The organism is Sulfolobus acidocaldarius DSM 639, from assembly GCF_000012285.1.
GTDB lineage: Archaea > Thermoproteota > Thermoprotei_A > Sulfolobales > Sulfolobaceae > Sulfolobus > Sulfolobus acidocaldarius.
In genome coordinates this window covers 852,581-910,251 of the sequence record NC_007181.1, presented here as the reverse complement: position 1 = coordinate 910,251, position 57,671 = coordinate 852,581, and the positions used below count along the sequence as shown (strand labels likewise).

Sequence of the window (57,671 nt, the reverse complement as noted above, 5' to 3'; positions counted from 1 at the left end):
TGCAGAAAAGTCGCCGTTATCATTATTAGCTGCCAAATTAGCTGTGGAGTTAGGTTATGAGGCTAATATATGGACTGGACAGGAATTAGAGTCTGCCTTATTCGGACTGTTATTCACAACAGAGGATGTAAAAGAAGGAGTAAGGGCTTTCCTAGAGAGGAGAAAGCCACAGTTCAAAGGAGAATAAATGAGATTATTTTTTATCTCTCTCCTTAAGTACAAAAGAAAGTGTAAGGAATAAAAAACATGTTTTTTGTTATCTAGTTCCTTGTGTACATCGTTATCCTTTAGGTAATCCTAGTACGACCTCTCCAAGCAGGTTTCTTAATATTTCCGACGTTCCTCCTGCAATAGTAATTGACCTTGAAGCTAATAGTCCATAAACTATTTCAGGTCTGAAACCAGGTTTACGTTCTACCACTAGAGCTTCCGGACCCATGGTATTGAATGCACTCTCATAGACTTTTTGCATTGACTCAGAAGCTACTAACTTGATCATGGCAGCCTCTGGACCAGCTATATATCCCTTTTTCATTCTCTCTAGTATTCTCTTGTAAAAGGCTTTCAGCGCAATTATATCTTCAGCTGTATTAATTAAGGATTCTCCCTTATAACCAGTGTTCACAAGATCTCTGATTATCCTCTCGACTCCAAATAGTATTGTACCTATGTTTAGTCTTTCGTAATTCAGTGTGGACATAGCCACTCTCCATCCTTCTCCTACCTTACCTACAACATTTTCCTTAGGCACCTTTACTTGATTGAAGTATACCGTGTTAAACTCTGATCTTCCAGTTATCTGCTTAATAGGGCTAACTTTTATCCCCTCGCTTCTCATATCTACTATGAGTATTGTCAGCCCTTTGTGCCTTTCAGAGGGGTCTCCTGTCCTCCCTAATAGGAGACAGTAATTAGCCAGATGGGCATAACTACTCCATATCTTCTGCCCATTTACTTCATAATGATCTCCCTTATCCTCTATCTTGGTTCTGATTGAAGCTAAATCTGATCCTGCGTGGGGTTCAGAAAACCCTTGACACCATATATCTTCCGCTGTAAGGATTCTCCTTATGTGTTTTTTCTTCTGCTCTTCATTTCCGTTGTTCAAAATTGCAGGACCTGTGACCGATACTCCTAAACCTATCGTAGCGTAAGGAACTCCTGCTTTAGCGAATTCCTCTCTAACAATAATCTCCTTTATGGGACTATCTCCCCAACCACCATATTCCTTAGGCCATGAGACACCAAGATAGCCTGCCTCATATATTTTCCTCTGCCAGCTCTTTAAGACCTCAACTGGTGCCATATCTCCCTTTTCCTTTATCTCTTCAGGTACGTTCTTGCGAATCCACTCTCTGACCTTATTCCTATACTCCTCTAACTCTTTATCTTCTTCGCCCATATACTGAATTACTTTAGATCTAATATATAATCTTTTTTGAAAACCAACATCACTAATTAATGAAAAATATAAAACCTAGAACTTTTGCGTTCCCTTCATGTAAAGTAGAAAGTAGCGAAAATGGGAATAGGAGGAAGACCTCAAAAAATAAGAAGTTATTATGTATATAGACAAAACAAATGGCAATTACCTTGGTGTTAACATATTTTCTATAATTAAGTCCAAGTCTCTCTGTTGTTTTAATGTAAGCCCAGAGTTACTCCACAAGACGTACCTTTTACCAAGCATATGGGCTATACCGATTAAAACGTAAGACAGTAACTCAGGGTCTACATTTATTATCTCACCCCTCCTCATTGCCTCAGAAAGACCCGTAGTATATCTCTCGGCTAGCTTCATGAAGTGCCACTTATATATATCAGGTCTATGGACTTGTGTTTCAATGAATATCTTATAATACTTCTTGTTCTCGTTCATCCACTCCAAGAATTTCTTCATTCCTACTTTTTCCACATCAATCCTACTGTCTAGGTTCTGTGTATATGTTTTCAAATAATATCTCATATTTCTGTTAAACTGCCTTATTATCTCATCTAAAATGTCATGCTTACTCTTAAAGTAAAAGTAGAAAAGACCATAAGCAACTCCAGCCTTACTTGTAATATCGTTTATACTAGTGCTTAGAAAACCCTTATCAGCAATTAGCTCAACAGAGGCATCAAGTATTTTATTTAGTGATTCCTTTCCCTTTTCTGTTTTAGGAGCCCTATACATCACACCACCTTTACTACTTGATTTTTGAGTCGACTATCATTGTAGTTAAAAGGTAAACTCGATAATAAACTTCTCCGATAATTTTATTGATTAGAATAAAGAAGATTATTTACACAAATACATTAAGATATAATGAATAAAACAAATAGTTTAATTTTGATGAAGAGATACAAAAAAGCTTAAACGAAGAGAACTGTGCCACTGACTTCTTCCACACTCTAAAGGGCGAGGCTCTCCACATTTTATAATTTAATGTCAAAAGGCTTATTTAGAGGCTCTACGTCGACTTCTCTTTAAAAGGAGAAGACCTGGAAGAAGCTAGCAACATCATTTGCCATTTAAAGTGAAAAGCTTACGTGTAATACAGCAAGCAAATCCGCGAGGAAATATGGCACGTTTGAACTTTATCAGATCAGAATAGACTCATTTATATTTCATGGTTTTATTCAAGAGGGCATATTTCGACTATATTATACTTGATTTTTGAGTCGACTATCATTGTAGTTAAAAGGTCGGTTCAGTGTCAGCTTTCCTAATAGGATTTGGAGTGAAGAAAAATTATTTACACAAATACATTTGATAAATCAAATAGTTTAATTTTAATCAAGAAATATAAACAAGCCGGAGCATAATTTAATTATGACATGGAATTTGAGACAAGAGTACAAATGTAAAGATTATCCTAGTTTAAAACACTATTATTGGACGAAGGAGTCTAAAACGCCACCCTCAGGGATTATTGGTGTTCATAGGCTAATCAAGGAGGAATGTAAACCCATAGCCTCTCTCCTAATACTCCCAGGAACATGGAGTAGTGGTGAACAGTTATCTGCTAATACGGTAGATGATGATTGGAAGAGAAATGAAGACATTGATGAGCCTTTCTTTTGGGCTAATAGATGCATTGATGTTTATTTAATGGATTATAGGACTCACTTCCTGTCTCCTGAGAAAGATCCGAGTGAATTCGGCTTTATGGTTGATTGGGGATGGGAGCAATGGATAAATGACATTAAGGAGGTTGTAGAGTTTATTAAAGAGATATCTTCCTTTAAAAGGGTCTTCTTAGCTGGTGAAAGTTTTGGAGGATTAGCTACAGTAAATTTTGCAACTCTATTCCCTGAGGACTTGGAGAGTCTAATTTTACTCGATGGAGGACCTATTCTAAGGCAACCTACTAATTCTCTTGATTTTGACGGTCTCTTAGAGAAAATCAAGAATACGAAGAGTTGGGCAATGGAAGTTGGAGGTACTAAGGGGGCTCTCTTCCTCTTTAAATATATCGATAAGAATCCTAATGCACCACCGACAAACCCTGTAACGGGAGAGCCTCTTGAACCTAGAATCAATCCAATTACAGGTGAAAAATGGAATAACATATTGGAATGGGCAACTTTTACTCTCTATAGCGGTTGGGGTCCGGGATTACTAACAAACGTATATGCAGGGTATAATGATCCGAGAGTGTTAGTACATACAATGTCCACCTTTGACAGATATTGGCCAATAAGGATATACCTTGAAACTCAGACAATGTTAGACTGGAAGGAATGCCCCTATCTAAAGTATGATTTTGACAACATGTACAGCAAAATATCCTTACCTATCCTAGATATAATAAGTGGCTTTGGATTATCAGCAGGTAGGCTGAGCAATAATCCCTTCCCTGGAAATCGTCCTTATAGTATGATACTTTTAGAGAAATATGGTCATCTGGACGTCTACAATGGTTCCCACTGTAAAGTTGATGTATCCATTCCTGTGGTATCAGCAATATACTCAAGGGTTTATAAGACACAAATTAGGTAGGTAAGTTAATTATTTAGATTAATTTTTTATGCTATCAACTAAAACTAAATGTTATGCCGTTGGATCCTGAAGTGAGGAATTTCCTTCAAGTTTATTATAAGGCTAACATAATAGATTTCACCAAATATCAGTTCCAGGAAATTAGACAAAAAGTAAATGAATTGTTGGCAAAGGCGGTGCCAAAGGATCCTGTGGGAGAAACTAGAGATATGAAAATAAAGTTAGAGGATTATGAGCTGCCCATCAGAATATATTCACCCATTAAAAGGACCAACAACGGACTGGTAATGCACTTTCATGGAGGAGCGTGGATATTAGGGAGTATAGAGACTGAAGATGCTATCTCAAGAATTCTCTCAAACTCCTGCGAGTGCACAGTCATATCGGTTGACTACAGACTTGCGCCTGAATATAAATTTCCAACCGCAGTCTATGATTGTTTCAATGCTATAGTGTGGGCAAGGGATAATGCGGGAGAACTTGGTATTGATAAGGATAAGATTGCCACATTTGGAATAAGTGCTGGAGGTAATTTGGTTGCTGCTACTTCACTGTTGGCTAGAGACAATAAATTGAAATTGACTGCACAAGTACCTGTAGTTCCTTTTGTATACCTCGATCTTGCGTCAAAATCAATGAACAGATACAGGAAAGGGTACTTTCTTGACATCAATTTGCCAGTAGATTACGGCGTTAAAATGTATATAAGAGATGAGAAAGATTTATACAATCCATTATTTTCACCCTTAATTGCAGAGGACTTATCTAACTTACCTCAGGCTATAGTCGTTACTGCAGAGTACGATCCTTTGAGGGATCAAGGAGAAGCTTATGCCTATAGGCTCATGGAATCTGGTGTCCCAACATTAAGTTTTAGAGTAAATGGCAATGTTCATGCATTTTTGGGTTCACCAAGGACTTCACGTCAAGTGACAGTGATGATTGGGGCACTACTTAAGGACATTTTTAAGTAAAAGAAACATTGTTGCTGGACATTTTTCAGTATCTTTTTGATTAATAAAATTTATTTATGAAGACTCATAATGTAATTTATGTACTCTCTTAAAGACAAAGTAGTCGTTGTGACTGGTTCTGGTAGAGGTATAGGTAGAGCTATAGCGTTAAGGTTAGCCCAAGAGGGTAGCAAAATAGTAGTAAATGCCAAGAAGAGGGCAGAAGAAGTTAATGAGACCGTGGAAATGGTTAAGAAAATCGGTGGAGATGCTGTAGGAGTTTTAGCTGATGTGGGAACCAAGGAAGGTTGCGAAACACTTCTAAAATCCACCCTTGACAAATTTGGAGTTGTGGACATATTAGTAAACAATGCTGGATTAGGACTTTTCTCGCTATTCATGAACGCAGATGATAAACTAATTGAAAAACACATTTCTGTAGACTTCAAGTCTGTAGTATATTGTTCTCAAGCATTTGCAAGGGAGATGAGAGAAGGAGGAGAAATAGTAAATATAGCCTCAATAGCAGGAGTTTTACCAGCTTATGGTCTCTCGATGTATGGTGCAATGAAAGGAGCAGTGATAAGTCTGACCAAATACATGGCACTTGAATTAGCTCCTAAAATAAGGGTCAATGCTATAGCTCCGGGATGGGTTAAGACAAAGTTGGGAGAGAGTATGTATAAATTACTGAACATGAGTGAGAAGGAATTCGTGGAGAAAACAACCTTAATGGGTAAAATGCTGGAACCAGAGGATATTGCGGAGTTTGTCACAGCTATACTTAAGATAGAAGGATTAACAGGTCAGGTATTTGTCGTAGATGCAGGGGAAAGTATAAAAAGAGGAATTGCTTAAATGTTTAATTCATGAAATTAACCAATAATTTTTTTGATTAAACTTTCTGCTTCCCTATAATCATAACTTCTGAACAACTCTATCTTACTAGCCTCTATTGATCCCTCCGCATGAACCATTGCAGTTAATAGATAACCCGCTACAGGACTGGCTGCAAGCTCTTTAACCAACTTCAATATCTTTACTCTCTCTTCTCCATCTACAGCTCCTCTCAAGTACTTGATAATCGTCTTACCCTCTTCACTATCGAAGTCTTCTTGTGATGGAAGTGTTGCAATAATACCTCCTGCAACGTCAACTAAATCCTTAATTACGTCATGGAAGTGCATATTAGAGTATAGTTTTCCTACATTGACATACAGTGGGTTTGGAACTGCTACACCCTCTAGCATTACAGGGCTTATGGCAGAAGTTATAGCAGTACTTCTAAGTATTTCCTTGTAGAGTATCAAATCCACTACATCATCTCTCACATGTTTTTCGTTCTCTATTCCATTAGCCTTAGCCATAACCCTAGCTGAGCCTAGGAATAAGTTAATTAGTGCTGACCTGTAGGATAATGCAGTAAATCTGTGATATGTTGCAAATAACATGGCGATATTTCCCGCGTAATCATATTCCTTAAAGAGGAAGACTCTATCCCACGGGACAAACACGTTATCGAAAACCGTTATGGTCTCAAGTTCATAGTCCTTCTTACTTAAGACTGCTGAAGTGTTTCCCTCAATTTCGTCAATTGGTCTCACATAAAGTTTCAACCCAGGTGCATTTGCAGGGACCGCAAAGGCTACGGCATAGTCCTTATCGCTATCCTTCATAGCCCTAGTTGGTATCACGATTATCTCGTCTGACACAGCAGATTGAGTTGTATGTGCCTTAGCTCCCCTTACCACAATACCATCACTCTTGACATCTACTATTCTCACGTACATATCTGGATCTGCTTGTTCTGAAGGTCTTTTGCTTCTGTCTCCCTTCACATCAGTCTGAGCTGTAGCTATTGTCAAATCATTCTTAGTAACATATTCGTGGTATTTCTGTATCCTTTTGGTGTAGTCTGTACCATATTTTCTGTCCAATTGTCTCGCGGTGATGGTAAGAGCGAAAATTGCGTCACTCCCTATTGCTTGCGATATGTTGAATATTCCGTTACAGTACATTGTCGTATCGTAAATTAATTTATGTCTCTCTAGTAAGTCCTGAGTTGATGTAGGTTTCTTGAAGAATTTACTTACCTTACCTAATGAGGGATCTTCATACATTCTATCGGAATATTCGAAAAGTTTTGAAGCATGAATTGCAGCTATGCTCAGTATAGGATGAGCGGTTATATCTTCTACAGGTTTTCCCCTATAGAAAACTTTCCTTCCATCTCGTAGAGATTTTAGAAAATCTCCTTTTGTTCTCATTAAGTATATTTAATAATTGACTTTATTTAATGTTTTGGTTTACATCTAATGTATGTGTTAATATAATTTTCTAACTTTCCTGAATAGTATTTTTTATTACACGTGATATTGCTAAATATAATTGGTTTAATATGACGGATTTTTTCACATCATTCATGAATGTATAAATAATATTTTTAGATGTTTCTGGAAGATTATCAAAAAACTATTTTATCTAACTTTAATATATAAACTCTTGTGATATATATTTTATGTGTATCTTAAAGGAAGAACTGCATTAATTACAGGTAGTGCAAAAAGAATAGGAAGAGGCATAGCCCTGGGTTTAGCTAAGGAAGGAGTCAACATTGTTTTACATTATAATACATCTGAAGAAAGCGCTTTGAGGTTAAAGGATGAGATCGAGGAGATTGGTGTAAAATGTTGGTTAGTAAAGGGAGAGTTGTCTAAGGATTACGCAAAAATTCTAGATAACGCATTTAAACTTACTGAGGGTAACTTAGATTTCCTCATAAATAATGCCTCAATATTTCCAGCCTCTAAGGTTACTATGGAAAACCTTAACAGTATTGTAACAGTAAACTCGTGGGTACCTCTACTATTATCTCTCGACTTCTCTAGGAAACTGAGTAAGGGCAAAATTGTCAACATATTAGACTCAATCATTTCAGGCTATAATTTCGAGAGATATCCTTACTTCCTGAGCAAGAAATTACTGGAGATCATAACAGTTTCTCTAGCTCTAAAATTGTCTCCTTCCTTTCAGGTTAATGGAGTTGCCCCTGGACTGATACTACCACCTGAAGGTAAGGATAACTCATATCTAGAGAATCTGAAGAGCTTTGTCCCCATGAAGAGGTATGGTAACGTGGAGGAAGTTGTAAATGCCGTAATCTTCCTTCTAAAGAGCGATTTCATTACAGGACAGATAATCTATGTTGATGGCGGAGAACACCTAACTCCAAGGGTGGTCTTATGACATACAAGGTTTCCATAGAGGACTTAAGATTGTACACAATTATTGGCGTGAACCCTCAGGAGAAAGAGACGAGACAGGAGGTGTCTATAGACGTATATTACTGGGCTGATCTAAGGAAAGGAGCTAAAAGTGATCAGCTACCAGAAACTGTTGACTATAAAGTCTTAAAGAAGGAGATCATCTCTTATGTGGAGAACTCTTCCTTTAACTTACTTGAGAGCCTTGCCTATAGGCTGAGTAAGGTTGTTCTCCAAGACAATAGAATAAAGAAAGTTGTGATAAAGGTCGGAAAACCGGGTGCGTTGAGCAGAGCGAAAAATGTTTCAGTCGAAGTAAGAGCAAAGAGAAGGGATAACTTAGCTAAAGTGTATATATCAATTGGGTCTAACATTAACCCTGAAGATAACGTTAGAAGAGCAATAGAGTTACTAGACAAAATGATTAAAATTAAGAAAATTTCCACAGTGTATCTTACTAAGCCTATCCCCCCAGATCAACCTGACTACTTTAACTGCGTCGTTGAGAGCAGAATTAACATATCGCCGAAAGATTTGAAATACAACATATTGAGGAGAATTGAGAGTGAACTAGGGAGAGAAAGGACAAAGAATAAATTCTTACCTAGGACTATTGATCTCGATTTAGTACTGTATGGAAACCAAGTGATAAACGAGGAAGGGGTAACTGTTCCAGACCCGGAGATAGAGAAGAGAGAGTTTTTAGCAATTCCGCTAATGGAGTTGAATGAGGACCTGGTGATCCCCGGCATAAACAAGTCAATAAAGGAGATAGTTAAGAAATTTGAGGGAGTGGACATGAAGCCATTAACTGATTTTACATCAGAGTTACGGAGCCTAATAAGTGGAAGCAGGAAAAAAGATCCTGAACAATAGGTTTAGACTAATGTAAATCACATACCTTGACGAGTGTAGTGTTAAGTGGGAAAAAAGAGAAGTTTTAGCTCTTCACTAACTGGAAAGGAGATACCTTGTCGCCATATCTATTTATGTAGTCTAATAGCCTGTCCTTTTGTGCTTTCAATTCATTAATAACCTCTATCGGCGTGTCTGCTATCTCTGAGTATATCTTCATTATCCTCTCGGTCTTTTCCAGATACTTACTTAATTTCAGGGTAAACTGAAGTTCGTATGCCTCTTTTGTGTACTGCTTGCCCAGAGTGGAGTTAAACAGTTTGCTTAGATCTTCATAATATGGAATAAACCCTACAGGTGTGTATATAGCGTCAGTCTCACTCTCTACTCTTTTAACAGCCCATTTAACCCATACACGTTTATCTTCCTTGGAATTGAGGAATTTGTTGTTTTCGTCCTTAAGAAAATAATTGAAGCTAAATATTTTGGGGACGTATTTGAGATTTCTGCCAAATGTCAGATAGTTATTTAAGTATTTTCCTAGGGACAGAGGCATGAAGTCAAGTATTGCCATAGGGTTGAATTCTAAGACATCAGCTTTGCCAATTACTGCTGAAGTTCTAGAGGACTCCATTGAAGCACCTATAGTTATAACTCCGTGTTCCCAGGAGAAAGCCTCTGTCACAGGGACTAAAGTGGAGTAGTCTCTGACTCCAAAAATTATTCCATCAATTACAACACCTTGTGGATTATCGTAGTCTTTGTCTAAATTACTGAAGGATGTCAAAGGAGATGTGAACCTGGCATTAGGATGGGAAGCTGGTTTTCCACTTTCCTTAGTCCAAGCTCCCTCATAGTTATATCCCTTTTCGGGTTTTTCTACTTCACTTCCTTCCCAATATACTCCTCCGTCATCTGTCATCAACACGTTGGAAAAAATGACTTCACCTGGCTTATGTAATACATCCCATATTACAGGGTCATCCCTCTCGTTTATTCCCTGAATAATTCCAAAAATACCGATCTCAGGATTTACTGCTCTACACACACCGTCGATCTCCTTTATAAATGCTAAATCATCACTGATCAGACTTCCTAACATTGAAGTTGATGTTTTACCAGATCCTGACGGAAAAGACGCTGTGAAGTAATGGGTGCCACGGTTTCCCTCAAATCCTACAATAGCCATATGTTCGGAAAGCCAACCCTCATTCACAGCTTTCGTAACTGTTAACCTCAAGGCTAGTTTTTTCAGACCTACGCTATTACCAGCATATGTGGTGTTAACGCTGTAAACGGTATTCTCCTTAACATCTATCATAATTCTCCTTTTCTTGATATCTAATTGTCCCTTTGAATGAATGAATTTCAAAAAGGGTTTGTCACCATAAAAGTCCTCAAATGCGTTTCTGTACAATATATTCTCACTGTGAATTACATACGGAGAATCTGTAATTTGCACTGCTAGTATTGAAAATTTTGAGTTCCTCGGACCCAATGAGTAAAAACCTACGTACATCTCTCTACCCTTCATAGAACCCTTCAACAGAGATAGCATCTCCCTTAAGCCCTCATCTCTGGGCTTTGTGTTCACAAACGGGATTTTTTCGTCCGTGAGAATGAAAGTGTCCTCTCTAGCCCTTGCTTGATCTAAAGGGTGATCAAAATGTATTGTATGCCCTTCCATTTTGAGTTTGATTTCTTCTTTAGTCTCCAAAGCCCTTTTTTTAACGTATTCTCTGTCCTTCTCTTCACCAAATGATACGTAAACTCTGTCTGGGGTGGTGAGCTCTATGGTCTTACTCAAGAAATGGACTAGGGAAGGGTTGTTTATACTTTTTAATTTTTGAAATGCTTTGTCAGAAATAATGCCGTTTAAAGGGCTTAAATCAACCTTCATGATATATATTTGGTTAAAGAAAGTAAAAACGTTTTAGTCAACTATTTAACTGATTTATGAGGTTATTAATAGATAATTGTAGTACGAAGATTAGGATTATTTTTCTATTTTGTGGAAAACCACTATAGACGTAAATTATACGAAACTAGTAAAGCCCATTTATAGCGACTTACGATATGTCTAAATTTAATCCTTCACCACTTGTTTAAAGTGAGGATAAGATCCACTTAAATTCGTGTACAACATTTTAGTTTCAAGAAAATCTTCAATACCTTGTATTCCCAATTCCCTGCCAATACCACTTTGCTTATATCCTCCCCATAAACCTTCTGAGGGCTGTGTGTACACGTCATTTATCCACACTGTACCTACCCTTAATTCCCTGGAAACCCTAATTGCCTTCTTGTAGTCATTGGTCCATACAGACGCTGTTAACCCGTATATAACGTCGTTAGCCAAGGATATTGCCTCCTCCTCGTCTTTGAAATAAATTATTACAAGGACAGGTCCAAATATTTCCTCCTGGGCTATCTTGGACTTATTATCCACATCTGAAAACACAGTTGGCTCAATAAAGTAACCCCTTTGAAATTCACCATCAGTAACTTTCCTTCCTCCAACAAGTAACTTATACCCTTCCTTTATCCCAGTTTCGATATAGTCAATTACCTTATCCTCTTGGGGTTTCGACACCACTGGACCAATATCTGTGTCCTCCTGAAGTGGATTACCTAACTTGAGTTTTTTAATTTCATTGCTCACTGCCATCTCAACCTTTTCTGCAATACTCTCCTCCACCAATAGTCTAGAGGTTGCACCGCATGCCTGACCTGCATTCCTTAGAGCCCCAAAGATTGCCCCTTTTATAGCGTTTTTCAAATCACTATCGCTAAATAGTATAATAGGGTCCTTGCCTCCTAGCTCTAATGAAACCCTCTTTAGGTCCTTAGAAGCCTCACTCATTATCCACTTACCGGTGTTTGTCTCACCGGTGAAAGATATTTTATCTATCTTTTTGCTCTTTACTATTTGTGCACCCACCTTTTCCCCTGGATCAAATATAACGTTTAGAGCACCTTTAGGGACTCCTGAAGACAATATAATTTTCGCCAACTGGTAAGATATACCTGCTGCGTAAGTTGCTGGTTTCCAGACTATTGTGCAACCTACTGTAATGGCTGGGGCTAGCTTTCTTGCACTCTGTGTTAATGGAAAGTTCCAAGGTGTTATTAACCCCACGACACCTACTGGTTCCTTTATGATTTGTACCATATCCTTGCTGGGAAGGAATTTTGAAGTATCGTATATCTTACTTCCAAAACCTGCATAGTACTCGAATACGTCAGCTGCAGCATTAACCTGTACTCTAGCTTGTCTTATAGGCATTCCTATCTCTTCTACAAGTAGTCTAGATAAGGTTTGAATTTCTCCCCTTATTTTTTCAGCTATTCTGAATAGTACTTTATCCCTTGCCTTGTAGTTTGAGACCCATCCGTTTTTATCCTTATCAAAGAATTCCCTTGCTACATCGATTGCCTCCTCGACATCAGACTCCTTAGCTACATTAATTTTTGTTACACTCGTGTCAATGTTGTAAGGGCATTCCCTGTAAATATATTCATCAGACCTTCTTTCTTCTCCATTAATTATTGACTTAACTTCTATCATTAATTGAATTACTTTAATGATATATTTAAACATTATTTTCAAATTGATTTAGTACATAAACTGAAAATTTTCAAATTTTGAAATATGTAAGTGTGCAGCTTAAAGAACTATTCTGGTTAAAACTGGCTTACATTTAAATATAAATTTAAATAATTATTTTTTATATATTTAAATAGCCATATATATATACACAACCATTAAATCCAACAGGGAATGTAGCTCTAACGGTTTTTGCGTCCTTAACACCAATAATAGTATTACTGGTTTTGCTAGCCGGCCTAAGGTTGACAGCATGGATTGCAACACTAATAGGCTCTATAGTGACCATTCTCGTTGGAGTCCTCGTCTGGGGTGCTCCTGCAGACCAAGTTGTTAAAGCTTGGCTAATTGGTGCCCTAGTTGGTTCATGGAACATATCGTGGATTGTGTTCTGGGGGTTAACAATATATAACACCCTTGTACTCACAGGCAAGTTTGATGTTTTTAAGGATTGGTTAGTGAGAAATGCTACGAGAGACGCGAGAATTGAGGCTGTTATATTGGCATGGTCATTTGGAGCATTACTGGAGGGTTTAGTGGGTTTCGGATACCCCTGAGCTTTCGTAGCTTCATTACTTATAGCATTGGGATTTGAAGATCTAAAAGCCTTACAAGTCTCTGCACTAGCCAATAATGCACCTGTATCTTACGGAGCCCTAGGTACTCCAATAATTATTTTGGCTTCCACTACAGGACTTCCATTATTATTTGTGTCTTCATCTGTTGCTAAAGTGGTAGCATTTTTAGCACTGTTACCTCCATGGATATTACTGTACTTAGTGGATAAATGGAGAGGGATTAGGGACGCATGGCCTCTGGCAATACTAGCTTCTTTATCTTATATACTAGGTCAATACCCAATAGCCAGTTTTATTGGACCTTATTTACCAGATATAACTGGCTCCTTAGTATCTTTCGCAGTGTTACTGTTGTTCGTAGGAGTGTGGAAACCAAAGAGGCTAGTTGTCCTATCACAGACCAATGGTGGAGAGTCAGATAAGGGTAAAAAGTATCAGATGAGGGATATTATTCTAGCTTGGTCAGCCTTCATACCGTTAATAATAGTAGTCACTCTCTGGACTGGACCCTGGTCTCCATTAACTAAAGTTTCCTCTTTCACTCTAGCCCAGCCTGCCTTCTCTTCGCTGTTACATAAGACTGTGAGCGTAAGTTTTGCATTTAATCCTTTCGTTGCAGGAACTTCAATTCTAGCGTCATGGCTTATAATATGTGGAATATTACGAACCCCAGGTAAAATAATGGCTCAAGCCCTCAAGAAATCATTGTTGGAGTATTGGGGTGGGATATTAACAGGAGTGTTTGTTGTAGGTTTAGCATATGTGTTCAACTTCAGCGGTATGGCATATTCCTTAGCCTGGAGGGCAGGAGACTTAGGCTTTCTGTTTGTAATAGTATCACCACTATTCGGTTGGATAGGCTGTGCACTATCAGGAAGCAATACTTCCTCAAATGCACTGTTTGGCGCCTTCCAAGCAGCTACAGCAAATATAGCAGGAGTACCTGTAGGAATCACAGTATCTTTAAACTCTGTTGGTGCCGAATTAGGTAAACCTGTTGCGCCACAGACAGCAAGTGCAGGCGTGTCTACAACAAAGTATGTGAGAAATGAGGGAACCGTAATAAGGGCTAACCTACCATGGGCGTTTGGTATACTGTTCTATCTGATATTGGTAGGAGTCTTGTTTGCTATCTTTGCGCCCGCCCTATTTAAGCCTTAGTTTCTGTCCTAAATTGAACCAACTCTTTTTTACCACATTATAAAAACCTCTATTTACACTTCGATACGATAGGAACCCAACATTATCATCATAGTTTAATTCATCCATCAGATCTGTGAAGAAAGTAGCAAACACGATAGAGAGACTATGGAGTGTATATCTCTTTTAATAAACTGATTCACCTTAATAAATCCTCTAATCCAGTTTGTTTAACTCCTTTAACACTTTCACAGCCTTTAGTGCACTTATCTCCTTATCCTTCACCTCAAGCATGATATCCACTTCGTCCACCTCGTTCACGAATCTTCTGAAATTCTCCTCATTGATTGTGGTGGCATGGACTCCAGGTTTTTCTCCTGGCTCCTGTTCACTGTAATCTATCATAGGTCTATCCTTCCAAGTCCTCCTCACTAGACTTAGTGCATCATTCAGACTTTCTCCATTATTAAGAATGGAGTGATGAAGATTGTCAAAAATTACAGGAATACCTGTCCTTTCGCTTATCCATAGACAGTCCTTTACGCTGAACACCTTGTCGTCATTTTCAATTACTAGTCTTTTACTTATGTTTGAAGGTAACTTACGAAAATTCTCTATGAATCTGTTAAGACTTTCCTCTTTACCATTCATAGAACTTCCTACATGAATTTGAATTTTGCCTTCAATACCCATGGAGTCCAACAGGTCAGCATGATACTTTAATTCCATAATACTTGACCTCACCACTTCTTCCCTGACAGAATTTAAAACCACATATTGACCCGGATGCATGGAGATTCTTATTGAGTTTTCCTTTATGAAGTCCCCTATATCTCCCAGGATGTGAGAAAGCTTATCCTTCCAATTCACATGGAATTTGGGGTGTGAAGCCAGTGGTATAGTATTAGAGCTTATCCTGAAGAAAAGTATTTCATGTTTCAGATTCCATTCCAATATATTTTTAAGGCAAAGTAAATTTGAGGAAGAGACTTTAAGCACTCTCTCTTCCGACAAAGAAGAAAGTTTTATTGTTTTATCCGCTTTACAACCTAAAGAGTAATTTGTGGATACGTAACCTACTCTCAACAGTGAATAATTCTAAGTGTTACATAAATTATATCGTTAATCTCCTTATGACTAACCTTTAAAAATGCTAAAACTAAGAGGCTATTTAAATACGTAAAGAGAGAGTTATTGTCTGTAGGAACCTCTAATAACACTTGAATATTGATTTACATCTAGACTATTTTTTAAGAAGTAAATAGTTTATCTCCGACTATAAGGACGTATTTCAAACATCTGAAAGATAGGAGCTGTGAAAGTAAGTGATATTATAGAAATGCTAGAAATCGAGAATAGTGATTGAAAGTAGAGTTTTTTTATGAAAGATATATTATGTAGGTGACTTTTTCACTGTTTATCTTTTTATCGACTATCTTTACTCCCTTATCTGCCATCTGGCTCACCCAATTATCGACTTGACCCTCTTGTCTTCCTTTCCAAGCTATCACTTTTACTTCCTTATTTCCACCTACTTCAAGCCAAAACCTGAGTAAGCTCATATATGTAGAACCAGACTCACAGGTACCTTTCTCCACATCAGTGGTTAAATCAAGGCTCTCCATATCCTATCAATATATCATTTTCGAGCTTATATCTAATATATTTTTAGTTTCTAAGAAATATACCCTGTCCCAATTTTCTCGCTTCATTTTCTGTACTATTGATCTAAGTAGAACTTTAGCGTTACAAAAGGCATCAGAACAAGGAGTTTTCGCTATTTTAGTGTAATTCACTAGATTTACTAGAATATCCTCTCTGCTGTCACCACTACTCAATAGAACTATTTCTCTTCCTTTTGTTGAAAAAATAGGTGAGTGAAGGAACTGTTCTAGTCTCTCGGCATTAGCTGAATAGCCAAAAATCTCTGAAAACTTTAACATTCCATAATATGCTATACCATAATTTTCCCTATAACCTACAAAGAACGGACTATCTGAGAGATCTACAGTCTCATTTATCTCGTTCCTGGCAACTTCTTCTCCTGCTAATGAGTATACTGCACTTAGACTCATGAGAAAAGACAGAGTTCCTGGTACCACCTGTTTCGAGCGATATGGAATAGTAATAACATAGTCTCCTAGTTTGGCTAGAATAGACTCTTCATTAGCAGTGACTACATATATCTTAGTCTTTCCCTTAAACTTCTCCGCTAATCTAATATTGCTTTTAGGTTTTCCTGAGACCGATACGATCACTAAAGGGTATTCCAGCCTGTTATACGCTAACGCCTCATAGGGATCTATCGCCCTAAATCTCCCATTTGTCTTACCCTCAACTGTTAGAGCAACTGCATACGAATCCCCTGCACCAGTAACATAAGCTCTGTCGAGCTTCAGGTCACTGTAAACTAGATATTCACTGGATAATTCCCTCTCAATGGACTCTATGTACATGCTAATAACTCTGTAATGGCTGAAAATTAAGAATTATGTTTGCTAGGGAGGAAAAGTGGAAAACTAACTAAAGGTTAACAAACTATCTTACACGAACAAAATGGCTAAACTGAGCCTGAAACAAAATGCAATGTTTACACCTACCTATGAAGTTAAATTGGCTTTAATGATATTTTCAAATAGAAAGGCAGTGTGGAAACAGTCCGTTTTTATGTCAGCTGACTTCTCCCCTTACACAAATAGCGAGGCTTTCCTCATCATGTAAACTTACAAGTTTTACATTCAGGATATAATGCGTGTAAAATCTTTATTAGACAATTTTCCTTATCGTTTATTTCGGCGCACTCAAATAACTTATACCCATTTTCAACAGCTACTTTTATTTTATGATGATCTATCTTATCTACCACTAGGATATGGAACTTTTCTTGACCATAAACCCGTGATATAATTCCAGAATCCTCAATTATATACGTGGAATTATCATGAGAAAATCTCACAATGGATTGCAAACCTTTTTCCTCCTCCTAAATAGTTTACTTAAATTCTGATTAGTGAAACCATCATAAATAGATTTTTATCCAATGTATTCAAAGGATTTCACTGGTTCTGTGATGCAGAGAGATACTATAACTTTTTTCAAGTGGATTATACCATTGTCCTTAGCCTGGGGAATTGCATATCCTCTCACAAAAGTAGTGACATTTTCTGTTTCCCCAATACTGGTCAGTGTGGCAAGAGTGATAGTAGGTACCCTATTTTTTTACTTTTTAGGAAGAGGCTTCTCTATAGGAATTAAGCAATTCGTAAATGCCTTATTCAACGTAATCATTTTACTTGCCTTGGTTAATGTAGGAATATATTTATCCCCAAGTCCAGGTCTAGTAGCCACTATGATCTACACACAGCCTATTTTTGTATTAGTTATAGAACTAATTCTGGGCAGTAAAATTAGCTTAAGGGGGATGTCAGGTGTGGTAATAGGGGTGCTAGGGGTACTCATTTCGGCAACGCTGTCCTTCAACATTGGTTTATTATTTGGAATAATGGGCTCTTTATCGTGGGCTATAGGAACTGTCTACTACTATAGGAACTTGTCGAAAGACAATGTAATCAAACTTAATGCCTTTATGTCACTGATCTCGATTCCCTTCTTGTCATCCTTAACTCCATTAGATTACTACTTTGACTTTAATGTGACCAGCGTTGTCCTTCTGATTATCCTGGCATTAATAGCACAGGTAGCCGGATTTTACTTCTGGTTTAATGCGGTAAGGGATCTTGGGAGTGTAAGTGCTAGTACAGGTTCTCTATTGGTTCCAGTTATCGCGTACTTGACAAGCATCTTAATCTTGAAAGTTGTTCCCAACGTACCTGAGATAATAGGCTTAATTCTCATACTTGTAGGAGTATATTTATCGTTAAATAGTAGGAAGGGAAAATAGCTTAATTCTCTATTACGACATACCAATAATTGGTCAGGTTAACTTACGGAATATAAGGAACCACTAGACGAAAAGATAAAGTAACCTTAAATCGTTTATCAGGCTATTATTATTAACGCAAGTATTATGGCGATGAGAAGCACAAATGTTGCAAAAATAGTATTCTCAGTTGTCCTTGGTGTAAATGTGTTGTTTTTCAGATCCCTTTCGTTTCTAAGGTAGTTGTAAGTACCATAAGCTATCATTATTCCGCCCAAAACTATCATGATCTCGCCATAAATAACTGACGATCCAGTTGTCCTACCTCCCCTTAATACTTCAAGGAATAATGCAAATCTTGCTATCACAAAACCGAAACCTATTAATGCAATTCCTGTTCTTATCCACGCAAGAAAGGTCCTCTCGTTAGCTAAATGGTCTGATGGCGAAGAGGTCATAAATCTATTTATGAACTATGGAATTTAAAGAATAACATTTTTGTTGGAAGATACATGGATAGATGAATTATGGAGGCTATCATATCGTTCTATTTTGATGTTACCTTTAGCTGACTTCCCAAAGGGTGAGGCTTCCCTCATTTTACAATTCACTCAACTTTATTAGTGTCAATATTCCAGTAACACTGTTATGTTCGAAAATCTAAGTATTGAAATGAGGAATGCATTGAGTGACGCTAATTATGAAAGACCTACAAGGGTTCAACAGGAAGTAATTCCTAGGCTTCTTGGTGGAAAAAGCGTAATAGTCCAAGCAAAGACAGGATCTGGTAAAACAGCCTCCTACTTAATTCCTATCTTAGAGAGCGGGAAGACAGCCTTGATTCTCTCTCCTACCAGAGAGCTAGCATCTCAGATACTTGATGAACTCAGAAAGTTAGGTAAATACAAGCAGGTTGATTTCAGTCTTGTTATAGGAGGAGTGAAGTATGAAGGACAAAAACAGGCTAGGATAGTTATAGGTACTCCTGGTAGATTATTGGATTTGTGGAGTAAGGAAGAAATTGACTTTTCGAAATTTGAGGTAGTCATAATTGATGAGGCTGACAGGATGCTTGATATGGGATTTATTGACGACATAAGAATGATATTGAATAACTCAAAGCCTGAAATAGTAGGTCTATTTTCAGCAACCATACCAGAGAAGATCGCCGAACTGGCGACAGAGTTCTCACCCGATGCGGAGAAAATAGTACTAGATGAGTACAAACCTGTAGAGGAAGTACAGCATGAGTTCATAAGAGCTAGAAATGACTGGACTGATAAGGTAACTAAACTACTGGATGAGATAAATGGAAAAGATAAGATAATAGTCTTCACTAGAACCAGGGAGAGAGCCAAGAGGTTACATTACCTTCTGGAAAACAAGGGGATAAGGAACGGCTTGCTGAGTGGAGATATGCCACAGTCAGTGAGGATGAAGAACTTTTATGGCTTTAAGAACGGTAAATATAACATACTGGTGGCAACTGATTTAGCCTCGAGGGGAATAGACGTAGTCGATGTAAATATAATAATTAATTTTGACGCTCCAAGAGACATTGAGACATATATACATAGGGTTGGGAGAACTGGGAGAATGGGCAGAAGAGGTAAGGCAATAACGTTTTACACCTTTGACGAGAGTAACATTATAAAACGAATTAAGGACTTAATCAGCGCTAAAATAGTCGAGTAATGCTGAATTTTTCCCGCCATAAATGGTGAGGTTTCCCCCTACAGATTCGGGCTTACCTCTCTTATATAAGAGGCAATCAAAAAGCTCAGAGAACCCTTCCCATACAAATTCACTGTAGCGATTACATCACGGTCATTTTCATAACCATAGCTTAAACAATAATCGTACCTATAAGAGGCTTTTCCCACATACTTTATAACACTTAGGGCAATAAGTTGAGGAATGCTTGGGGTAGACATAGACAACTTTCAGACCGTGCTTCCTAGACTTCCACTCAACCCAGTACTGAATCCTATGGTGTTACATCAAATACAACTTATACCTAAACTCAATTGGCAACCTCTTAACTCTATTTATCATTTTGCTCAAATCCTCAAGGAAGATGGCATTAACACGTAGTGATTTAAGTATATCGACAACCCACTTACCTATCCTTTTAGCAGAGTCCTCCAGTATGCTCATAGCTTCTCTGTGCAAGGGAAGAATATTGGGGGAACAACAAAGTCAGAGAGACCTACCGTGAACTTCGACACATGTATTAAATGTAAATCGTGCTGGATTCACTGTCCTGACGAGTGTCTTGATGAAAGATCTATTGGTTATTATGGCATTGCTTATGATTACCATGTAAACTATGGAGTTCACGCAAAAGTTTATCCTGTAAAGGATTATATAGTCATTGCTGATGAGAAGATGTTTACAGATTACAGGAGACCATATGAAATGTGGAAGGAAAATAAGGCGAAGTATAAGGATTGGCTAAAATCAGGCAGGATAAGCAAGAAAAGAAAGGGTAAACATTCCATGGTTGGAAAGATGACTCGAAATTCTAACTCATTTTGAGTTAACAATATTACAAATTTTTTACATTACGTAAGATTAAATTTTTAACGTGATTTTGACGTTTTTTAATCAATAAGAGGCGTTTAAAACTTATTTAATCATGTTTATGAATAAAACTGGACAAACTTGGTAATTTTATTAAGAATTACTAAAAAAGAGCATTATGGTTAGTAAACTTCCTGAATGAACTTCCTTGCATCATCTATGGACAGTTTAGTGGGATTTCCACTGTTATTTGATAATTGTGAAAAGACTTCAGCATACTTAAGGGCTTCCTCCAGACTAGTGTACTCAGACAACTTTTTTCTAACACCAATTTCCCTCAGGAAGTTATCTAGAAACTCGTACAGAGGTTCGTTCTTTTCAATTGATTTCAGTTTCTCCTTAGATGCCCCATAATTAAATTTGACAGCTGCTGGAAGGGATATACATGAAGTGTAACCGTGAGGAATGTTAAACCTGGGTCCGAAAACATAGCCAAACATATGGCTCATGCCCATCCTCGCATACCTCATGGTGAGAGATGATAACCAAACTCCTATTTGGCACTCTAACCTACTGTCTAAAGAATCAATATCCCTGAGGCAATTTACAATTTTGTGAAAGCCTTCCTTGGCTAAAGAATCCACAAAAGGTGTAGAATCCCTTGAATAAAGGGCTTCAACTGCGTGATCAATTGACCTCACTGCAGATGATACGAGTAACCATTTAGGTGTTTCAAGGGTAGCCCTGGGGTCGAGTATTACGATATCAGGCTCTTTTCCTAGCTTACTCCTCTTCAAGCCTTGTGTTGTATAGCCTCCACTCTTAGTGTGTTCAGCTCCAGATAAGGTAGTGGGAATTACAATGTACTTAGTTTTCTCCTCCAAAACCAACTTTAGACCATCAATTATACTTCCTCCCCCTAATCCTATGATAGTCTCGTAGTTCCCTACCTTTTCCTTTAATGCATTTACGTCATCTTCTGGAACGTGCTGCCGTGGACCCTCTATTATATCTGCATTAACTAACTTAGTCACCAATGAAAGAGTCTTACCCTGCAATAGACTTCTGGTGGTAACTATTCCTACCTTAGATGACTTCAAATTGACTAACCAATCTAAGGCGTCCTTGCCGTATATGACCTGGGTAGATGGGTATTCCACTTTGTACATGCTAATAGAATATATTCTTTAATACGTTTTAATAGTTGTTTTGCTAGACTATGATTCATCATCCATCTTAATACCGTAGTTACACGCAGTGGATTACAGAGCCGAGAAGTTTTGAAAGGATAAAGACATGAGAATAAGATATCACTCTCCTAAGGAAACTTAAAATCTTTGTTAATGAGTATAATTCCCATGAGAGTAGTTGAGCTGAGTAACAACATTTCCGCCCCTTTAGTTGGTCAAATCTTATCAGAGTTAGGAGCTGATGTAATTAAGGTAGAGCCGCCCAAAGGGGATGATAGAAGAGGAGTAAAACCTGAAATTGATGGTGTTGGAGTTTACTTTGCAAGTGTGAACAAGGGAAAGAGAAGTGTATCAATTGATTTGAAGAAGCCAGAGGGATATGAGATTTTTAAGAAAATAGTAGCTACAGCTGACATCATAATAACTAATTACAGACCTTCAGCACTTAAGAAATTACGCATAGATTATGAGAGCGTGAAGAACCAAACAAACCCTAAAATAATTTATTGCTCCATTACAGGATTTGGTAACTTTACAGAGGAGGCTGATAAACCGGCTTATGACACAACTATTTTAGCCCTAAGTGGTCTCATGGACATGACTGGAGAGGAAAATCCAGTAAAGTTCGCCACCTCTATTTCTGATATAACTACAGCACTTTTCTCCACTATTCTAATACTGTGGTATTATAATCAGGGAGGACCAGTATTCATAGATGTACCAATGATCTACACTCAGTTCTACTTAATGTTAGAAGATGCCTACATGTACTTGAACACAGGAATTTTGCCCAAAAGAATGGGCTCTGCTCACAGATATTTAGTGCCCTATCAAGCCTTCAGGACAAAGAATGGATACATCTATGTTGCAACATTCAACAATGAGCAGTACACTAACTTATGCAAAGCACTAGGCAGGGAGGACTTGTTGATATATGACACTCAAGAAAGTAGAGTGAGAAACAGGGAGTATATAGCCAGGGAGTTGCAAAAGATATTTGAAACTAATACTAGAGAGTTTTGGATAAAGAAGCTAAATGAGGCTGATGTACCTGTAGCACCGATATTAAACCTTGCGGAGGCTTTTCAGATATATGGGAACAAACTTGTTTACGAAAGGAGAAGTTTGAGATATGTGAGATTCCCTGCGAATGTTAAAGACAAGAGAGAACCTGGGACAGGACTGCCTGCACCTAGATTGGGGGAGCATACGATTGAAGTCCTTAAAGAAATAGGTTACAGAGAGAAAGATATTGAGGAGTTCATAAGTAAAGGAATTGTTATTTCTAACAATAAGGGTTAATTTTTCCTAGTAGTGTGGAATCATAATTTAGGCGGTCACCTATTTTTGTGTACATACTCGTTGAAGAATAAGATGTTTTTAAACTGAAGACTCCTTGATTGTTCATTTTATATAGATCTTGTCTTAATAAAAATGAGCACCGTTTTCCATGTTATCAATAAGTTCATCGAAGACCATTAAATAACCTTTATATTACATGAGCATAATATTCACTTATGTCAGAGCAGGGTCCTTTCTTTGAAGATTTTAAGGTAGGTCAAAGGTTCAGAAGTAAAGTTGGTAGAAGTCTCACAGATGTTGACAATATATGGTTCACTTTGTTGACAAACAACTCTAACCAAATTCACTTTAACAGAGACTATACTGAGAAATATTTTTCTGGAGAACCTTTTAAAGGAAGGCTTGTCGTTAATGGATTCCTTACTCTTGCCATAGTAGCAGGTTTATTAGTTGAGCTAACAAGTCAAAACGGTTTTATGTTAGGGATAGAGAACGTAAAATTTATGAATCCAGTATTCGCGGGAGATACAATTTACGGTGAAGCAGAAGTAATAGAGGCTAGGGAATCGAAGAGTAGACCTGGATTTGGAATAGTTAAAATAAGGACGTGGGGGTACAATCAGAGAGGAGAGAAAATAGTGGAATTTGATAGAGTTTTCATGGTAAGAAAGAGGAATTCAGTGTGGAGTGGGGAGAAAAGTACTGACAAACCACAATGAAGACATACAAAAATGGGAGTAAGGTTAGTGCTGATACTTAGTGAGATTCTGACCTCAGACCATAATTAAACGGCTGTGATATACTGTCATGTGGTAGAATATCCTGTGATGCCAAGATAACTCGGGTTAACGTTTAGGTTCCTTTATATCGTGCAATTATAATCTAATCTTTATTAATGTTAAAATGAATTTTTAATTAATGGATTCAACAATAATGGATTATAATCTTAATTTAAAAGCAATTTTTTGGAGAGTAGAGCACATATATCATGACCAAGAGATTATATCTAGAACACACGACAGTATAGTGAGATATACCTACAAAGATTTCTCTGAAAGAGTGAGAAAGTTAGCTAATTTTTTAAGGACTAAAAACCTTGCTGGTGAAAATGTAGCCACCATAGCCTGGAATACTCAGAGACACTTGGAACTTTATTTTGCCGTACCCTTACTTGGAGGTGTTTTGCATACTGTCAATGTCAGATTCCATCCCTCTGAGATGGAGTATGTAATAAGAGAGATGGAAGATAAGGCAGTATTCATTGATAGGGACATCTCGTACAAAGGAGATAATGTTACCGTCTTAGATGAAAGATATGACGACGAAATTAATTCATTTGAGCCTTTGACGGATCTTCCAGATATTGACGAGAAAGTGGGAGCTGTTGCCTGTTTTACCTCAGGAACCACAGGAAAACCTAAAGGTGTAATATACAGCCATAGGAGTATATTTATCCACTCATTATCACTATTGGCTAAGGACGTTGTGGGAATATCTTCTCGTGACACTGTCATGCCCTTAGTTCCAATGTTTCACATATCCGCGTGGGATCTACCATTCGCTTCGTTAATGACGGGAGCTAAACTAGTTTTGCCAGGACCTAGACCAAAGGCAGAAGATATCGTGTACCTGATCAAACGTTATAATGTTTCTATAGGTGCTGGGGCACCAACAGTCTGGATCGATGTCCTGAATTATGTGGAGAGAGAGAAAATGGATCTGTCCCCCCTTAAAGTAGTTGTTACAGGAGGAGCTGAACCGCCTCAAGGTTTAATGAAAAAACTGAAAGAGCTAGGTGTAAGAACATATCATGCTTGGGGAATGACAGAGACTGAGGCAATTGCTACTGTAAATCAGAGTGATAGCGTGGAGGAATTGTCAAAGCAAGGATACCCAATGCCCGGTTTTGAAATAGGATTAATGGATGAAAACAACAGGAACCTTCCCTGGGACGGAAAGAGCGTTGGAGAACTAGTAGCCAGGGGTGCCTTCGTGACTAAGAAATATTATAAACAATCAGATATGATGGTGAATGGTTTCATTAGGACTGGTGACGTTGCTAAAATATACCCTGATGGTAATGTAAAGGTAGTTGACAGATTGAAGGATTTGATCAAGAGTGGAGGGGAGTGGATAAGCTCAGTAGACTTGGAGAACGCTATAATGTCATATGAGAAAGTACTTGAAGCTGTAGTGGTTGGCATAAAGGACGAGAAATGGGGAGAGAGACCAATTGCTTTAGTGGTAAAGAAGCCTGATAAGGACGTAAACGCTGAGGAAATAATAACATACTTGAAGTCATTAGGAAGATTTCCTAACTGGTGGATGCCAGAGAAAATTATATTCGTTGACTCAATTCCTAAGACTAGTACTGGAAAATTGGATAAGAAGGTAATAAGAGATATGCTAAAAACTAAGTACGAGAACAAACTGTAACATATGAAGTAGAATATTCTCTAAAAAACGACTTTAATGTGTAAACTTAAATTATAAGTGGAAAACCTAGTGAAATAAGCATACTCTATTGAGAGTTAGCAATTACTTCAAGTCATGAACTGTACTCTAAAACATTACTAAATGAGATTGTCAAAAAGCCTTTTTGCAAGACACAATTTGCTCAAAACCTATGTTACGGAGGTGAATGAAATTGTAGTCCATACATTTAGCGGATGTCAAGCTAGACCTCCAGCTTTATATGTTTGTATGGGTACCCATGCAATAGGGGTACCCATGCATTTCCATTTATTTAATACCCTTGCAATCTAGTACTCATTCCGTTAGCATATTCAAGGCTAAATCCCTAACCTCCCTTGAATACTTATGCCCAATATCCTCAAGGAAATTCCTACTACTCATACTCTTACTTACGCCTAACTAACCTTAACAAAGTAATGCTATTATGGACAAGGAATATCCCTATAAACATTCTTAATACCCTCTCGTACGCATATATGCAAAAGTGTTAATAAATAATACCTTCATAACGGCACTATATCAAACGTATTTTTAGGCTAGAACTAAAATTTCATTTATACAGTAAGATTTAATAACCTTTAGGGTTGCGCTAAATTATGCGCAAAGAAATCATCATTGCAGGGATCATTTTAATTGGATTAGCACTTGCCATACTGTCTTTACCGGATATATTAGAGCCAGTAGCCAGGGCAATCTTAACATCCTTAGGTGTATACTGGATTCTAGCGCTATTTATAATAGGAATTATCCATGGTTTAAAACCAGATGAACACATATAGCCAATTACTGTGTCCTATGCCTTAATGCATAAAAATCTAAGAAAAGCTTTTATTTCGACATCAGTATTTGGGAGTGCGTTAATAGTTGTTTGGACAGGCTAAGTGCCTTAGTTGGTCAAGTTCTTTCATTCTTTCAAAGTACAGACACTGATCCTTATGTAGACATAATAGTAGGTATAACTATGATAGGAGTTGCATTACTATTAATGCATAAAGAGGGAAAAAAGAGAGGGGAAGAAGCTACAGCTGATTATAAAATGATCTGGATACATGGGGTTGCAGCAGCTTTTGGTGGAGACTTCATAGTGGTACTATTACTTGCCCTAGCAGTGGGCGTTACTTTTGAGTCGAATTTAACATTTCTAGTGGGCCTAATACTCGGTGTAGGTTCATTACTAGCACAATCTATAATAGTGAGTCTAATCTACAAGGGTATTGTAAAATCCATAGGCAGAGACTTTTCGATAATGATAAGAGCTGGAAGACTTGCCCTACTGTTTCTGGGATTTTTCATGATAGGTTTAGTGGTTTACAGTTTCTTTTAGAGGCTTTAATAAAAGCACTATAGAATGACGTACATGAGTATTTTTAAGTTAAAACGAGAATTTACATCACTTATTACACGCCATTTGTTGGATTCAATAAGTTTTATACCCTCATCCTCTTACTGGCTTCCCTATATATTGGATCAAGAAATTCATAATCCTTGATTATACTTGTCTTTTCGAGACTAAGCAAAATATTATCAAGTACACTACTTGATATCGTAGTCCCCTCACTTCTCTGGATACAGTCCAATAACTTACTCCATGTATTCATTCCTGACCCCAAGCACTTAAGTGCATACTTATATCTTCTAGCAGAAATCTCAGATACCCTCCTCTTTGTGTCAATGAGTTTTTCCAATTCGTCTAAAGCAACACTTATTGCTATTTCCATTATATCATCAATTTTTCCCCCTTCTAAGAATCTATTTGCACCAAATGTTAACCAACCAGGAATTCCGTCAAAGAGATCCACCAATTTATCTACTACAGAATTATTAGCCCTTAGACCTACTTCCTGGAAACCTTTAGTGAGAAACTCCTTGCTCATCTCCCTGCTAAACCTTTCGAGTGTGACAGAATAGTAATATCTACCATAAAGAGGTGAGTTCTTATCCTCTACTCCTAAGAAATCATAGAGTAAACCAATTTCCGATCCCGTGAAAATAAATGTCAGATTTTCATCATAATCGTAAGCATGAGCAATTGCGTCCTTGATCTCTGTAGAAAGTGGTCCCCTCAATTTTTGAGCTTCATCTATTGCTATTATAAGCCTCTTCTTGTTCAAATGGTCAAACAGATCAGCTAAAGAGAGGGATTGTCTACCCTTCCACTTAAACTCTATAGAGTTACCCACTATACTTACTCCCCTTACACCAGAGAGAATATCTCTTACCTTATCTATAATTGATGAAAAACTGGCAGAGAAGATACTATACAAATCTTGTCTTCCATAGTTCTCCTTTAATCTTCTACAATCTATTAAAACGTAATCTGTTTTTAACTCATTTAACGCAACAAGTAACGTTGATGTCTTACCTATCCTTCTTATACCAGATATAGCCAGTAATGGTCTATTTATGTTATTCTTTATTTCTTCTATCTCCTTTTCTCTATCGAAGAGCTCATCCCTAGTCTTCTTTGGTCTTTCATCAAATAACAACTTCTCCACCAGAATATATATTCTGCCCCAGAAGCTATATTTTTTACCACATTTTCTGAGAGGTAAGTAACAATAAAGCCACAGAATCCCGCTTCCATAATGATCGTACCTGTGTTTTAATCAAAGCTCTTCTGTCTTAGCACAAATGATTCTAAGAGATATACCTCTCTAGCGATGATAATCGTTTTCGAGCGAAGAAATAGAAAATTTAGTTTATCTTTGCTTGTTTAGTCCCAAATTATTCTAACTTTTATTTCCTCTGCTTGTTTCTCCTTTAAGGCTTTCATTACCTCATTTTCGTCATTTATACTAATTGTTCTAGTCACTAGAAGTTTCGAGGTTTTAGGATACATGGTCTTCCAAGATGCTAAGTGCACAATTGCCTGTTGAAAATGAGGTTTTTGCCCGTTAACTAAACCTAAGATTAATTTATTACCATGAACTAGCGTTTGAAGATCCTTATAACTTATTGAAAATATACCGTCACTGGGAAAACCGAATATCCCTAGTATACCATTCCTGTTTAATAGAGGAATTACCTTATCGAGCAATTGAGCGTTAGCACCTGTTGCGTCAACTATTACATCAAATCCTCCAACAGAGTCTTTCAGCTTTTCGAACCCTGCTGACGAGTTATAGTAGTTGATCTTTCCCTCTTCTATTATAACACTCTCAGTTTCATTAGGATCCCTTCTATTGCTTGCCCATACCTCATAACCTAAAGTTCTTGCAAGTAAAATGAAAAGTAGCCCAATGGGTCCTGTACCTATAACTAACATTTTTCTACAATTTATTGTCCCGTCCTCACATGTCCATGCAGGGAGCCTTTTTTGGATATCATCTATTTCCTGTAAAGATTTTTCAATATCCGCTAGAGGCTGTGCTAATATACCTATGTCCTCTAGAGCTTTGGGTATTTTAACTAAATATTTAGGATCATCATACCACTCCTCTCTCATAAAACCGTCCATACCGTATATGCCTGCCTCAACGAATCCTCCGGTCTCACAGAAATCTGGTCTTCCTAATAAACAATTAAGACATTTCCCACATCCTCTCCTGTTTACCGGCATGACAAGGTCTCCCTTGGAGAACTCACCCACTGACTCCTCAACCACTCCAATCGCTTCATGACCTAATACCAGGTAATCTCTGTCCTTATGTGCTTTGCCTAAAGATAGTTTACCATTTACAAGCTCCCTGTCTGTACCACATACTCCTGAATAGAGGCTCTTTATCTTTACTTTCCCATAATTCTGTGCGTCCTTTATCTCCTTAATTTCTGCTCCGGCATTAGGAGGTCTTATTATTATAGCTCTCATAAGTGCTTTTATCGTCATTACAAAAATTTAAACTTTTACCATTTAATACTTTCAATTTAATTAAAATTAGAAAATTGTACGAAATAAGAAAATTCACGATATCGAGGGGAATACTAGTTTTAAACTAGGATTTTATGAAAACAACGTAAAAAGGGGTTATATTTAAATATTTTTTATATACAGAATTCTAATATACTTAAAAATTCCTAGGTAATTTAAAATTCATTGACAAAAGTTTTAAATATCTAGCACGAGAATATATATTTGACCAAAAATGGTTGCTCAAGAGATAATCAGAAAGGAGAAAAAGGTTAATGATCACAAATTCATTCCATTAGACCAATTACCTGAGGAGTACCTTAGGTTAGAATACCCTCATGAATGGGAATCCATAAGAAAAAGTAGAAGATTCTACGATAGTGTATTGCCTTTTTAAAAAATTACTTATATTCATAAAATCCTTTTCCTACCTTCTTCCCTAATCTTCCTTCCTTAACCATTTTTGTTAAGAGAGGATCTGGAGTAAAGTAGTCTAATCCTGTTTCTTTCCTCAAATCCTCAAGAGTTTTTACAACATTATCTAACCCATATTCATCGGCATACTCAAACACACCTTTAGGCCAATTTAAGCCCAGTTTACAACCCTTATCTGTATCTTCCTTTGTCACAATCCCTTCTCTCACTAGATAAGCCCCCTCATTTATGGCAGGAGCTATGAGCATAATACCAGGAATCTTATTAGCCTTTTCTTTTGGTATAGATGGTTTTACAAATTTATTGGGCTCTGGATAGCTGTAAAATCCTTTGCCTGTCTTCACACCCAAATTTTTAGCCTTATACAACTGCTCAAATGCCTTGCATTCATAAGCCTTAAAGCCTCTTTCCCCCATAGCCTTACCAACAAGATAAGCTACATCCACACCAGCATAATCCTGAAGTAAGAATACGCCCATGGGAAAACCTAGCTCATATATGGCAGAAGCATCGACCTCTAAAACGTCTGCCTTTCCCTTCTCGACCAGAAGACAAGATATGTCATTTACTCTAAATAGTATCCTGTTAACAAGGAATCCTGGAACATCTTTCTTCACGAGTATAGGGTCTCTCCCTAATTTTTTACCCATCTCATATGCTCTTTTCATCGTTTCCTCTGAAGTCTTCTCTCCCTTAATTATCTCTACTAACTGCATGAGCACTGGTGGGTTAAAGAAGTGCATCCCCACAACTCTCTCTGGTCTCTTAACTGCAGTTGCAATCTCGGTTATGGGTAAACTACTTGTGTTTGAGGCTAATATGGCATCTTTTGATGCTAAACTATCTGCCTTCTCAAATACCTTCTTTTTTACGTTGATATCTTCAATAACTGCCTCTATTAAGAAATCAGTATCTTTCATTGCCTCTTCTTGGCTCACAGTTAAATGCAATCTTGATAATATCTTCTCCGGATCCTCTTTGATGCTACCCTTCTCACTTAACCTCTTTAAGCTCCATCCTATCCTTTCCTTCGCGTTTTTAAGTATGTTCTCGGCTACATCATTAAGCCACACATCATATCCAGCAATTAAGGCTAACTCAGCTATACCATGTCCCATTGAACCTGCTCCTACTACAGTGAATTTTCTTATTTCCATAAAAGATCAATATATATTTTAAAGTAGCATTATTTAACTTCTCAGGCAAAACTTAATTGATGTACCTAGTAGCAACTTCAAAAGGAATATATAAGATAACGGGTAAAGAAGAGATAGAGCTAGTCTGTTGTGAAGGAGAAAGCATGTATGATTTTATCCTAAAGGGAGGTAGATTATACACATGTTCCTCCAGCAACGGGGTCACTATTGACAACAGAAATGTAATAGACGAGTCTTGTTGGAGATTATATGAGTTCGGGGATAAGATTATAGCTTCAGTTGAGGGACCTAGGCTGTACTTAGTAGATGAGGGAAAGAAGATACTTGACCTAGAGGATGAGGGAAAGAAATTAGGTTGGAAATTTTTGAATTCAAAGGCTCACATTACAGATTTTGCTGTATATAAAAACAAGATAATAGCATCAGTAGAGGACGGACATCTCTTGGTAGGAGATGAGCTATCGTCTCTGAAGCCAATTAAATTTTTTGCTGACTCCCATAATCTTTTGAGTAAAGGCAACTACTTGTACATAACTACTGCAGATGGTTTATATGTGACTCAGGATCTGGAAAATTTTCATGTAATAGAGAAGGGCTACTTTCATGGTATTGAAGACTTAGGCGAATTAATATTAGCCCAAGTTAGGAGTAAGAGACCACTATTTCTTGGTAAGGAATATAAATGGGAGAGATTAAATCTTGAACTTCCAAGCCCTACATTTGGTGTAACAGCAATATCAAAGATAGACAACGAGAACATAGTTTATTCTACGTCCTCCTTAGTGGAAATTAATCTGAAAAAACTTGAGGCAAAAACTCTCATAAAAAACCTTCCTATGACCAGGAGGGTAAAAGTAGTGGATCATTAGCTACGTATAAAAAATCTATTGACGTGTGGAAGTTTCGAGACCGTACATAACTGAGAAGTTGGATAAAAGTCCCAAAGCCAGCAGCAGGTGGACAATCAACAAAGGAATATTAAAGTACTGTAAATAGACGATGCCGAGTACTGCAGTGAGTATTAGAAGAGCTAAATTGCCCACAAGCATCCTTCTCTTTATCGAGTCTTTAGCTCTAGCTAAACCGTAAATTATTATTATTAAAAGAACTGCTGCAATTATGGCATGAATTCCTATGAGAATATTTGAAACTCCATAAAAAACCATGGAGTTTCCGATTAGTATTTCAAGTATACTTACGCCAGCTCCAGCTAGCCATAATGTCTTCAAAACGTTATGACCTCATAGCCATTATTTACGTAATGGGCAACCCTCTCTCCAACAGGTACTAGGTTAACCCCCATATTTTTGAGATCTGGCACTAGGTTCATTCTCTCGGCAACACCTATACACGCGGAATCGACTAACTTGTTTTGCAACATCTCTTGAAACATGTCTTTAAGATCTCCCTGAAGTTGGGTTAGCCTCTTTTGGCTCGGTCCAAAGTAGATAACCTTGACATCTTCATATCTTTTGTTTTTGGCTGAGTTGTAAGCCATTCTCATAGCCAGCTCGAATTTTTCATCTCCAGACATTATTAAGAAGAGAACCTTTGTCATAGTCCTATTTTCGTATTTCCATCTTTTAAATCTTCCTAATATAAAAGATATCCTAATTTTAATTTTTCTTAGCATTTAAAATCCCGAAATTGTAGAGTTTTTACTCATTTAAACTGTCTTACACAAAAATCAGTCCTTTTCGACAAGTTGTGACTTCTATAATTTTCTTAATCTTATAACTCTCCTATGTACACTTTATTTCTTTCCACTTAGAAAGGCTAAATACTAAATATATTAAGTTCTATGAATAAAAAGTTATCATTATAATAAACCTTTTTCTTATTTGAAAGGTAATCTTTTTAGTTCACCGGTTGAGGACATCATTAGTGATGGAGTATGACTCCCTCAAGGATATTATCAATAATTGGTGGTGTTTTAGCACTCATAATAGCTATAACTAGTTTAGTAATCAATAAGCCTCTAGCAACATATTACGTTTCAATTGACTCAGGTGTATTGACTGCTCTAGGCATAATCAGTATAATAGGTGGGCTAGCTGACATCTATGGCGGAATAAGAGACAATACAGGCTTAATGATAACTGGCGGAATACTTGGTGCATTGGGACCATCTGTACTATCACTTCTATCCTTACTAGGTTTCATCGGCGGACTAATTAAAGGACTTCGCGGTGCTAACGCTACTAAAGTAACTAAGTAAAGAGTACTCTCCTCATATTTACAAGACAAAAATTTTTTACATTTTTGGCATTTTTCTGTTTGTCATTATATAAATTATTATAAATATCGACAAGATAAGTCCTATTATCCCTCCGACTATGGCTAATACTCCGGAAGTTATACTTAGAGCATAAACAGCGTCCAATAAACCGGGGGATGGTGGGAATGAAACTTGAACTGAGCCAGTTAGTATCATTCCAATAGAGAAAATTAACAAACCTAAACCTAACATGCTATTATTAATCAACTCCCCAACCTCACCTTTAGCCATGGGATTGTCCACACTTATCAACTCCCCTTCTGATACGGTGGATATTAAAGATGGTATGAGTGCTAATATAACAGCCACACCCCATAAGGTCGACTCGTAATTCACAACTAAAAACCTTCCTGCATTATACGTATAAACGTAAATCAGAATAACTCCTATCATTTGGAAAATTACTTTAATTAATTTGTTACCCTCTACTACATAGTTGGAGATTAAAGTTAATATGACACCAACTATTACCACGATGCCCCCTGCCATTCCAAAGGGGAATGAAATCGGAGTTGATATGGATATGATTATTGAAGAAAGTCCTATTAAAAAGTAAAAACCTAACCCTGTAAGTATGGTAATCTTATTCACAGACAAATCAGCCCTAAACATGGAAAAAATAGGGGAAACTAAATACGCTATTAGTCCCAGAATTCCTATTATCGAACCTGCTATTATTCCACCACTGGGATTCAACTGGATTAAATGGGAGAGAAAGACTATACCCGCGATTGCAGCGAAAATTATTGAAATCCCTAGTATTAGCTTACCAATCCTCAGGAGTCTAGGTATATAGTTAGCAATTGCACTAATTGTAACTGGTGTATCCTGTTTAGGTACCTGAACTGAACCAAAGTAATAACCACAACTGTAACAATATCTAGCATCATCTGGGACAGACTTGCCACATCTAGGGCAGTTCTTAGCCATAAGGCAAAGTCAATCAGGTGAGAGATAAATTTATGTTTAAAAATTTTTATCCATATCGAGAAAAATGAGTCTAAAAATAGTGTATTCTTTTTAATTATACAAATCAGAAACAACTCTTAAAGGTTTAGTAAGCAAAGACAGAAACAAAGAGCCTAACGTGTATCTTTATCTCGATATGGGAAGTCCACAATCTGTCTAAATCTTTCCTCTAATTCAGCTAAGTTATTTTGACAATAGTTAATAATTTAAAAACTAATAATATCAAGAAAATATGTTAATTAAAAATGCTAGACTGGAAGATGGGAGGATAGTCGATATTAAGATAGATGGGGACAAGATAACTTGTATAGGGAATTGTGAGAGGGAAGAGGATGTATTGGAAGCAAATGGAAAACTAGTTCTACCACCATACCTTAATATGCATTTTCATCTAGACAGTGTCTTCACCAAAGCAGAAAATCAAAGTGGCACTTTATGGGAGGGGATAAAAATATGGAAAAAGTTAAAGCAAGAACTCACTGAGGAACAAGTTTACAAAAATGCAGTAACAGCAGTTAAATTAATGGTAGCCTTCGGAACTCTCTGGTTAAGGACCCACGTGGACATAACGGAAAAAAGTTTTAGACTATTGAGGGCTCTCCTCAAGGTCAAGGAAGACGTAAAAGAACTTATGGATATTCAAATAACTGCTTTTCCACAGGATGGGATATTTACAGATAAGGGCAATGAGGAGTTAATGTATAAAGCATTGAGTGAAGGTGCAGATAATGTTGGACTTATTCCTCATAATGAATTAACCAGGGAGGACGGAGTCAGGTCAATTAAATTTGCACTTGAATTGGGGAAAAGGTATAATCGAGATATTGATGGACATATAGATGAGACTGATGACCCTAACTCTAGATTCTTAGAGGTCTTAGCTAAAGAGACACTGGAAAATGGGTGGGTAGGTAGAGTTGCAGCAGGACATGTCACTGCAATGCATAGCTGGGATAATGCTTACAGATACAGAATTTTACCACATGTCGCAAATGCAGGAATAAGTGTGATACCTAACCCCTTAATTAATGCAGTCCTCCAAGGTAGGTTAGATACTTATCCAAAAAGAAGAGGTATGGCACCCATAAAGGAAATGTTGAACTTTGGAGTGAATGTCGCGTTAGGTTATGACTGTATGATGGACCCTTGGTATCCTCTTGGAAGCGGTAATATGTTACAAGCGTTGTTTATGGCAATTCATCTTGATCAACTTACAGGATATGAAGAGTTAAGGAGATCAATATACTTAATAACATATAATGGGGCGAAAGCCTTGAGAATTAAAAACTACGGTATTTGTGTAGGGTGTGAAGCTAATTTGATAGTGACAGCTTCTAATAATGTGGTAGACTTGATAAGGTTTATTGATCCGCCCTCGTACGTCATAAGGAAAGGAAAGATCGTAGCAGAAAAGGGCAATCGTATCTTGTTTGATGGTAAATGGGAGGAGGTAAAAAGGGAGCCTTAACATAAATCATAAGTATATTTCTTGTGCATGATTTCGACCTAGAGAATCTGAAACAACCTCTCCATTGATTAAAACAGTCCCTCGTACCATGGAGTACGAATTGACGCTCATTATTCTTTATGGTAAAAAATATTATGTCTCTCCAAGATATATTAATCAATGTTACTAGACGTAGAGAGCAATGAGGAGTTCTCACTCATTAGGAATTCTTTAGGCGAATTCTTAGATAGAGAATGGAAAACTTTAGGAGCGAAGAAAGATAAAGTCTCCGACAACAAGGTCAAGGAAATATTTGAGAAAATAAAAGATTTGGGGATATTTCAGCTTATCAAGGAGAATAGGGTATATGGACTTTTGATAAATGAAATCCTTGGCGAAAACCTGTTACCTGGAATAGTATCCACCACAGCAATGCTAGGATTAGACTACCCGGTTACAATAGGGGTAAATTATGTTCCTGAAGCAGATAAAGCGGAAATGATAATCACTCCTAGAGGAATTGCAAAAAGAGATGAAGTAGAATTGAAGGAGGTGGAATCACCCGATCCCACCTTAAGAATATATAAAGTAAATGGAGGGAATTGGAAAAAGTTGGAGTTGGACTTCAATAGAGCAGTTATTATGGCTTCAGCTCAGATTATTGGGCATGGTTTAGCTACCATGAAGCAGATAGTGGAATATGCAAAAAATAGAGTAGCATTTGGGAAGCCTATAGGTTCCTACCAGGCAATAAAACACAGAGTTGTAGATGACGTAATTGGATTAGAACTTGTTAGATCGAGATACATACTAGGTAATATAGAAAACCCCTACAATCTTTTGAACCATGCTTATAGAAAAGCCTTCAGAGCTGCACTAGACTCCATTCAATTTCATGGGGGAATAGGATTCACGTCAGATTTGGATCTGCATTTACACCTCAAGAGGATTATAGCACTTCAGAAGATATTTAAGATCAGCTAAGTTTTTTATCACAGACTATCTCTAGTTTTAAATTCATTACTTCTTCTCCAAGCTGGTTAATGGTTTTCACGTTTAAGAAGACTCTACCGTTCTTCTCTCTCTCCTTTTTATCAATGACCTCTACCACACACTTTAATGTATCGCCTATCTTAACAGCCTTCTTAGCCTCCAATTCAAGTCTAGATAACGCAACGAACCCCTCACCAAAAGGATCTACCGGTAATTGATAAGTTAGACCTACTGCTAACGAAGCCGTCAACAGTCCTGGGGCAATTCTACCTTTGAACCTGGTCTTCTTGCCGTATTCCTCATCTAGAAATAAGGGATTATATGCTCCTGTCATGGTGGAAAAAACTATTACATCTGCTTCTCCAACTGTTCTACCTTTTGTCTCCCACTTTTGTCCTACTTTAAAGTCTTCAAAATACATATTTTAGAAAAAGAGATTTCATCATAAAAAATTATTTCGGTAATTTCAATACTCTCTCTCCAATTAGGTTCCTTAAGATCTCTGAAGTGCCACCGGCGATAGTTCTACCTCTAGAGCTTAACATTCCTAGATACCACTTCTGGCTCATGATGAACTCTAGATCATAATTGGAGACTGCATGTTCGTAGACTTTTTGAAGTATTTCAGATGCAACTAGTTTCAATATAGCCCCCTCAGTATCAACGTCCTCTCCCCTTCTAAGCTTAATCAGGAGTCGACGATAAAACGCCTCTAACCCCTCTATATCATCCCTTAACTCCTCCAGCTTTGGATCCTTTAGAGTGTCTATAGCACTTTTAGAAGTGAAGAGCATCGTAATCCCCAAGGTAAATCTCTCATGGTTCAACACAGTCATTGCAACCTTCCATCCCTCTCCAACCTTACCAACTACATTCTCCTTAGGAACCTTTACATCGCTTAAATACACTATATTGAAGTCACTCTTACCTGTGATTTGATAAATGGGAGAGACTTTTATTCCGGGCTGTTTCATATCTACGACAAACATGGTAAGTCCACCATACCTATCTTCACCAGTCCTTGCCAAGAGTATCATGTAATTGGCTAGATGGGCATAACTACTCCATATCTTTTGTCCATTGACTAGAAAATAATCACCTTTGTCCTCTGCTCTGGTCTTGACTGATGCCAGGTCTGATCCTGCGGAAGGTTCAGAGAATCCTTGGCACCATATATCCTCAGCGCTGAGTATTCTTGGTAAGTACCTCTTTTTCTGTTCTTCATTTCCATGCTTCAGGATTGCAGGTGCCGCTACCATTAATCCTATTGAGCCTAAACTTCTTCCATACGGTAAACCAGCTTTTATAAACTCCTCATACGCTATCGCCTCATAGATAGGAGGTAGATCTTGCCCACCATACTGCTTAGGCCATGTTATGCCCAGATATCCTGCACTATACAGTTTCCTTTGCCATTCTCTAATCTTCTGATAATCATCGAATTCAACTGTATCGAAGAGAATCCTTCTACCTTTTAAATCAGCAGGAGAATTAGATTCAATCCATTTTTTAAGCGCTGACCTAAACTCTTCCTCGTCCAAAACTACTCAATATAAATTTAGTACCAGAACTTATAATATTTTAAGCAATGGCTTCCCTTAAAGCCCAGGAATTTTAAGGCAACTATTAACTGAATATTTGTAGAAGTGGTAACAGTTAGGTATCTTTTTCTCTGGGCGTTCCGTAACTGAGAACCATAAACTAAATCACGTTCAGCATGTGGGAGAAATTTGTTATATTAAACGACCTCATATCTTTATGTCCCTGATCACGTTTATGTATTTTTTAATCTCCTCTACACCTTTTTCAGTTATTTGCACTATCGTCCTAGGACCTGACAAAGTAGGTATCTTCTTTACAGTAACCAGTCCATTTTCCTCTAAAATCTGCAAATGCATGTGGAGGGAACTCTTAGGTATTTCAGTAGACTTTTGAAGCTCAGCGAATGTGGTTTTACCTAGAATATATAATGATATGAGAATTCCTAGTCTTGACGAATTTGAGAGCACAGGGTTATTCAGTAATTCGATAATCTTCTTTAGATCATCGCTCATTCTCTATAACCTCATTAATTGATTTGTAACCAGCGAAAATCCACGATATTGTGAAAAATGAATAGACAATAACTGAAACAGTGTTATTTAGATTTGAAAGAGACATGAATGCTGTAAAGCTAACCATAGCGATAATATCATAGAATCTTATACCTACTATGCTGTAACTAAAATATAGTCCAACGAATACAAGACCAACGTAAAATACTCCTAAAATTTCAGTGAAAATTGAATTTGAAACATAATAGGAGTAAATAATTAAAATGGTCAACAGTATACCGATCATGAAGTATAAGATGAAAAATTTTCCCCTTAACATGTAGTTTATCTCCGGATAAATTTTGTAGAATTTTCTCCGTATTTTTGCTACTCTATGGTAGAAGACAAAGGTAAGAGACATGTAAACAAGAATAGGTATGAAAAATGCGAGAGTATATACTAGAAAACTTTTCAGGCTTAGACTATCAGTGATGTAATAAATAGGTGAATATAGTACTGGAAAAGTCGACCACAATAGATAGTATTTTGCTAAAGCTTTTCTCATCTCGCTTTTCAAAGTGTAGTAGGCTAGCCTCTTAGCTTCTTTAATCACATCCTCTTGTGTCACTTTAGACGCCTAAGTACAATTTATCTATATTATTTAAGTTTTTAATTTTATCTCCGCGATCTTTACCTATAGTTATCGAAAACTTCTTACCTTTTATCTCTACAACAGTTAAAGCTGAGGGGTCTTCTCCCTCTACTATTGAAGACTCTAAGAACTCGTTGACTTTTATGGGACCAAACGTTTTTCCCTCAAATATAAGATAAAGATTGTATCCTTCGAATGAACTCAACATGTCAAGCTCATGTGTAACTATTAATCCCTCCTCTCCATATTCTTTTAACCAATTGATTATCACTTTCCTCTTAGCATAATCAACGTTTTCGAATGGCTCATCAATTATTATCTGTTTGGGATATGAGGCTAACGCCAAGACCGTGTTAAATAGCACAACTTGACCAGAGGATAAATCGTAATAATTTTGGTTAAGATTGCTTATTCCTACTTCTTTAAGCATGTTTTTAGCTAAACTAATGTCTAAGTCCTTTATTTCCTTGAGTAATTCCAGTTTATCTATTAATTTTAGCCCCAGCGAATAAGCCTCTGACAAATTACATGATAATTTAGTGAACCTACTGATTCTCTTTACCTCCATTCCATCAACTTTAATTGAACCGTCATAATCTCTTATGCCACAGATAGCCCTCAATATAGTGGTTTTACCTGAGCCGTTTGGACCTAACAATAGAGTTTTGTTCGATAAACTTAAGGTCACTCCCCTTATAATCTCTTTGTTTTTTTCGCCATAAACCTTCACGTTCTTGAGCTCTATCATGTTAAATTGACCTCCCTTCTTCTAAAGGCTTGAGATACAGGTTTCTTATGAACATCAGTGCTAATACTGACAAGAGACCTATCCACGATATTAGAACTATAAGGGGTAACACAGGGGATATGGAGGAATTAACATTTCCAATAAGGTAAAGTGGTGGGTCTTGATTCATATAAGCATAATAAGATAACATAGCTATATTCACGAAGGGACTTCCTAAGCCTATATTTCCTAAGTTAGTGTATAGATAAGAAAAGCCAAAAAGATAACTAATGATTAATGGCAAGAAACTAATGACATTACCTATTTTTCTAGTGGTTTTCAGGCTTAAAATGTTCAAATCTATTGAAAGTGCAGTGTAGAAAAGCCCAGTAAGTATAAATACGGGAGCGAAAGCTATTATATTTCTTGGAAGTGCAATATCGTAACCAAACTTACTTCCAAACAACAGATATGTTGTCGCCAACATAATTCCTGAGACTATCATGATAACTATTGTAATTCCCGAGTATATTGAGAGCAAATAGTATAACGGTGATAGTCTGGAAAACCTAAATAGATGGGAAAGACCACCTGTTTGATAGTTAAGCATGAAAGTTGAGCTCACTGCAACTGCACTAGAGGCTAATAGAGCAATTATAGCATACCAACTTGCTATATAATATTGACTGTACTGTGCTGGTACACCCTTGGACTGTATGTAAGCCCCTATGACCTCCCAGAATATCATGAACCCTATAGCCCAGAAAAGGACATATGGATTCCTTAACAATCTTTTTACGGTGTATTTCAACAGTTCCATGATACTGTATGCGTATTTTAGATTTATTAGCTATCAAAAAAGTTCAGAAATTGAACCAACCTTCGAGACAGAGATGATTACGTCCAATTTGATCACTTAGAGAGACCTAGGATAACGCTAGACCAAGACCGTTCTAGGCATTTGCATCTGTTCTCTCAACTTTAAAGGTCTATTAAAGTCGATAGTCCATTCGCCTAATCAAAAAACGTAAGTATAGCATTATTAACTTCCTCAGGGTTTTCAGCATGTGGCCAATGTCCTGCGTCGTGGATTTTCACCAACTTGTAGTCTTCAAATTCCTCCCATAGCCTATCAACCCATGAAGTAGGGAAAAGAGGATCGTTTTCAGCCCATAATACTAGCGTTTTACTCTTTATTTTCCTTATGTTGTTCCACCTAAAATGAGAGACATATGCCCTATACCAATTCACAAGGGCTTTTACAGAGTAAGGCTCTTCATATACTTTGAAATACTCCTCCTTTTCCTCTTCTTTAAATTTCCTGACAGTCAGATGGTCTAGGAAATAGTTAATGTAATCTCGCAAGTTGCTAGTAATCATTTTTTCAGCAATAGGAATTTGATGGAAGAAGATATACCAGTACTCATTAGCTATGTCTCTCCATCTTCCTCTCATGCCCTTGTATGCTGGATTAATTAAAACTAGGTCACAATTAGTTTCCTGGGCTATGAGTTGTGAGACTATTGAGCCAATATCATGACCTAAAAGGACAAAGTCATGAATATCTAATTTATTAAGAGCCTCCATTATCTCCTTCGCCTGAACTTCAACACGAAAGTCGTCCACATCGTAATCCCCCTTTTCAGAGTGTCCAAATCCCTTAAAATCTAACCTAGTGACCTTAAACTTTTTTGATAAGACATCTACATTATGTCTAAAGTCATAGCAGAAACCTGGTATTCCGTGGAGTAGTACCAGATTCCTCTTTCCTTTTCCGCTTTGAGTAAAATGTAATTTCCTTCCTCCAACAGAAACAAAATCCATTTCATTAAAATATTAATAAAACTCTTTTAAAAACTAAAGTATAATGTATTATAATCCTCTTAATTCATTAGTCTAAGTGGGAAATACGATTGTATTTCACATACGAGACTTTTTCTAGTACGTTGTGCCTTCTTTAATTAATAGTTAAATGAGTTGAAATGAATATAAAAACGTTGAAAGTTACTTTATATTAAATCTCAAAAATTATGGTCCTCGCATTGCTAGAAATTAAGCTACAGTAAGTGTTCTTCAAATCTTGCCTACAATCCCTTGTATCCTTAATCTCTGGAATGTCCTTTAGTTGTTTTATCAGATCATTTATCCTCCTATATTCATCCTGAGGAATTATGGACGTAACTATCTTAGCTCCCTTTGACTTAGCAGCTAATGCAGCAGCTACAGACATGCCTTTCCTACCCCCTGTTATATCGACATAGTCCTCAGAGCTGATATGGTTGTTCACAAAGGCTTTGAAATCCTTAAGATCCTGCTCTGTATTTATATCGTTTATTGATACTGGAAACTGGATTATCTCGACCTTAGAGAACCTCTCTTTCAAACAGCACACAAACATTAATTTAACGATTTTCCATGCTTTTTCAACCTCAGGATCTCTTGTTGTTATAACTCTTATCTCATTAATATCAACTCCATTTTTCGCTAGATACAGAAAAGTCTCTAATATTCCTCCTGGTGAAGTTCCTAAAGTAGCCACGAGTTTTGTCATGGTAGAGTTTTAAGTTAAATACATTTATTAAGATTTCTGGATACCACGTCTTACGAATCTAAAATACGATATAAACGTCATAAATGGAATTTAAGGAGTATATAACATTTAATCTGACTTCCTCTAGGCAATGAATGGCGAGGCTCTCCTTGTTATATGAGCCTGTCCTGTCAAATATATTCTCTGCTCGAAACTTAATCATAAATTAGAATTTTATATGTAAATCGCGTAATTAGTAAAGTAATGAGGAAATTTCATGATATTATTAAAGATTGTAAGTATTACGCTTTTGATGACGACACTATATATGACTTAACAGAGTGTGAGATTTTAGAACCATTTCTACCTGTAAAGATACTGAAATTTCACGTAGATAGAACTCTGAATAAGGTGAATGAAATTTCGATAAAAACAGACCACTTGGAAGCCAGTTTAGAGCTAATAGAAGATATATCTTTTCTTGAAAATTCCAACTTTAGAAACCTGATAACCTTATTGAATACAGAGCCCGTCTACGCAAACTTGCTCTTTAGGAAGTCAAAAGTGAATAGTCTGACATTAGTTTTGAGGAACATGAAGATACTAAAAATTTCATATCCTCACGATATAGGTGATAGTTTATTTTATGTAAAAGTTTTCATAGATTACGCCGATAAATTTAATACTGTTCATATTAACAGCGAGAATGATGCGATAATATTTCTTAACCTAGCGAGAGATAACTTACCAGGTAAGGTTTCTGTACTATCTGGCACCGTAATAGATGTAGAAAAATCTACTAGTGATAGGTATTTAAACTTTATGAAGTTTTTAAATCTAACGTAAGTTTTAATGAAGTTTTTATTACAAAATTTCTTGTCGAAATCTTTTTTTAAAAGTGAACTATTATGTAACATATGGAGTTAAAAACTGAAACTATAAGAGTGAAAAAGAGGATGTTAGACTTAAACAGCTATAAGAGGTCTGAGATAAGGTCGTTAAAGCAGTTTGTATCATCTCGAGAGGACTGAGATGAATATATGTGAAAGGGGATATTACACAGTTTTTAATTACACCTCAAAACTTGAATTCTGCCCTTCACTTACACGTATGCAATACTATAAACTGATTCTACCTTTTACAGTAAACAGTGTGCAAATATTTGACATTACTGAGGGAAAAAAGAAAGTAGAGGCTCAGGTAGGGGACAATAGATTTGCAGAAGTGTTAGGAGCACCTCTTAACCCCAACATTAAAACACATATAATCAGTGTGAAATGTCGTAGGGTTAAGGACAACAGAGTATTCTCTCTCAAGTTCCGCATAGACATAATTCCTAACACAACACTTATGACTTCACCCCTCTTCAATTCAAACAGTGAGTGTTTACTTTCAATCTTTTTGACACGCCATCCAATGGAGGAAAGCAAAAAATACTATCTTAATGATTATGAACTTCCTCGCTTTAACTTGGATCTTCAAAGGGGAATAAAGGAAATTTTACAAGAGCAAGTTGATAAGTATCTCTTTGTAGTTCCAGAGGTTGACGACTATAAATTAATTTACGGATATAACCCTGATTTTGGTTTTTTGCCTATTCCCACTATGCTTACCGATGTGGAGATATTAAGGATCGGAGTGAATGATAGTTCAAAAAACAACGAGACTAGCTACTTCGCCAATGTACATCTGTTACCTGGGGAAAACCTCAAGGGATATATTCGTCATGATTATTATGTTAATAAAGAATTTTTAGATAATTTGCCTAACAGTATAGTTAAACTTTATGTAGATTCATTACTTTCTGAGGCTGAGACTAAGAAGCCAAAATTACGTTTGAGAGAATCATTAAGGTTGTTAATGAATCCCAACAATTATGAGTCTGACTACGTTAATTTAGAATCTAGTAACTTGACATTTAGGCAAGGGGATGTAATCTTCACTAAAATAAATCCTGAGGAGATAATACAAAATACCTTTGATGAACTACACTTCCTCCTTTCAAATTTAGATGTAAAGTTGTTTTCTAGAATGTACAGATCAATATTTTGGTTTTATGAAAAAGAGTTATTGAAGTCATACTATGGCACAAGTGGTATAGATAAGAGTATTGAAAATACATTTGAGACAGGCAAAGAAGGAATAGAGGAGATATCGAAGTTTATTCCCCTAAATTCTCTTGTCAATTTTATTTCTACCTCTTATAACGAGAATGTCAATATATTACTTGAGCATATTGAACAGCTTAGAACTAGAAAAGTGCATGAGACAGTAGCCTTAATCTTCTCACTACTTATTTACATTAACAACCTAATGAGAAATAAGAGGATAGACCTTTCTTTTGAGGGAACTCCCCAAGTAGATAGAGGTATAAATGTTCTTGGCTTAAACCATTTACTGGAAGGTAAAATAATAGCAATTCTCCCATTTATCACCTCTGATCCAATGAGTTTCGCCATATTTCACACTAGGGATAACGAATTTTCCAAAATAAACGGTATCGATAAGGCGGGTTACTCATTACTACCCATCCAACTAACCCAGATTGTACTATTTGAACCTCCATTAAAAATAACTCACAGAGAACATAAGGATATAACAGTAATTGGAGAAAAGGGGAGAATCTACTCCTTGATAGCGAAAATCACTGAAATGGTTATCCCCAACAGAGGTTTCAACAGTAGAATTGCCTATGGCTACAGGGACTTCAGGGAAATATTGAGGGTCAGGTCTATTTTACGTTAATCAAACATATAATTTTATCTTAATACAAGCTAGAAAGTCCTTTAATTTAGGTCATTTTAGTGCTCGTTGATGTAATTACAATCAAATTTTGTAGCTCGAGATGATTCAATGTAGTTAAGTATAAGTAAGTTAAATTATGTCAGATAAATATTAATAGGACTGTAATCTGTACTTCACTCAATTTTTTTATGGATTAAGGAAAAGTTTTTAAAACTAGTAATTCAGTAAGTAAATGATGAAGTCTAACTCTAGTGCTCTTGGTAGAATCAAGATAGGATCACTCTTTTTGGAGTTATCATCGATTCTGTTTATAGTTTCGATAATAGTAGTGTTATATACAGCGTTTAACACAGTAGCAAAATATATCAACACGAGTAATGGTGTTAGTGGTTTAAATCAATCACAGTTACAACAAGAGCTCCTTAAACAGTTAAATACACCACTTATTCATGCGATACCTATAATCGTTACAGTAATTGCCATAATAGGATCAATCTTAATTTTAACTGGATATTTAAATGAAAAGATTAAGACAAACTACTCTGATTTGGGTAAAGTTGGAACGATAATCATGATTATCGGGGCAGTAGTTTACGCCTTACCAGTAAATCTCTTTGGGGATATTATATTTGTAATAGGTCAAATTATTCTTGGTATATCATTCTACAGAACCGGGGAAACATTCAACGAGGGATCACTTAAAAACGCTGGTATATTAGTCGCATTGCCTTTCTTGATCACTCAGGTAATTGGATACGCACTGAGCTATATCGGAGTAAATAAAGTGATTAGAGAACTAAATAGTGCTAAAAAGACTGTAAAGGTAAGTTCATTGGGAAGCGGAATAATTAGAGGAAATGGTATTTTAACCATATCACTGTACTCTGACAGTGACGTTTACATCACTCAAGCTCAAATAGTAGGCACAAATTACATCTCTACTTCTATAACGCCTAATTATTTAAAACATGGATTTAATAATATAACAATAGACTTTAACAACCTATCTTTAAACTTGATCCCCAACTCACTTTACACCGTGAGATTACTACTTGCCAATGGAGACAGCATAGATATTCAGGTTACCGCACAACCCTAGACAGCGTAAAGCTTTCTACACCAATTAAAAAGATTTTTTGTATTAAACGCCCAGACTTTAACCCTTGACTAAAGATTTCACATATCCTTTAAAGAGCTGACTTCCTCCTCGCCATAAATGACGAGGTTTTCCTCACATTCTAAAGATTATGCGGTTTTATTTCTATCCTACACATGAGTTAAAAGTCTAATTTGACCATATTTTGGTACAAATAAAGTATCTTTAACTTGCTAAATTTATTTTAAAAATATCCTTTTCTACCCAGTTTCTAAGGTGTTTACTTACCATTCATAGTGACTGTTATAGATTATCAAAATGTATACATAAAGTTCGCTATTTCTGATTATGAATCAACGTTCTTTTTAAAGGTATTTTTTACTAAAGATTGAGAGTGATGTATAATAGAGAATATAAATCATTTAAATATATAATGTTGATATAGTAAATTTTAGTTTAAAATTTTGCAATTTTGCGTCGAACATGATATAAATTCGAACACTAAAAGAAATACACGCAAAAGTAAAAATATGAGAAGAAAACCTTATTTCAATAGCGTTCAATAAAAGCATAGAGAAAACCTACTAAATTTCTTGCGTAATGAACCTTTCTCTTGAGACTGAAAAAGCTGGATTTTTGAAATAATATTATGGTTCAATATTACTTTTAATAATTATTTCTCCTTAACCTAACATAATAAGTAAATATAAAAAATACATATCTACAAATTTAATAGATAGTAATGAATTACAAGTGGGCGGTATTAAGCTCATATATGTTCGTTGCAGCCATATCACAACTACTTTGGTTAAACTTCGCATCAATCACCACACCAATAATGACCGACTTGTATAATGTTCCTGCAGAAGACATAGGCTTACTATCTGCAATTTGGCCTCTAATTTTCATTCCCCTTTCTATACCTGCTGGAATAATAACCGATAAAAAAGGCTTCAAATATGCCGTTTCCCTTGGAGCACTAATTATGGCTGTGTTTTCAGTGGCGAGAATATTCTCAGGAGAAAACTTTACACTCTTATTAATTTTTCAGTCACTTGCAGGAGTAGGTCAACCTTTCGTTTATACTTCCATCTCAAAAATGGTTATTGAGTGGTTTGAGGATAAAGAGAGAGGTTTAGCCACGGGTTTAGCTGTTATAGGGCAATTTCTGGGTTTAATGTCAGCTCTAATTTTCACTCCGATGCTGGTTCCAGATACCAATTTTTCTGAATTTCAGACAATGCTTATAGTTTACTCAGCCATATCTGTCTTAAGTCTTATCATATTCACGGTTGTAGCAAAGGAAAAGAAAGTGAGTTCCACAGAATCCAACATGATTTCATTTGGTGTGGTAAAAGGAGTCTTAAAATCTACGGACTTCATAATTCTTAATGTGCTTTTCTTCATAGGGATAGGCTTTTTCACAGGTATTCTGACCTGGATCGAGAGTATACTAGAACCAAGAGGGATAAGCGTAACCGACAGTGGAGTTATAGCTGGACTGATACTTATTGGTGGAATATTCGGTTCAATAGTCATTCCATTTTTATCAGATAAACTACAGAGAAAAAAGATGTTCTTCCTTTTAGACTTTGGTATCTCAGCTATAATGCTATACTTCATAACAGTTTCGAATGATTTCATCATATTGAGTGTTTCCACTTTCCTCCTGGGATTTTTCCTAGTATCAGCATTGCCTATCGGTCTAGATTACTCTGCACAACTAGTAGAGCCAAACATGACTGGAACAATTCAAAGTATTCTATGGTTAATAGCGCAAGGAGGGGCAGTCTTACTTATACCCGTTATGGGGTCATTAGAAAATCCTGTATTATATCCAAATAATCCTTTCCTTCCATCAATGATCTTAGTCATTATATTAGATGTAGTTTCACTTGTGCTAAGTTTATTCCTAAGAGAGGGGAGGGCAAAAAATGAGCGAAGATAAGTACGTTATAGCCTTCGATGTAGGAACTACATCAACAAAATGTGGAATAATCTCGCTTAAAGACTTTGAAGTAAGAAAATTGGTTTCGACTAAATCAATAGTAAACTATCCCAAAAAGGGCTGGGCGGAACAAGATGCTAACAAACTGTGGGAAACAATAGTGGATTTAGGTAGAACTGCTCTAGAGGACTTCAAATTTACCATAAGTGGGTTAGTTTTCGATGCCCATATGGCCGGAGTTATTCCTGTTGATGCAAGTGGAGAACCACTGAGAAATGCCATAATTTGGTTGGATGAGAGGGCATCAGGACTGCCTGAAGATTTGTGGAAAGGTGTAATTAAGCTTCAAGGATACTCTATACTTAAGCTGTTAAAATTCCTCAGGATTACAGGTGGTGCACCCAGTAAGACAGGAAAGGATGTTATATCAAAGATTATCTGGATAGCTCAAAACGAAAGGGACATCTTCTCAAAGACATATAAGCTATTAGACATTAAGGGCTTTCTAATTAGTAAAGCTTCTGGCGTTTTCGTCACAAGTCATGATGAGGCAAGTCTCTCCTGGTTGGCTGATACCAGAACTGCAAGGGCTATATGGTCAGATGAGATTTTAAGGGACTACAAAATAGACAGAAACCTATTACCTGAGATCAAGAAATCTACAGATATTGCAGGATATGTAAAAGGGGAAGTAGCTAAGTTATTCGGGGAAATACCAGTATTTGTGGGAGCAGGAGACCTTACCGCATCAGCTGTTGGTTCTGGAGCCGTAAAGGAAGGAGAACCACATATATACATCGGCACCAGCGACTGGGTGGCATCACATATTTCTAAAAGAAAAGTCGATGTATTCCACTACGTGGGTAGTATATTGAGTGCTATACCGGGAAAATATCTATATGTAGCAGAACAGGAAGTTGCAGGTGGGGCAATTGAATGGGTAATGAGACTTTTAGGGATGGAAAGGAACTATGAGGAGGTTGAGAAGTTAGTAAAAAGTATTGATAAAACGAGTCTTCTATTCCTACCGTGGCTTTATGGCGAGAGATCTCCCATCGACGACCCTACAGTAAGGGGTGGAATCCTGAATATCTCTTTAGAGTCAAGTAAAGCAGAAATATTGAGGGCAGTTATGGAGGGTGTAGCATTAAACATAAAGTGGGTGTTTCCCCTTGTAGCTAAAGACGTTAAAGAGGTGAATATTGTTGGCGGTGGAGCACTTTTTGATTCGTGGTGTCAGATAGTAGCCGATTCCATAGGGCTACCGGTAAAAAGAGTTAAGAGACCTGAACTGACGGGGTTAAGGGGATTAGGGGCAATAGCTTCAGTAGGACTAGGTGTTTATAATAGTTTTGAAGAAGCTTGCTCAAAGTTTGAAATCGATAAAGTGTTCATGCCTGACTCAAACAACTCCCTGAGGCTTAACAAAAAATTCAGAGAGTTTATAAATGTTTACAAAAGGCTCAAAAAAACCTATAGATCGCTTAACTCAAGACCTTGATGGTCTGAAAACGTATTCATTTATCACTAATTTTAGAACATTTTCTACTAGCTCAGGTGGCATCTCATGCATCAATTCATTAATTAAAGTAGGATTCGATGGGAGCTTCCCCTCCTCAATCCCCAACGCTCTAGCTATGCTTTGAAGGTCATTAAAATCTTGTAGAGGCGGCAAGGTCAATCTTTTACCCCTAAGCTCAATGGTAGCCCGTTCTAAGTCTCTTAAGAATTCGTCTACCACTTTATCGTGTCCAGGTGCAATAGTCAGGTGAATACTCTTGGGAAATCCTAGTATTCTTGAACCCGGCTGATATTGTATAAACCAACCCTTCATTAGTGTCGGTAATTCAGCTAAATTAAACTCCTCAGATGTGAAACTAACTATACCTCCCAATGGTTTGCCTAATATTCTATAACCCATTTTCGGCAGTTCATTGGTTAATTTGATTCGCGTGTTTAGTATTCTATTTGCTAGCTTTCGGTAACCATCTTTTCCCAGCCCATGAATTATTCCCCATGCAGCAGCCAGAGGTCCTGCAGACCTTGTGGAGAGCACAGAAGTATTTACAATCGGATAGCCAGGCCATCTAGACATCACAAATATGCTTCCCTCCCTATACGAAGAGTTTCTAAATAAAACTACTGAGGCTCCTCTGGGGGCATAGCCGTACTTATGTAAATCAGCAGATATGGAGGTAACTCCTTCTAAAGACAAATCAAAAGGGGGTATTGGTTCTCCTAGGTCACGTAAAAAAGGTAACAAAAATCCTCCAATACAAGAATCTACATGTAGCCATAACTTCTTATCTTGCGCAATCTCAGATAGAGCTTTAACGTCATCTATGGTTCCGAACGGATAGTTAGGGGCTGAAGCTACTATCATTGCTGTGTTTTCTTTTAGCTTGCTCTTTAAGTCCTCAAGGTCGACAGTAGTCCTCTCAGGGTCTATTTTTACGGGAGTGACTTTCATACCTAAATAGTCAGAAGCCTTATTGAATGCGGGATGGGCAGTGACCGGTAATAAAATTTCAGGAATGACACTGCTGTGTCTCTTTAAAAAATAATCCCTAGCTGACTTTGTGGCTACCATTATACTTTCGGTACCACCAAACGTGAAGTTACCAACTGTCTCTTCATTACCTCCAAGTAAAGAAGAAGCCATTGCGATTATATCGTTCTCGAACCTAAGTACGCTAGGATATACGGTGAAGTCCAACATTGTCTTGTTTATAAACTGGTTATATAAGGTCATTGAAACCTCTATTACGTCCTCTGGTAATCCCAGTGAATAAATATGACCCCACATTCTTCCACTTAATGGTTCATTGTCATTACGAGAGTAGGTTTTAGCTATTTCATAAATATCTTGTTTACTTAATGGTTTATCAGGAAAAGCTTTCATAATTAATTAGAGTATAAAGATCAATAAAAATCTAAGTATAAAAGGATTAATTAAAAATAATCTAGTAAAATTTTTAATATTTTTTTAACTTAAATTTTAAATGAATCCTTCATAAATCAATAAAATAAGAATCTCTTTTAGATTGCCCCTTAGTAATAAATTGCGGGTAATCTGCTAACCATTTTATAAGTTATTTTCAATTACACCCATTAAATACTTTATCTAACTTTCTCTTTTCCTTGTCTGAACCATTTCTTATATTAAGCCTTTCCACAACTATTAGATATCTGATAGTGTCGTCAATAGAGGATAAGTTCTTCTCGTCTTTTATCCTCTTTAGCATACACGCTGTAGATTTTATAACTCGTAGCGTGGTGTATTTTCTATCCATAACCTAATTACTTCCTTTGTTACTAATAAAATCTGTCTTACTTTATCACCTTTTATATTCACTCTTATTAATTTATAGATAAACAGAAGAAAACCAGTATACATAAGTTTTATCAGAAAAAATGCAAAAAGTAGAAATTATTGTCTCATCTCGACTAATATTCATTTAGAATTGATCTGAGTACCATATAATTAAAATTAATGGAAATCACTCGAATTTTCCAAAAATGCTAAGAGGGTTAATTTTAAGTTTCATAAGACAACTTCCTTCTTCCTCATCTTAACGTGTAGGTAGGCTAAAATAATTCCAACTGCCAATGACGGAATTACTAGGTAAACAGCCTCAAGTGAACCTATTGACAATGGAGAGAACAGTTGACTCCCCTGATACAGGATTAATATGAATCCTATAGCCATAGTCACAATTATCGGTCTTCTACCAACATTCCTTCTCCTCCAAACCTCTCCAGCCGCATAAAACATGACTATTCCTATAGAAATTATAATGTATTTTACGAAGACTACATACAGAAATTGGATCAACCAATTCAGAAATCCGATTGTCAATTGTTCATTCAATATAATGTATATTCCAGAAGCGTAGAAGACTGCCCAATCCACTAACATTGAGTTTTTAAATGGTCCATATATTCTTCTCCATGGTTCCTTCTTAGGCTCTCTTAAATCCTTGTCAGCAGTACGTTCAACCAATCTAGTTGGATCCTCTAAGTACCATGCTGGTCTCCTACCTCTCCCTGACTCCTTCCCCTCGTAATTTAATTTGTATTCCTTTATCAATCTAGTCAAGGGGAAAAATAACTCTACGCCCCTATCGGAGGGACTTGTAAAAGCGTCAAAAATGACATGGGTTAAAGCTCCTATTCCAATATATTTGTTGAATAGAAAAAGTGCAATGATGAAAAATATGTTATGAAATAATGCTCTGTGTAATTGCATTCTCCTAAATATGTCTCTCTTTAAGAGAGTATACTCTCTATCCAAATCAGGTATCGCTGCTCCTATTCCAACTAATACAGCTAAGTCCACTCTGTGAAAGAGAGCCAGTCCTAAAGCTAGGGCTAATAGAATATGCGAGTTTAGGTTCATTTGATATACGAGAGACGTTTAAATATATTAAGATTTTTCATATCATTAATTTTGACTTCCTCACCGCCAAAAGGGTGAGGCTTTCCTCAATTTGTATAAGATATAATCCTTTAAGCAGTTGATCAAAAAGAAATAAGTAAAAATCTTAGAGAGTTACAAAACCAGTTGTTATCCGTTTCCCATATAAATATCCTTATATTTGCTCCTTATCTCCTCTTTTCTGAACTTACCAACACTAGTTTTAGGTATTTCATCAACAAAGATAAAATCATCTGGTAACTGCCACTTGGCAAACCTCTTCAAAAGATGCTCCCTTAACTCCTTCTTTACCTCCTCCTTGTCCTTACTCTGATACTCAGGTTTAAGTGAGACCACAGCCAATGGTCTCTCACCCCACTTAGGGTGGGGAACACCAACAACACTAGCCTCCCTAACATAAGGATGAGCCATCAAAAAGTTCTCCAAATCAATACTACTAATCCACTCACCACCACTCTTAATCACATCCTTCAACCTATCAACAAGCCTAATATAACCCAGAGGATCAACAACACCAACATCACCACTCCTCCACCAACCATCAGGGGTGAACCTCTCTGAACTTCTCGGATCATTATAGTATTCTTTGGCAATCCAGGGTCCTCTAAGCCAGATCTCACCAAAACTCTTACCGTCCCACGGCAACTCCTGATTAGTAATTGGATCAACTACCTTTACCTCTGCGCCGAAAATCGGTAACCCTTGTTTCATTTTCTCAAATCTCTCTATATCACTTAATTCTTTCAATTCCGCTTTAGGAAGAGCCATCGAAACCAATGGGCTTGTTTCAGTAGCCCCGTATCCCTGAATCACTCTTCCTCCTAATTCCATAAAGGCTTTCGCTAGTGCAGAAGGTGGTTCGCTTCCACCGCTAGTTATTCTTAAACCAGGGGTTTTCACTCCCATTTGCTGTAATCTTCTCACGATTTCTAGGAGTATAGTAGGGACTCCTGCTGTCACAGTTACTTTATGGGTCACAATGTGTTCTACTAATGTGTCTGGAGTATATCTCCCTGGATAAATCATTTTCATTCCCATCATCGTACTTGCGAAAGGAGTTCCCCATGCATTTGCGTGAAACATGGGAACTATTTGCAGACCAACGTCTGATGGGGTTAGAGAGTTCCCTATTGCTACAGCCATTGCATGGAGAATTATGGATCTATGAGAGTAAAAAACTCCTTTAGGCAGACCTGTAGTACCTGAAGTAAAGGCTGCAGTGGCTGCAGATCTCTCGTCAACAGTAAGAGAAGGTCTGTTAGGAGAATTGGATCTCAACAACTCCTCGTAACCTAGAACTCTAAGGTTAGTCTTTATTTCTTCTACAGGTTTATCACTCATAACTAGGATAAAGCTAAAATCGTGTTCTTTGGAGAGAACCTCAGCCAGTTGTAACAAAGAGTCATCAACTAGTAAACCCTTAGGTTTAGTGTGCTTTATAATATAGCCCAACTCTGTAGGGTGTAATCTTATGTTAAGTTCTAACGTTACTGCTCCTATTGACGGTAAGGAGAAATAGGACTCATAATATCTGTGGTCATTCCAGTCCAGGACTCCGACAATATCCCCTGGAGCTACGTTCAACTCTCTTTCAAATGCGTTTGCTATCCTATTCACCCTTTCGTAGACCTGTCTATATGTGAATCTATGCCGTAGACCTCCTTGTAGCCTCCTATCTGAAATTACTTCTGTATCTCCGTGAACTCTTGCTGCATGTTCAAGTAGTTTATGCACATTAAGCTGATATGAATCATTCATGGTTGAGGGTCTTCCTTTAACAATTTCCATAATATTATTTTTGACATACATAATTAAATTCATTACTTTACTTTTTTAACAATTAAAAACCTTAATGAAATGAAATTCTTATAGATAAAAATTAAGTTTTTTAGTTATAGAATACGAGTAATATATTCAACTTTTCGAATCTATTACCTTTATGCTAGCATTTTTACAATGATCTGGATAGAGGTTATTATACATTAAAATACTAAACAAGAACAACTTAATATTTTAGTAAAAATATATAACTTACCTTAAAAGATATAGTACACTATAGGTGTGTAATTTATAAAAGTCTTGTATCATACGTCATAATTAGCCACATATTCTGTTAGTTTCATATTATCTGAAATTGCTAAAGTTCAAAAATAAGTCTATTTATTTCCTCTTCCATCTTCTTATACTCTGAATTCACTTTAGTTTCGTTATCTCTCTTACTTATCAAACCTTGCTTTTCTGCGAACCATACAGGAATTTCCACGTCCCCAGAATCGTAATATATCCCTATACTCTTTGGAACCCATAATTTCTTGTTATCAAACTTTATCAAATACGCCTTTTCACTTTCTCCTTCCAAAACTCCTTTTAATTTTATGGTCTCGTTCTCCACTCTGCTTCTCATATTCCTTCTTACGCTAGAGATAATATACTCCATCAGGCTGTTTTTGTCCTCAAAGTATCTGTTGTCGAATCTATATATCCTTAATGAAGCTGTCTCACAAACATAGATTTCTCCATAGGAAAGTTTTAGTCGGGGAGAGCATTGAATATCCTTGAGAGTGTCCCCTTCAAATAAAAAGTATTCAACGCTCACTACTTTATTACGCCTTTTATAAACCCTTTTGACTAAGCTTCCTTGACTCTCGTCAATCTCTCCCTCTAAATACCTTATAGACCTTACTGAGTGCCAAGTCTTGTACTTCAGTTTTACATACCTCCAGGTCTTGTCAAAGACAAAGTAATATTCTTCCTCGTCCTTAGATATTTTTCCTATTCTAATCATCATATAGGTAAACCTATATTGAGCTGAGAATATAAAGGATTATATATTATTTTGACGCCGAAGTATATGTCAAAGTGACTAACAGATTGAAAGATTTAAATTCATTTTCTCGTGTATCTGGACATTCAGAACATGTACACGCGCAAAGAATCCAAATTTCATGAGAAAACCTAGAATTTTTTACCATATTCTCTAGTTTTCCTAGTAAATAGATAATCTAAACCAATAATTTATTATTAAAACTAAGTTGTGAGACTATAATTTAAAATTACGCATGGTTGTAAAAATTTTACATTAATATTCTATCTCATAGAATAAAGTCTGATTAGCTTAGAAGTATAAAAAATAAATAAATATTTATTTCTTATTTTGGGTGACCTATGGAGGGAGTTGTCTTCATTGCCTTTATAGCGTCATCGACAGGCATGGCTAGGTAAGTCCTAGTCCTAACTGTTCCTCTACTATTTAGTTCTACTAGTGCCTTTAGAAAGCTTTCTACGTTGTCAACTTCCACTATATTCACAAAATCCATGTCGCCAAATACTACATATTGTTCTTTAACCTTAGCCCCTATTTTTGCAAGCTCCTCATTTACCTCTTTTATTCTTTCAGGTTTGCCTACTATTGTCTTAGCACCATCATCTGTTAAACTTGATAAAACTATGAAAACAACCAATTTTATCACTATCTTATAACTTTTTAAACTATATAAATCTTTTATCAGAACTGATGTAATAAAACTAATAATAGACCACTTTTGTTAAATTCTCCCTTGTCTTAAATCTAGCAGAAATTAAGATTCCTCCGAGGAAGAAGGGTATATGGTAAATTGCCCAGAACACATTCACAATTATTGCGTAATATAGAAGGAAATTTGAATTTGCAGAAATCAACCAGAGAATTCCTTTCACAGTACTTACGATAAGCAATAGTAAGATGACAATATGGGGTAACAGTATTCTGAGGTTAAGTCTTCCACCTCCCTTAGGTGTTACTCTAAAGGGTCTTTTTCTACCCAACAACCAAGATATAAAAGACGCAGTTACTGCTGTAAATTCTAAAAACTCTACACATTGATGGTAAAAGAACCCTTTTAGCCCATATTCTGTCTCCTCTCTTATTCCAGCCACGAATATTCCTATGCTTATGAAAAGATATGGGAGATAAACCAGTAAGTAAAGGATAGGATTAATTCTGAGAATAGGTATTTCCGTTAGTAGAAATACGATAGGTGAAATAAACTCTACTATTGCCAATGGACCTTCCTTTATCCAGTAAAGGAAGCCTGAAAAATAATCATAATACTTTAGGAAACTTAGGTCTGCCTTAATTATGTCCTTAGTTAATTGGAAGTAGCCAAGAGCCCACCTGGACTGCTGAATTAAGTATGCATTCAGATCCTGTGGTGGTTCCCCATACCATATTAGTGGTACGTCTATATATACAGAATTATAGCCCTTAGAGTGAAGCTTTATAGAAACAGCTGCATCCTCAGTAATACTGTTTTCTGGCAAATAACCAACTTCCCTTAGAGCCTGTATTCTGAAAACTGTTCCAGAGCCAAGAGAGAATGCTGACCTACCACTTCTACCTCTCATTATAATTCTCAGAAAGGGTTCCTGCTGATATTTCGCCCCTGTAGAAATACCTGAGAAAGTCTCAGAATAGTTTTGAGGAACTTGAACAAAGGCTATCTTAGGATCCTTGAAATATGGTAGAACTTGTTTGAAAAAGTCCCTAACAGGTCTTTGGTCCGCGTCGAATATCGCTACTAAATCATATCCCTGAATTCTCCTCAATGCATCATTTATGGCACCAGCTTTATAACCTCTCCTATCTT

58 protein-coding genes and 1 pseudogene (2 of these 59 running past the window's edge) are annotated in these 57,671 nt (G+C 36.8%); 25 read left to right on the top strand and 34 right to left on the bottom strand.

What is annotated here, in order from left to right; translation table 11 throughout:
• On the top strand, positions 1-187 hold the final stretch of the coding sequence (locus SACI_RS05285; RefSeq protein ID WP_011277963.1) for a 3-hydroxyacyl-CoA dehydrogenase/enoyl-CoA hydratase family protein. Its footprint begins 1,805 nt before the window's first position; 187 of the gene's 1,992 nt are visible here — the last part of the coding sequence; its start codon lies beyond the left edge, outside the window; it ends in the stop codon at positions 185-187.
• A gap of 93 nt (positions 188-280) precedes the next feature.
• Here SACI_RS05285 and SACI_RS05280 read toward each other — a convergent pair whose 3' ends face one another.
• Both SACI_RS05280 and SACI_RS05275 read right to left on the bottom strand, forming a co-directional pair.
• Positions 281-1,402 (bottom strand): acyl-CoA dehydrogenase family protein, encoded by a 1,122-nt coding sequence (locus tag SACI_RS05280; protein WP_011277962.1) that lies wholly within the window; start codon positions 1,400-1,402, stop codon positions 281-283.
• Between the two features lie 186 nt (positions 1,403-1,588).
• Positions 1,589-2,176 carry a TetR/AcrR family transcriptional regulator gene (locus SACI_RS05275; protein ID WP_015385553.1) on the bottom strand — a complete coding sequence of 196 codons (588 nt, stop codon included), beginning with the start codon at positions 2,174-2,176 and terminating at the stop codon, positions 1,589-1,591.
• Between the two features lie 639 nt (positions 2,177-2,815).
• Between SACI_RS05275 and SACI_RS05270 the strand changes: the two genes are divergently transcribed.
• The 3 genes from SACI_RS05270 (at position 2,816) to SACI_RS05260 (ending at position 5,796) form a co-directional block, all read left to right on the top strand.
• A complete protein-coding gene (locus tag SACI_RS05270) occupies positions 2,816-3,985 on the top strand; it encodes an alpha/beta hydrolase (RefSeq protein WP_011277960.1) in 1,170 nt (389 codons plus the stop codon).
• A gap of 53 nt (positions 3,986-4,038) precedes the next feature.
• Complete coding sequence (locus SACI_RS05265; RefSeq protein ID WP_011277959.1) at positions 4,039-4,959, top strand: alpha/beta hydrolase; 921 nt, start codon at positions 4,039-4,041, stop codon at positions 4,957-4,959.
• A 78-nt stretch (positions 4,960-5,037) separates the two neighbouring features.
• Positions 5,038-5,796, top strand: coding sequence for an SDR family oxidoreductase (locus SACI_RS05260; protein ID WP_011277958.1), 759 nt, complete (start codon positions 5,038-5,040; stop codon positions 5,794-5,796).
• Positions 5,797-5,813: 17 nt separating this feature from the next.
• Here SACI_RS05260 and SACI_RS05255 read toward each other — a convergent pair whose 3' ends face one another.
• The gene (locus SACI_RS05255) at positions 5,814-7,205 is read right to left on the bottom strand and encodes a 4-hydroxyphenylacetate 3-hydroxylase N-terminal domain-containing protein (RefSeq protein ID WP_011277957.1); all 1,392 of its coding nucleotides are present in this window, start codon (positions 7,203-7,205) and stop codon (positions 5,814-5,816) included.
• A 253-nt stretch (positions 7,206-7,458) separates the two neighbouring features.
• On the opposite strand from SACI_RS05255, the gene SACI_RS05250 reads away from it, so the two are divergent.
• Positions 7,459-8,184, top strand: a complete 726-nt coding sequence (locus SACI_RS05250) for an SDR family NAD(P)-dependent oxidoreductase (RefSeq protein ID WP_011277956.1) — start codon at positions 7,459-7,461, stop codon at positions 8,182-8,184.
• Positions 8,181-9,077 carry a 2-amino-4-hydroxy-6-hydroxymethyldihydropteridine diphosphokinase gene (folK, locus tag SACI_RS05245; RefSeq protein ID WP_011277955.1) on the top strand — a complete coding sequence of 299 codons (897 nt, stop codon included), beginning with the start codon at positions 8,181-8,183 and terminating at the stop codon, positions 9,075-9,077. The genes SACI_RS05250 and folK overlap by 4 nt, the downstream gene beginning before the upstream one ends.
• 64 nt (positions 9,078-9,141) lie before the next feature.
• Here folK and SACI_RS05240 read toward each other — a convergent pair whose 3' ends face one another.
• A complete protein-coding gene (locus SACI_RS05240; protein ID WP_011277954.1) occupies positions 9,142-10,956 on the bottom strand; it encodes a phosphoenolpyruvate carboxykinase (GTP) in 1,815 nt (604 codons plus the stop codon).
• Positions 10,957-11,142: 186 nt separating this feature from the next.
• A complete protein-coding gene (locus SACI_RS05235) occupies positions 11,143-12,624 on the bottom strand; it encodes an aldehyde dehydrogenase family protein (protein ID WP_011277953.1) in 1,482 nt (493 codons plus the stop codon).
• A gap of 182 nt (positions 12,625-12,806) precedes the next feature.
• On the opposite strand from SACI_RS05235, the pseudogene SACI_RS05230 reads away from it, so the two are divergent.
• Positions 12,807-14,402 (top strand): annotated as a pseudogene (locus SACI_RS05230) (L-lactate permease).
• Between the two features lie 195 nt (positions 14,403-14,597).
• Here SACI_RS05230 and uvsE read toward each other — a convergent pair.
• From uvsE to SACI_RS05210, 4 genes are all read right to left on the bottom strand, one after another.
• On the bottom strand, positions 14,598-15,467 hold the full coding sequence (gene uvsE / locus SACI_RS05225) for a UV DNA damage repair endonuclease UvsE (RefSeq protein WP_011277952.1): 870 nt from the start codon (positions 15,465-15,467) through the stop codon (positions 14,598-14,600).
• 293 nt (positions 15,468-15,760) lie between these two features.
• Positions 15,761-16,006 (bottom strand): hypothetical protein, encoded by a 246-nt coding sequence (locus tag SACI_RS05220; RefSeq protein ID WP_011277951.1) that lies wholly within the window; start codon positions 16,004-16,006, stop codon positions 15,761-15,763.
• 6 nt (positions 16,007-16,012) lie between these two features.
• Positions 16,013-16,837, bottom strand: a complete 825-nt coding sequence (locus SACI_RS05215) for an SIS domain-containing protein (RefSeq protein ID WP_011277950.1) — start codon at positions 16,835-16,837, stop codon at positions 16,013-16,015.
• Positions 16,838-17,094: 257 nt separating this feature from the next.
• Positions 17,095-17,349, bottom strand: a complete 255-nt coding sequence (locus SACI_RS05210) for a hypothetical protein (protein ID WP_230937958.1) — start codon at positions 17,347-17,349, stop codon at positions 17,095-17,097.
• Between the two features lie 102 nt (positions 17,350-17,451).
• Here SACI_RS05210 and SACI_RS05205 point away from each other — a divergent pair, with 102 nt between their 5' ends.
• Positions 17,452-18,282: a DMT family transporter gene (locus tag SACI_RS05205; RefSeq protein ID WP_176586683.1), complete on the top strand. Its 831-nt coding sequence runs from the start codon at positions 17,452-17,454 to the stop codon at positions 18,280-18,282.
• 98 nt (positions 18,283-18,380) lie between these two features.
• On the opposite strand, the gene SACI_RS05200 is transcribed toward SACI_RS05205, so the two are convergent.
• Positions 18,381-18,719 carry a YidH family protein gene (locus tag SACI_RS05200; RefSeq protein WP_011277947.1) on the bottom strand — a complete coding sequence of 113 codons (339 nt, stop codon included), beginning with the start codon at positions 18,717-18,719 and terminating at the stop codon, positions 18,381-18,383.
• A gap of 190 nt (positions 18,720-18,909) precedes the next feature.
• Here SACI_RS05200 and SACI_RS05195 point away from each other — a divergent pair, with 190 nt between their 5' ends.
• Positions 18,910-19,956 (top strand): DEAD/DEAH box helicase, encoded by a 1,047-nt coding sequence (locus SACI_RS05195; RefSeq protein ID WP_015385551.1) that lies wholly within the window; start codon positions 18,910-18,912, stop codon positions 19,954-19,956.
• Between the two features lie 38 nt (positions 19,957-19,994).
• Here SACI_RS05195 and SACI_RS12135 read toward each other — a convergent pair whose 3' ends face one another.
• Entirely contained in the window at positions 19,995-20,195 is a 201-nt protein-coding gene (locus SACI_RS12135) for a hypothetical protein (protein WP_230937959.1), read from the bottom strand.
• Between the two features lie 61 nt (positions 20,196-20,256).
• The gene (locus tag SACI_RS11920; protein WP_015385550.1) at positions 20,257-20,418 is read right to left on the bottom strand and encodes a hypothetical protein; all 162 of its coding nucleotides are present in this window, start codon (positions 20,416-20,418) and stop codon (positions 20,257-20,259) included.
• 57 nt (positions 20,419-20,475) lie between these two features.
• On the opposite strand from SACI_RS11920, the gene SACI_RS05190 reads away from it, so the two are divergent.
• The gene (locus SACI_RS05190) at positions 20,476-20,799 is read left to right on the top strand and encodes a hypothetical protein (protein ID WP_011277945.1); all 324 of its coding nucleotides are present in this window, start codon (positions 20,476-20,478) and stop codon (positions 20,797-20,799) included.
• Between the two features lie 167 nt (positions 20,800-20,966).
• Here the strand turns inward: SACI_RS05190 and SACI_RS05185 are convergent, their stop codons facing one another.
• On the bottom strand, positions 20,967-21,953 hold the full coding sequence (locus SACI_RS05185; protein WP_011277944.1) for an iron-containing alcohol dehydrogenase: 987 nt from the start codon (positions 21,951-21,953) through the stop codon (positions 20,967-20,969).
• Between the two features lie 180 nt (positions 21,954-22,133).
• Between SACI_RS05185 and SACI_RS05180 the strand changes: the two genes are divergently transcribed.
• The 5 genes from SACI_RS05180 to SACI_RS12215 all read left to right on the top strand — a co-directional run bounded on the left by SACI_RS05180 (position 22,134) and on the right by SACI_RS12215 (position 27,075).
• Positions 22,134-23,276 carry a CaiB/BaiF CoA transferase family protein gene (locus tag SACI_RS05180; protein ID WP_176586682.1) on the top strand — a complete coding sequence of 381 codons (1,143 nt, stop codon included), beginning with the start codon at positions 22,134-22,136 and terminating at the stop codon, positions 23,274-23,276.
• 215 nt (positions 23,277-23,491) lie between these two features.
• Positions 23,492-23,995: a MaoC family dehydratase gene (locus SACI_RS05175; RefSeq protein WP_011277942.1), complete on the top strand. Its 504-nt coding sequence runs from the start codon at positions 23,492-23,494 to the stop codon at positions 23,993-23,995.
• Between the two features lie 199 nt (positions 23,996-24,194).
• Complete coding sequence (locus tag SACI_RS05170; RefSeq protein ID WP_011277941.1) at positions 24,195-25,712, top strand: long-chain fatty acid--CoA ligase; 1,518 nt, start codon at positions 24,195-24,197, stop codon at positions 25,710-25,712.
• Positions 25,713-26,347: 635 nt separating this feature from the next.
• Complete coding sequence (locus tag SACI_RS12220; RefSeq protein ID WP_230937960.1) at positions 26,348-26,530, top strand: hypothetical protein; 183 nt, start codon at positions 26,348-26,350, stop codon at positions 26,528-26,530.
• 89 nt (positions 26,531-26,619) lie between these two features.
• Positions 26,620-27,075, top strand: coding sequence for a hypothetical protein (locus SACI_RS12215; protein ID WP_230937961.1), 456 nt, complete (start codon positions 26,620-26,622; stop codon positions 27,073-27,075).
• Between the two features lie 103 nt (positions 27,076-27,178).
• Here SACI_RS12215 and SACI_RS05160 read toward each other — a convergent pair whose 3' ends face one another.
• Together SACI_RS05160 and SACI_RS05155 are read right to left on the bottom strand one after the other, a co-directional pair.
• Positions 27,179-28,246, bottom strand: a complete 1,068-nt coding sequence (locus tag SACI_RS05160; protein ID WP_015385548.1) for an AAA family ATPase — start codon at positions 28,244-28,246, stop codon at positions 27,179-27,181.
• 218 nt (positions 28,247-28,464) lie between these two features.
• Positions 28,465-29,559 carry a glucose 1-dehydrogenase gene (locus SACI_RS05155; RefSeq protein ID WP_011277938.1) on the bottom strand — a complete coding sequence of 365 codons (1,095 nt, stop codon included), beginning with the start codon at positions 29,557-29,559 and terminating at the stop codon, positions 28,465-28,467.
• A gap of 274 nt (positions 29,560-29,833) precedes the next feature.
• Here SACI_RS05155 and SACI_RS12050 point away from each other — a divergent pair, with 274 nt between their 5' ends.
• Positions 29,834-29,995 carry a hypothetical protein gene (locus SACI_RS12050; protein WP_015385547.1) on the top strand — a complete coding sequence of 54 codons (162 nt, stop codon included), beginning with the start codon at positions 29,834-29,836 and terminating at the stop codon, positions 29,993-29,995.
• A gap of 4 nt (positions 29,996-29,999) precedes the next feature.
• Here SACI_RS12050 and SACI_RS05150 read toward each other — a convergent pair whose 3' ends face one another.
• Positions 30,000-31,190, bottom strand: a complete 1,191-nt coding sequence (locus tag SACI_RS05150) for a 3-hydroxyacyl-CoA dehydrogenase (protein ID WP_011277937.1) — start codon at positions 31,188-31,190, stop codon at positions 30,000-30,002.
• Between the two features lie 59 nt (positions 31,191-31,249).
• Between SACI_RS05150 and SACI_RS05145 the strand changes: the two genes are divergently transcribed.
• The gene (locus SACI_RS05145) at positions 31,250-32,059 is read left to right on the top strand and encodes a hypothetical protein (protein WP_015385546.1); all 810 of its coding nucleotides are present in this window, start codon (positions 31,250-31,252) and stop codon (positions 32,057-32,059) included.
• Between the two features lie 15 nt (positions 32,060-32,074).
• Here the strand turns inward: SACI_RS05145 and SACI_RS05140 are convergent, their stop codons facing one another.
• Positions 32,075-32,419 carry a hypothetical protein gene (locus tag SACI_RS05140; RefSeq protein WP_011277935.1) on the bottom strand — a complete coding sequence of 115 codons (345 nt, stop codon included), beginning with the start codon at positions 32,417-32,419 and terminating at the stop codon, positions 32,075-32,077.
• Positions 32,416-32,748 (bottom strand): DsrE family protein, encoded by a 333-nt coding sequence (locus SACI_RS05135; RefSeq protein WP_015385545.1) that lies wholly within the window; start codon positions 32,746-32,748, stop codon positions 32,416-32,418. Before SACI_RS05135 ends, SACI_RS05140 begins: the two co-directional genes overlap by 4 nt.
• Positions 32,749-33,084: 336 nt before the next feature.
• Between SACI_RS05135 and SACI_RS05130 the strand changes: the two genes are divergently transcribed.
• The gene (locus SACI_RS05130) at positions 33,085-33,408 is read left to right on the top strand and encodes a hypothetical protein (RefSeq protein ID WP_011277933.1); all 324 of its coding nucleotides are present in this window, start codon (positions 33,085-33,087) and stop codon (positions 33,406-33,408) included.
• Positions 33,409-33,444: 36 nt separating this feature from the next.
• Here the strand turns inward: SACI_RS05130 and SACI_RS05125 are convergent, their stop codons facing one another.
• Positions 33,445-34,398, bottom strand: coding sequence for a zinc ribbon domain-containing protein (locus SACI_RS05125; RefSeq protein ID WP_011277932.1), 954 nt, complete (start codon positions 34,396-34,398; stop codon positions 33,445-33,447).
• A gap of 271 nt (positions 34,399-34,669) precedes the next feature.
• Between SACI_RS05125 and SACI_RS05120 the strand changes: the two genes are divergently transcribed.
• Together SACI_RS05120 and SACI_RS05115 are read left to right on the top strand one after the other, a co-directional pair.
• The gene (locus SACI_RS05120; protein ID WP_011277931.1) at positions 34,670-35,905 is read left to right on the top strand and encodes an amidohydrolase family protein; all 1,236 of its coding nucleotides are present in this window, start codon (positions 34,670-34,672) and stop codon (positions 35,903-35,905) included.
• Positions 35,906-36,064: 159 nt separating this feature from the next.
• The gene (locus SACI_RS05115; RefSeq protein ID WP_011277930.1) at positions 36,065-36,868 is read left to right on the top strand and encodes an acyl-CoA dehydrogenase family protein; all 804 of its coding nucleotides are present in this window, start codon (positions 36,065-36,067) and stop codon (positions 36,866-36,868) included.
• On the opposite strand, the gene SACI_RS05110 is transcribed toward SACI_RS05115, so the two are convergent.
• The 8 genes from SACI_RS05110 to crn1 form a co-directional block, all read right to left on the bottom strand.
• Positions 36,861-37,298, bottom strand: coding sequence for a MaoC family dehydratase (locus tag SACI_RS05110; protein WP_011277929.1), 438 nt, complete (start codon positions 37,296-37,298; stop codon positions 36,861-36,863). The two genes, SACI_RS05115 and SACI_RS05110, sit on opposite strands and share 8 nt — an antisense overlap.
• Positions 37,299-37,329: 31 nt before the next feature.
• Positions 37,330-38,418 (bottom strand): acyl-CoA dehydrogenase family protein, encoded by a 1,089-nt coding sequence (locus SACI_RS05105; RefSeq protein ID WP_011277928.1) that lies wholly within the window; start codon positions 38,416-38,418, stop codon positions 37,330-37,332.
• Positions 38,419-38,625: 207 nt separating this feature from the next.
• Complete coding sequence (locus SACI_RS05100; protein WP_011277927.1) at positions 38,626-38,931, bottom strand: transcriptional regulator; 306 nt, start codon at positions 38,929-38,931, stop codon at positions 38,626-38,628.
• Positions 38,921-39,538 carry a hypothetical protein gene (locus SACI_RS05095; RefSeq protein ID WP_011277926.1) on the bottom strand — a complete coding sequence of 206 codons (618 nt, stop codon included), beginning with the start codon at positions 39,536-39,538 and terminating at the stop codon, positions 38,921-38,923. Before SACI_RS05095 ends, SACI_RS05100 begins: the two co-directional genes overlap by 11 nt.
• Before the next feature lies 1 nt (position 39,539).
• A complete protein-coding gene (locus SACI_RS05090; RefSeq protein WP_011277925.1) occupies positions 39,540-40,310 on the bottom strand; it encodes an ATP-binding cassette domain-containing protein in 771 nt (256 codons plus the stop codon).
• A 1-nt stretch (position 40,311) separates the two neighbouring features.
• Positions 40,312-41,109, bottom strand: coding sequence for an ABC transporter permease (locus SACI_RS05085; RefSeq protein WP_011277924.1), 798 nt, complete (start codon positions 41,107-41,109; stop codon positions 40,312-40,314).
• A gap of 194 nt (positions 41,110-41,303) precedes the next feature.
• Positions 41,304-42,113 (bottom strand): alpha/beta fold hydrolase, encoded by an 810-nt coding sequence (locus SACI_RS05080; RefSeq protein WP_011277923.1) that lies wholly within the window; start codon positions 42,111-42,113, stop codon positions 41,304-41,306.
• Positions 42,114-42,303: 190 nt separating this feature from the next.
• Positions 42,304-42,840: a CRISPR-associated ring nuclease Crn1 gene (gene crn1 / locus SACI_RS05075; RefSeq protein WP_011277922.1), complete on the bottom strand. Its 537-nt coding sequence runs from the start codon at positions 42,838-42,840 to the stop codon at positions 42,304-42,306.
• Positions 42,841-43,083: 243 nt separating this feature from the next.
• On the opposite strand from crn1, the gene SACI_RS05070 reads away from it, so the two are divergent.
• The 5 genes from SACI_RS05070 to SACI_RS05050 all read left to right on the top strand — a co-directional run bounded on the left by SACI_RS05070 (position 43,084) and on the right by SACI_RS05050 (position 50,109).
• Entirely contained in the window at positions 43,084-43,665 is a 582-nt protein-coding gene (locus tag SACI_RS05070) for a hypothetical protein (protein WP_011277921.1), read from the top strand.
• 186 nt (positions 43,666-43,851) lie between these two features.
• Positions 43,852-45,564, top strand: coding sequence for a hypothetical protein (locus SACI_RS05065; RefSeq protein ID WP_015385543.1), 1,713 nt, complete (start codon positions 43,852-43,854; stop codon positions 45,562-45,564).
• Between the two features lie 235 nt (positions 45,565-45,799).
• Positions 45,800-46,663, top strand: a complete 864-nt coding sequence (locus tag SACI_RS05060; protein WP_011277919.1) for a DUF973 family protein — start codon at positions 45,800-45,802, stop codon at positions 46,661-46,663.
• A gap of 739 nt (positions 46,664-47,402) precedes the next feature.
• Positions 47,403-48,608: an MFS transporter gene (locus SACI_RS05055; RefSeq protein ID WP_011277918.1), complete on the top strand. Its 1,206-nt coding sequence runs from the start codon at positions 47,403-47,405 to the stop codon at positions 48,606-48,608.
• Positions 48,595-50,109: a xylulokinase gene (locus tag SACI_RS05050; protein WP_011277917.1), complete on the top strand. Its 1,515-nt coding sequence runs from the start codon at positions 48,595-48,597 to the stop codon at positions 50,107-50,109. The genes SACI_RS05055 and SACI_RS05050 overlap by 14 nt, the downstream gene beginning before the upstream one ends.
• Here SACI_RS05050 and SACI_RS05045 read toward each other — a convergent pair.
• From SACI_RS05045 to SACI_RS05020, 7 genes are all read right to left on the bottom strand, one after another.
• Positions 50,098-51,510: a pyridoxal phosphate-dependent decarboxylase family protein gene (locus SACI_RS05045; protein WP_011277916.1), complete on the bottom strand. Its 1,413-nt coding sequence runs from the start codon at positions 51,508-51,510 to the stop codon at positions 50,098-50,100. The genes SACI_RS05050 and SACI_RS05045 overlap by 12 nt on opposite strands.
• 196 nt (positions 51,511-51,706) lie before the next feature.
• The gene (locus SACI_RS11835; RefSeq protein ID WP_011277915.1) at positions 51,707-51,901 is read right to left on the bottom strand and encodes a hypothetical protein; all 195 of its coding nucleotides are present in this window, start codon (positions 51,899-51,901) and stop codon (positions 51,707-51,709) included.
• Positions 51,902-52,152: 251 nt separating this feature from the next.
• Positions 52,153-53,007, bottom strand: coding sequence for a metal-dependent hydrolase (locus SACI_RS05040; protein ID WP_011277914.1), 855 nt, complete (start codon positions 53,005-53,007; stop codon positions 52,153-52,155).
• Between the two features lie 168 nt (positions 53,008-53,175).
• Positions 53,176-54,834 carry a long-chain-fatty-acid--CoA ligase gene (locus SACI_RS05035; protein WP_011277913.1) on the bottom strand — a complete coding sequence of 553 codons (1,659 nt, stop codon included), beginning with the start codon at positions 54,832-54,834 and terminating at the stop codon, positions 53,176-53,178.
• A gap of 349 nt (positions 54,835-55,183) precedes the next feature.
• Positions 55,184-55,834 (bottom strand): hypothetical protein, encoded by a 651-nt coding sequence (locus tag SACI_RS05030; RefSeq protein WP_011277912.1) that lies wholly within the window; start codon positions 55,832-55,834, stop codon positions 55,184-55,186.
• Positions 55,835-56,195: 361 nt separating this feature from the next.
• Positions 56,196-56,507: a GYD domain-containing protein gene (locus SACI_RS05025; protein ID WP_176586681.1), complete on the bottom strand. Its 312-nt coding sequence runs from the start codon at positions 56,505-56,507 to the stop codon at positions 56,196-56,198.
• Positions 56,508-56,571: 64 nt separating this feature from the next.
• Positions 56,572-57,671 carry the 3' portion of a glycosyltransferase family 2 protein gene (locus SACI_RS05020; protein ID WP_011277910.1) on the bottom strand. 403 nt of this gene lie beyond the right edge of the window, so the window shows 1,100 of its 1,503 coding nt (coding positions 404-1,503); its start codon lies off the right edge, out of view; the stop codon is at positions 56,572-56,574.

Coding starts and splice junctions, on each gene's coding strand:
- SACI_RS05110 (WP_011277929.1), bottom strand. CDS start 37,298: ATGTATTTTGAAGACTTTAAAGTAGGACAAAAGTGGGAGACAAAAGGT.
- SACI_RS12050 (WP_015385547.1), top strand. CDS start 29,834: ATGGTTGCTCAAGAGATAATCAGAAAGGAGAAAAAGGTTAATGATCAC.
- SACI_RS05070 (WP_011277921.1), top strand. CDS start 43,084: ATGAGGAAATTTCATGATATTATTAAAGATTGTAAGTATTACGCTTTT.
- folK (WP_011277955.1), top strand. CDS start 8,181: ATGACATACAAGGTTTCCATAGAGGACTTAAGATTGTACACAATTATT.
- SACI_RS05275 (WP_015385553.1), bottom strand. CDS start 2,176: ATGTATAGGGCTCCTAAAACAGAAAAGGGAAAGGAATCACTAAATAAA.
- SACI_RS05085 (WP_011277924.1), bottom strand. CDS start 41,109: ATGGAACTGTTGAAATACACCGTAAAAAGATTGTTAAGGAATCCATAT.
- SACI_RS05130 (WP_011277933.1), top strand. CDS start 33,085: ATGACTCCCTCAAGGATATTATCAATAATTGGTGGTGTTTTAGCACTC.
- SACI_RS05080 (WP_011277923.1), bottom strand. CDS start 42,113: ATGGATTTTGTTTCTGTTGGAGGAAGGAAATTACATTTTACTCAAAGC.
- SACI_RS05050 (WP_011277917.1), top strand. CDS start 48,595: ATGAGCGAAGATAAGTACGTTATAGCCTTCGATGTAGGAACTACATCA.
- SACI_RS05120 (WP_011277931.1), top strand. CDS start 34,670: ATGTTAATTAAAAATGCTAGACTGGAAGATGGGAGGATAGTCGATATT.
- SACI_RS05145 (WP_015385546.1), top strand. CDS start 31,250: ATGTACCTAGTAGCAACTTCAAAAGGAATATATAAGATAACGGGTAAA.
- SACI_RS05155 (WP_011277938.1), bottom strand. CDS start 29,559: ATGAGAGCTATAATAATAAGACCTCCTAATGCCGGAGCAGAAATTAAG.
- SACI_RS05270 (WP_011277960.1), top strand. CDS start 2,816: ATGACATGGAATTTGAGACAAGAGTACAAATGTAAAGATTATCCTAGT.
- SACI_RS05175 (WP_011277942.1), top strand. CDS start 23,492: ATGTCAGAGCAGGGTCCTTTCTTTGAAGATTTTAAGGTAGGTCAAAGG.
- SACI_RS05150 (WP_011277937.1), bottom strand. CDS start 31,190: ATGGAAATAAGAAAATTCACTGTAGTAGGAGCAGGTTCAATGGGACAT.
- SACI_RS05135 (WP_015385545.1), bottom strand. CDS start 32,748: ATGACAAAGGTTCTCTTCTTAATAATGTCTGGAGATGAAAAATTCGAG.
- SACI_RS05260 (WP_011277958.1), top strand. CDS start 5,038: ATGTACTCTCTTAAAGACAAAGTAGTCGTTGTGACTGGTTCTGGTAGA.
- SACI_RS05035 (WP_011277913.1), bottom strand. CDS start 54,834: ATGGAAATTGTTAAAGGAAGACCCTCAACCATGAATGATTCATATCAG.
- SACI_RS05100 (WP_011277927.1), bottom strand. CDS start 38,931: ATGAGCGATGATCTAAAGAAGATTATCGAATTACTGAATAACCCTGTG.
- SACI_RS12135 (WP_230937959.1), bottom strand. CDS start 20,195: ATGTCTACCCCAAGCATTCCTCAACTTATTGCCCTAAGTGTTATAAAG.
- SACI_RS05040 (WP_011277914.1), bottom strand. CDS start 53,007: ATGAACCTAAACTCGCATATTCTATTAGCCCTAGCTTTAGGACTGGCT.
- SACI_RS05195 (WP_015385551.1), top strand. CDS start 18,910: ATGTTCGAAAATCTAAGTATTGAAATGAGGAATGCATTGAGTGACGCT.
- SACI_RS05170 (WP_011277941.1), top strand. CDS start 24,195: ATGGATTCAACAATAATGGATTATAATCTTAATTTAAAAGCAATTTTT.
- SACI_RS05185 (WP_011277944.1), bottom strand. CDS start 21,953: ATGTACAAAGTGGAATACCCATCTACCCAGGTCATATACGGCAAGGAC.
- SACI_RS05065 (WP_015385543.1), top strand. CDS start 43,852: ATGAATATATGTGAAAGGGGATATTACACAGTTTTTAATTACACCTCA.
- SACI_RS05115 (WP_011277930.1), top strand. CDS start 36,065: ATGTTACTAGACGTAGAGAGCAATGAGGAGTTCTCACTCATTAGGAAT.
- SACI_RS11920 (WP_015385550.1), bottom strand. CDS start 20,418: ATGAGCATACTGGAGGACTCTGCTAAAAGGATAGGTAAGTGGGTTGTC.
- SACI_RS05060 (WP_011277919.1), top strand. CDS start 45,800: ATGAAGTCTAACTCTAGTGCTCTTGGTAGAATCAAGATAGGATCACTC.
- SACI_RS05240 (WP_011277954.1), bottom strand. CDS start 10,956: ATGAAGGTTGATTTAAGCCCTTTAAACGGCATTATTTCTGACAAAGCA.
- SACI_RS05030 (WP_011277912.1), bottom strand. CDS start 55,834: ATGATGATTAGAATAGGAAAAATATCTAAGGACGAGGAAGAATATTAC.
- SACI_RS05200 (WP_011277947.1), bottom strand. CDS start 18,719: ATGACCTCTTCGCCATCAGACCATTTAGCTAACGAGAGGACCTTTCTT.
- SACI_RS05055 (WP_011277918.1), top strand. CDS start 47,403: ATGAATTACAAGTGGGCGGTATTAAGCTCATATATGTTCGTTGCAGCC.
- SACI_RS05220 (WP_011277951.1), bottom strand. CDS start 16,006: ATGGAGAGCCTTGATTTAACCACTGATGTGGAGAAAGGTACCTGTGAG.
- SACI_RS05215 (WP_011277950.1), bottom strand. CDS start 16,837: ATGTACATAGAGTCCATTGAGAGGGAATTATCCAGTGAATATCTAGTT.
- SACI_RS05280 (WP_011277962.1), bottom strand. CDS start 1,402: ATGGGCGAAGAAGATAAAGAGTTAGAGGAGTATAGGAATAAGGTCAGA.
- SACI_RS05045 (WP_011277916.1), bottom strand. CDS start 51,510: ATGAAAGCTTTTCCTGATAAACCATTAAGTAAACAAGATATTTATGAA.
- SACI_RS05205 (WP_176586683.1), top strand. CDS start 17,452: ATGCAGAGAGATACTATAACTTTTTTCAAGTGGATTATACCATTGTCC.
- SACI_RS12220 (WP_230937960.1), top strand. CDS start 26,348: ATGCGCAAAGAAATCATCATTGCAGGGATCATTTTAATTGGATTAGCA.
- SACI_RS05125 (WP_011277932.1), bottom strand. CDS start 34,398: ATGGCTAAGAACTGCCCTAGATGTGGCAAGTCTGTCCCAGATGATGCT.
- SACI_RS11835 (WP_011277915.1), bottom strand. CDS start 51,901: ATGGATAGAAAATACACCACGCTACGAGTTATAAAATCTACAGCGTGT.
- SACI_RS05235 (WP_011277953.1), bottom strand. CDS start 12,624: ATGATAGAAGTTAAGTCAATAATTAATGGAGAAGAAAGAAGGTCTGAT.
- SACI_RS05255 (WP_011277957.1), bottom strand. CDS start 7,205: ATGAGAACAAAAGGAGATTTTCTAAAATCTCTACGAGATGGAAGGAAA.
- crn1 (WP_011277922.1), bottom strand. CDS start 42,840: ATGACAAAACTCGTGGCTACTTTAGGAACTTCACCAGGAGGAATATTA.
- SACI_RS05265 (WP_011277959.1), top strand. CDS start 4,039: ATGCCGTTGGATCCTGAAGTGAGGAATTTCCTTCAAGTTTATTATAAG.
- SACI_RS05090 (WP_011277925.1), bottom strand. CDS start 40,310: ATGATAGAGCTCAAGAACGTGAAGGTTTATGGCGAAAAAAACAAAGAG.